52 protein-coding genes (1 of these 52 cut by a window edge) are annotated in these 56,701 nt (G+C 65.4%); 27 read left to right on the top strand and 25 right to left on the bottom strand.

The annotated features are described in order from the left end of the window. Nucleotides 1-208, bottom strand: partial view of a replicative DNA helicase gene (locus tag V7Q53_RS08110; RefSeq protein ID WP_333828028.1) — the 5' end (the start) only. Its footprint begins 1,280 nt before the window's first position; the window shows 208 of its 1,488 coding nt (coding positions 1-208); it begins with the start codon at nt 206-208; the stop codon falls past the left edge of the window. Between the two features lie 310 nt (nt 209-518). Further along, on the bottom strand, nt 519-1,190 hold the full coding sequence (locus V7Q53_RS08105; protein ID WP_333828027.1) for an orotate phosphoribosyltransferase: 672 nt from the start codon (nt 1,188-1,190) through the stop codon (nt 519-521). A gap of 305 nt (nt 1,191-1,495) precedes the next feature. Here V7Q53_RS08105 and V7Q53_RS08100 point away from each other — a divergent pair, with 305 nt between their 5' ends. Continuing rightward, nucleotides 1,496-1,702, top strand: a complete 207-nt coding sequence (locus tag V7Q53_RS08100; RefSeq protein ID WP_333828026.1) for a heavy-metal-associated domain-containing protein — start codon at nt 1,496-1,498, stop codon at nt 1,700-1,702. A 19-nt stretch (nt 1,703-1,721) separates the two neighbouring features. Here the strand turns inward: V7Q53_RS08100 and V7Q53_RS08095 are convergent, their stop codons facing one another. Then, entirely contained in the window at nt 1,722-2,144 is a 423-nt protein-coding gene (locus V7Q53_RS08095; protein WP_333828025.1) for a VOC family protein, read from the bottom strand. Between the two features lie 81 nt (nt 2,145-2,225). On the opposite strand from V7Q53_RS08095, the gene thyX reads away from it, so the two are divergent. Both thyX and V7Q53_RS08085 read left to right on the top strand, forming a co-directional pair. Beyond that, nucleotides 2,226-3,131, top strand: coding sequence for an FAD-dependent thymidylate synthase (gene thyX / locus V7Q53_RS08090; protein ID WP_333828024.1), 906 nt, complete (start codon nt 2,226-2,228; stop codon nt 3,129-3,131). 71 nt (nt 3,132-3,202) lie between these two features. After that, nucleotides 3,203-3,766 (top strand): hypothetical protein, encoded by a 564-nt coding sequence (locus V7Q53_RS08085; protein ID WP_333828023.1) that lies wholly within the window; start codon nt 3,203-3,205, stop codon nt 3,764-3,766. Between the two features lie 183 nt (nt 3,767-3,949). On the opposite strand, the gene V7Q53_RS08080 is transcribed toward V7Q53_RS08085, so the two are convergent. Then, on the bottom strand, nt 3,950-4,501 hold the full coding sequence (locus tag V7Q53_RS08080) for a hypothetical protein (RefSeq protein ID WP_333828022.1): 552 nt from the start codon (nt 4,499-4,501) through the stop codon (nt 3,950-3,952). 299 nt (nt 4,502-4,800) lie between these two features. Between V7Q53_RS08080 and V7Q53_RS08075 the strand changes: the two genes are divergently transcribed. From V7Q53_RS08075 to phoB, 4 genes are all read left to right on the top strand, one after another. After that, nucleotides 4,801-5,250 carry a tellurite resistance TerB family protein gene (locus tag V7Q53_RS08075; protein ID WP_333828021.1) on the top strand — a complete coding sequence of 150 codons (450 nt, stop codon included), beginning with the start codon at nt 4,801-4,803 and terminating at the stop codon, nt 5,248-5,250. Nucleotides 5,251-5,446: 196 nt separating this feature from the next. Beyond that, complete coding sequence (locus V7Q53_RS08070) at nt 5,447-6,571, top strand: ATP-binding protein (RefSeq protein ID WP_333828020.1); 1,125 nt, start codon at nt 5,447-5,449, stop codon at nt 6,569-6,571. A gap of 64 nt (nt 6,572-6,635) precedes the next feature. Further along, a complete protein-coding gene (gene phoU / locus V7Q53_RS08065; protein ID WP_333828019.1) occupies nt 6,636-7,355 on the top strand; it encodes a phosphate signaling complex protein PhoU in 720 nt (239 codons plus the stop codon). Nucleotides 7,356-7,358: 3 nt separating this feature from the next. Further along, complete coding sequence (gene phoB / locus V7Q53_RS08060) at nt 7,359-8,051, top strand: phosphate regulon transcriptional regulator PhoB (protein WP_333828018.1); 693 nt, start codon at nt 7,359-7,361, stop codon at nt 8,049-8,051. 112 nt (nt 8,052-8,163) lie between these two features. On the opposite strand, the gene V7Q53_RS08055 is transcribed toward phoB, so the two are convergent. Beyond that, nucleotides 8,164-8,856: a UTRA domain-containing protein gene (locus V7Q53_RS08055; protein ID WP_333828017.1), complete on the bottom strand. Its 693-nt coding sequence runs from the start codon at nt 8,854-8,856 to the stop codon at nt 8,164-8,166. Continuing rightward, a complete protein-coding gene (locus V7Q53_RS08050) occupies nt 8,853-10,217 on the bottom strand; it encodes a formimidoylglutamate deiminase (protein WP_333828016.1) in 1,365 nt (454 codons plus the stop codon). Before V7Q53_RS08050 ends, V7Q53_RS08055 begins: the two co-directional genes overlap by 4 nt. Nucleotides 10,218-10,309: 92 nt before the next feature. Between V7Q53_RS08050 and hutI the strand changes: the two genes are divergently transcribed. From hutI to V7Q53_RS08005, 9 genes are all read left to right on the top strand, one after another. After that, nucleotides 10,310-11,479 carry an imidazolonepropionase gene (gene hutI / locus V7Q53_RS08045; RefSeq protein WP_333828041.1) on the top strand — a complete coding sequence of 390 codons (1,170 nt, stop codon included), beginning with the start codon at nt 10,310-10,312 and terminating at the stop codon, nt 11,477-11,479. Beyond that, nucleotides 11,473-12,990: a histidine ammonia-lyase gene (gene hutH, locus V7Q53_RS08040; protein WP_333828015.1), complete on the top strand. Its 1,518-nt coding sequence runs from the start codon at nt 11,473-11,475 to the stop codon at nt 12,988-12,990. The genes hutI and hutH overlap by 7 nt, the downstream gene beginning before the upstream one ends. Next, the gene (hutG, locus tag V7Q53_RS08035) at nt 12,987-13,781 is read left to right on the top strand and encodes an N-formylglutamate deformylase (RefSeq protein WP_333828014.1); all 795 of its coding nucleotides are present in this window, start codon (nt 12,987-12,989) and stop codon (nt 13,779-13,781) included. Before hutH ends, hutG begins: the two co-directional genes overlap by 4 nt. Then, nucleotides 13,778-14,974 (top strand): CaiB/BaiF CoA transferase family protein, encoded by a 1,197-nt coding sequence (locus V7Q53_RS08030; protein WP_333828013.1) that lies wholly within the window; start codon nt 13,778-13,780, stop codon nt 14,972-14,974. Before hutG ends, V7Q53_RS08030 begins: the two co-directional genes overlap by 4 nt. After that, a complete protein-coding gene (locus V7Q53_RS08025) occupies nt 14,967-16,112 on the top strand; it encodes an acyl-CoA dehydrogenase family protein (RefSeq protein WP_333828012.1) in 1,146 nt (381 codons plus the stop codon). The genes V7Q53_RS08030 and V7Q53_RS08025 overlap by 8 nt, the downstream gene beginning before the upstream one ends. Before the next feature lie 10 nt (nt 16,113-16,122). Continuing rightward, the gene (hutU, locus tag V7Q53_RS08020; RefSeq protein WP_333828011.1) at nt 16,123-17,808 is read left to right on the top strand and encodes a urocanate hydratase; all 1,686 of its coding nucleotides are present in this window, start codon (nt 16,123-16,125) and stop codon (nt 17,806-17,808) included. Nucleotides 17,809-17,911: 103 nt separating this feature from the next. Continuing rightward, on the top strand, nt 17,912-19,000 hold the full coding sequence (locus tag V7Q53_RS08015; RefSeq protein ID WP_333828010.1) for a TRAP transporter substrate-binding protein: 1,089 nt from the start codon (nt 17,912-17,914) through the stop codon (nt 18,998-19,000). A 58-nt stretch (nt 19,001-19,058) separates the two neighbouring features. Further along, complete coding sequence (locus tag V7Q53_RS08010) at nt 19,059-19,559, top strand: TRAP transporter small permease subunit (RefSeq protein ID WP_333828009.1); 501 nt, start codon at nt 19,059-19,061, stop codon at nt 19,557-19,559. Further along, entirely contained in the window at nt 19,559-21,103 is a 1,545-nt protein-coding gene (locus tag V7Q53_RS08005) for a TRAP transporter large permease (RefSeq protein WP_333828040.1), read from the top strand. The genes V7Q53_RS08010 and V7Q53_RS08005 overlap by 1 nt, the downstream gene beginning before the upstream one ends. 119 nt (nt 21,104-21,222) lie before the next feature. Here V7Q53_RS08005 and V7Q53_RS08000 read toward each other — a convergent pair whose 3' ends face one another. The 8 genes from V7Q53_RS08000 to V7Q53_RS07965 are packed head-to-tail and all read right to left on the bottom strand — an operon-like array spanning nt 21,223 to nt 30,292. Further along, nucleotides 21,223-22,137: an FAD:protein FMN transferase gene (locus V7Q53_RS08000; protein ID WP_333828008.1), complete on the bottom strand. Its 915-nt coding sequence runs from the start codon at nt 22,135-22,137 to the stop codon at nt 21,223-21,225. A gap of 2 nt (nt 22,138-22,139) precedes the next feature. Next, on the bottom strand, nt 22,140-22,730 hold the full coding sequence (locus tag V7Q53_RS07995; RefSeq protein WP_333828007.1) for a nitrous oxide reductase accessory protein NosL: 591 nt from the start codon (nt 22,728-22,730) through the stop codon (nt 22,140-22,142). Further along, nucleotides 22,727-23,548 (bottom strand): ABC transporter permease, encoded by an 822-nt coding sequence (locus V7Q53_RS07990; RefSeq protein WP_333828006.1) that lies wholly within the window; start codon nt 23,546-23,548, stop codon nt 22,727-22,729. The genes V7Q53_RS07995 and V7Q53_RS07990 overlap by 4 nt, the downstream gene beginning before the upstream one ends. Beyond that, entirely contained in the window at nt 23,545-24,450 is a 906-nt protein-coding gene (locus V7Q53_RS07985; protein WP_333828005.1) for an ABC transporter ATP-binding protein, read from the bottom strand. Before V7Q53_RS07985 ends, V7Q53_RS07990 begins: the two co-directional genes overlap by 4 nt. Beyond that, nucleotides 24,419-25,765, bottom strand: coding sequence for a nitrous oxide reductase family maturation protein NosD (locus V7Q53_RS07980; protein WP_333828004.1), 1,347 nt, complete (start codon nt 25,763-25,765; stop codon nt 24,419-24,421). Before V7Q53_RS07980 ends, V7Q53_RS07985 begins: the two co-directional genes overlap by 32 nt. Nucleotides 25,766-25,767: 2 nt before the next feature. After that, nucleotides 25,768-27,714 carry a TAT-dependent nitrous-oxide reductase gene (gene nosZ, locus V7Q53_RS07975; protein WP_333828003.1) on the bottom strand — a complete coding sequence of 649 codons (1,947 nt, stop codon included), beginning with the start codon at nt 27,712-27,714 and terminating at the stop codon, nt 25,768-25,770. Continuing rightward, nucleotides 27,707-29,914, bottom strand: coding sequence for a 4Fe-4S binding protein (locus tag V7Q53_RS07970; protein ID WP_333828002.1), 2,208 nt, complete (start codon nt 29,912-29,914; stop codon nt 27,707-27,709). The genes nosZ and V7Q53_RS07970 overlap by 8 nt, the downstream gene beginning before the upstream one ends. Nucleotides 29,915-29,917: 3 nt before the next feature. Continuing rightward, nucleotides 29,918-30,292 (bottom strand): hypothetical protein, encoded by a 375-nt coding sequence (locus tag V7Q53_RS07965; protein WP_333828001.1) that lies wholly within the window; start codon nt 30,290-30,292, stop codon nt 29,918-29,920. A 215-nt stretch (nt 30,293-30,507) separates the two neighbouring features. On the opposite strand from V7Q53_RS07965, the gene V7Q53_RS07960 reads away from it, so the two are divergent. After that, entirely contained in the window at nt 30,508-30,918 is a 411-nt protein-coding gene (locus tag V7Q53_RS07960; RefSeq protein WP_333828000.1) for an RrF2 family transcriptional regulator, read from the top strand. A gap of 15 nt (nt 30,919-30,933) precedes the next feature. On the opposite strand, the gene V7Q53_RS07955 is transcribed toward V7Q53_RS07960, so the two are convergent. The 9 genes from V7Q53_RS07955 to V7Q53_RS07915 all read right to left on the bottom strand — a co-directional run bounded on the left by V7Q53_RS07955 (nt 30,934) and on the right by V7Q53_RS07915 (nt 40,548). Then, the gene (locus tag V7Q53_RS07955; protein ID WP_333827999.1) at nt 30,934-31,674 is read right to left on the bottom strand and encodes a DUF1007 family protein; all 741 of its coding nucleotides are present in this window, start codon (nt 31,672-31,674) and stop codon (nt 30,934-30,936) included. Between the two features lie 3 nt (nt 31,675-31,677). Further along, nucleotides 31,678-32,349, bottom strand: coding sequence for a 6-phosphogluconolactonase (pgl, locus tag V7Q53_RS07950; protein ID WP_333827998.1), 672 nt, complete (start codon nt 32,347-32,349; stop codon nt 31,678-31,680). Next, nucleotides 32,349-33,797, bottom strand: a complete 1,449-nt coding sequence (zwf, locus tag V7Q53_RS07945) for a glucose-6-phosphate dehydrogenase (RefSeq protein ID WP_333827997.1) — start codon at nt 33,795-33,797, stop codon at nt 32,349-32,351. The genes pgl and zwf overlap by 1 nt, the downstream gene beginning before the upstream one ends. 209 nt (nt 33,798-34,006) lie before the next feature. Beyond that, on the bottom strand, nt 34,007-35,197 hold the full coding sequence (locus V7Q53_RS07940; RefSeq protein ID WP_333827996.1) for a CaiB/BaiF CoA transferase family protein: 1,191 nt from the start codon (nt 35,195-35,197) through the stop codon (nt 34,007-34,009). Nucleotides 35,198-35,206: 9 nt separating this feature from the next. After that, a complete protein-coding gene (locus V7Q53_RS07935; protein ID WP_333827995.1) occupies nt 35,207-36,514 on the bottom strand; it encodes a TRAP transporter large permease in 1,308 nt (435 codons plus the stop codon). A 3-nt stretch (nt 36,515-36,517) separates the two neighbouring features. After that, a complete protein-coding gene (locus V7Q53_RS07930; protein ID WP_333827994.1) occupies nt 36,518-37,033 on the bottom strand; it encodes a TRAP transporter small permease in 516 nt (171 codons plus the stop codon). A gap of 27 nt (nt 37,034-37,060) precedes the next feature. Continuing rightward, a complete protein-coding gene (locus V7Q53_RS07925) occupies nt 37,061-38,197 on the bottom strand; it encodes a C4-dicarboxylate TRAP transporter substrate-binding protein (protein WP_333827993.1) in 1,137 nt (378 codons plus the stop codon). Nucleotides 38,198-38,253: 56 nt separating this feature from the next. Next, nucleotides 38,254-39,021 carry an SDR family NAD(P)-dependent oxidoreductase gene (locus V7Q53_RS07920; RefSeq protein WP_333827992.1) on the bottom strand — a complete coding sequence of 256 codons (768 nt, stop codon included), beginning with the start codon at nt 39,019-39,021 and terminating at the stop codon, nt 38,254-38,256. A 12-nt stretch (nt 39,022-39,033) separates the two neighbouring features. Then, a complete protein-coding gene (locus V7Q53_RS07915) occupies nt 39,034-40,548 on the bottom strand; it encodes an aldehyde dehydrogenase (RefSeq protein WP_333827991.1) in 1,515 nt (504 codons plus the stop codon). Between the two features lie 219 nt (nt 40,549-40,767). Here V7Q53_RS07915 and V7Q53_RS07910 point away from each other — a divergent pair, with 219 nt between their 5' ends. Next, nucleotides 40,768-41,520, top strand: coding sequence for an IclR family transcriptional regulator (locus tag V7Q53_RS07910; protein WP_333827990.1), 753 nt, complete (start codon nt 40,768-40,770; stop codon nt 41,518-41,520). 133 nt (nt 41,521-41,653) lie between these two features. After that, a complete protein-coding gene (locus tag V7Q53_RS07905) occupies nt 41,654-43,684 on the top strand; it encodes an FAD-binding oxidoreductase (protein WP_333827989.1) in 2,031 nt (676 codons plus the stop codon). Here the strand turns inward: V7Q53_RS07905 and V7Q53_RS07900 are convergent. Beyond that, nucleotides 43,578-44,501, bottom strand: a complete 924-nt coding sequence (locus V7Q53_RS07900) for a helix-turn-helix transcriptional regulator (protein ID WP_333827988.1) — start codon at nt 44,499-44,501, stop codon at nt 43,578-43,580. The genes V7Q53_RS07905 and V7Q53_RS07900 overlap by 107 nt on opposite strands. A gap of 431 nt (nt 44,502-44,932) precedes the next feature. Here V7Q53_RS07900 and V7Q53_RS07895 point away from each other — a divergent pair, with 431 nt between their 5' ends. Genes V7Q53_RS07895 through V7Q53_RS07875 form a run of 5 tightly spaced genes read left to right on the top strand, consistent with a single transcriptional unit; the run spans nt 44,933 to nt 51,408 of the window. After that, entirely contained in the window at nt 44,933-46,519 is a 1,587-nt protein-coding gene (locus V7Q53_RS07895; RefSeq protein ID WP_333827987.1) for an ABC transporter substrate-binding protein, read from the top strand. After that, complete coding sequence (locus tag V7Q53_RS07890) at nt 46,519-47,496, top strand: ABC transporter permease (RefSeq protein WP_333827986.1); 978 nt, start codon at nt 46,519-46,521, stop codon at nt 47,494-47,496. The genes V7Q53_RS07895 and V7Q53_RS07890 overlap by 1 nt, the downstream gene beginning before the upstream one ends. Before the next feature lie 10 nt (nt 47,497-47,506). Further along, the gene (locus V7Q53_RS07885; protein ID WP_333827985.1) at nt 47,507-48,337 is read left to right on the top strand and encodes an ABC transporter permease; all 831 of its coding nucleotides are present in this window, start codon (nt 47,507-47,509) and stop codon (nt 48,335-48,337) included. Further along, on the top strand, nt 48,334-49,974 hold the full coding sequence (locus V7Q53_RS07880) for an ABC transporter ATP-binding protein (protein ID WP_333827984.1): 1,641 nt from the start codon (nt 48,334-48,336) through the stop codon (nt 49,972-49,974). Before V7Q53_RS07885 ends, V7Q53_RS07880 begins: the two co-directional genes overlap by 4 nt. An 18-nt stretch (nt 49,975-49,992) precedes the next feature. Continuing rightward, on the top strand, nt 49,993-51,408 hold the full coding sequence (locus V7Q53_RS07875; protein ID WP_333827983.1) for an amidase: 1,416 nt from the start codon (nt 49,993-49,995) through the stop codon (nt 51,406-51,408). Between the two features lie 3 nt (nt 51,409-51,411). Here the strand turns inward: V7Q53_RS07875 and V7Q53_RS07870 are convergent, their stop codons facing one another. After that, nucleotides 51,412-53,010, bottom strand: a complete 1,599-nt coding sequence (locus V7Q53_RS07870; RefSeq protein ID WP_333827982.1) for an ABC-F family ATP-binding cassette domain-containing protein — start codon at nt 53,008-53,010, stop codon at nt 51,412-51,414. A 236-nt stretch (nt 53,011-53,246) separates the two neighbouring features. Here V7Q53_RS07870 and V7Q53_RS07865 point away from each other — a divergent pair, with 236 nt between their 5' ends. From V7Q53_RS07865 to V7Q53_RS07855, 3 genes are all read left to right on the top strand, one after another. Beyond that, nucleotides 53,247-53,558 carry a hypothetical protein gene (locus V7Q53_RS07865; RefSeq protein ID WP_333827981.1) on the top strand — a complete coding sequence of 104 codons (312 nt, stop codon included), beginning with the start codon at nt 53,247-53,249 and terminating at the stop codon, nt 53,556-53,558. 94 nt (nt 53,559-53,652) lie between these two features. After that, entirely contained in the window at nt 53,653-54,120 is a 468-nt protein-coding gene (locus tag V7Q53_RS07860; protein ID WP_333827980.1) for a DoxX family protein, read from the top strand. Nucleotides 54,121-54,284: 164 nt separating this feature from the next. Continuing rightward, nucleotides 54,285-56,651: a diaminopropionate ammonia-lyase gene (locus tag V7Q53_RS07855; RefSeq protein WP_333827979.1), complete on the top strand. Its 2,367-nt coding sequence runs from the start codon at nt 54,285-54,287 to the stop codon at nt 56,649-56,651. Nucleotides 56,652-56,701 lie beyond the last annotated feature (50 nt).

Genomic DNA, 56,701 nt, shown 5'->3' with positions numbered 1-56,701 from the left:
GGATGCGCGCGGCGGCAATCTCAAAAATGCGCTGGTGGACCGGGTCAAAGAAATGCTCGGCCTTGATCAGGCTTGAGATGCGGTCGTAGATATCATTATTGGTCAGGATCGCGCCCAGAAGCTGCTGCTCGGCCTCGATGTTATGGGGCAGCGAGTCAGGCTCTGACGTGGCAGGGGTGGCGGTTCGAAGGGCTGTGATCTCGTTCATGTACGCTTCGATCCTCTGGTTGTCTGATCTTGCCGAGGGGTTGCCAAATAGCCTGCAATGCCCCGGCCATCGCCTTTCGGCAGGGGCGGCGCCAATGAGAACCCGACAGGGAAAGCACCCGAAGGCACCTCTATGCCAAAGACGGCCCGTTAGCGCAATCTGAGTAACCCTGTGGTTAACCTGTGGATAACCTGGGGATAACCCGCAAACAGCAAGATATCGCGGATCGGCCGGAAAATCACCCCATATTTCGTGCGCGCATTTTCGCCGCGTCCCGCCGGCTCCCGCGCGAAATTCAGGCGCCCGGTCGTCAGGCGGGCGGCTGCCAGCCGCGCGGGGCGTTCAGGAAGCCTTCCACGGCATCCAGCGTGGCCGCGTCGAAATCTTCGCCGCGCCGGGCTTCGGCCAGAACATCCCACCAGGTGCACAGGTAATGCAGCCTGACCCCGTGTTCCGCCAGCCGGGGCTCGGTTTCAGGGAAAATGCCGTAGTAGAAAATCACCGCCGTATGCGCACACTCCGCCCCGGTTTCACGGATCGCATCGACGAAGCTCAGCTTTGAGCCGCCATCGGTTGTCAGATCCTCGACCAGCAGCACCCGCTGCCCCTCAGACATCGCGCCCTCGATGCGTGCATTGCGCCCGTAGCCCTTGGGTTTCTTGCGCACATAGGTCATCGGCAGCGCCATGCGCTCGGCCACCAGCGCGGCAAAGGGAATGCCCGCCGTCTCGCCGCCTGCGATATTGTCGAAGGCCTCAAAACCCGCATCTTCCAGCACGCGACAGGTCAGGAAATCCATCAGGGTGGAGCGGATGCGCGCGAAGCTGATCAGCTTGCGGCAGTCGATATAGGTGGGCGCCTCCATCCCGGAGGCAAAGGTAAAAGGCTCCGTCGCGTTGAAATGCACCGCCTTGATGTCCAGCAGCATGCGGGCGGTCAGGCGGGCGACGGTGGCGCGGTCAGGATAGCTGGCGGGGATCATGGGAAAGCTCCGGTTCTGGAAGGGGCGCGCGCGGCTTAGCGCCTTTCGGCGATCCGTGCAATCACCCGGCGCCGGAACGGGAAAATCCGCCCCCTTTCATCTAGCCGGAAATACGCGGGGGGTGAGCGGCGTCTCGGGGGCCTTCCAGTGCAAGGCCCCAGCTTTGAGCGCCGAGCCCATGGCGAGGCCGGAGAATTGGCCGCAGGCCAAGAGGGGGCAAAGCCCCCTTTCCTGCTTTTCCTGGCCTTGACACCGCCGTCGCGCCGCAGCATTCCCATGCGGTCTTCTGCGTCAAGGAGCACCGGATGCCTGACACTGCCCTGACCCTCCACATCCCTGACATGAGCTGTGGCCATTGCCGCGCCAGCATCACCGCCGCTTTGGCACCGCTGGGGCTGGTCCCGGTGTTCGACATGGCGGCCCGCCAGATCACCCTGCCGGTCACCGACCCTGCGCCGGTCATCGCCGTCCTCGAACGTATCGGCTTCCCCGCCAGCCCCGCCGCCGGTTAACGCCTGCCTGTCTGCGCGCTCACCAGTGCCCGGTGTTGCCCATCGAGGCCCAGGGCTCGGCCGGTGCTTGCGCGTCGCCCTTCTGCAACAGCTCCACCGACACGTTGTCCGGCGAGCGCACAAAGGCCATGCGCCCGTCGCGCGGGGGGCGGTTGATGACCACACCGTTGTCCATCAGATGCTGGCAGGCGGCGTAGATATCCTCCACCTCATAGGCCAGATGCCCGAAATGGCGGCTGTCCGAGGGCAGGCCCTCATCGCCGTCCCAGTTATAGGTCAGTTCCACCGGGCATTCCGGCTGGCCCGGCGGCGCCATGAAGATCAGGCTGAAGCGGCCCTGTTCGCTTTCATGGCGACGCACCTCTTCCAGCCCCAGAAGCCGGTAAAAGGCCATCGAGGCCTCAAGATCCTTCACCCGGACCATCGTATGCAGATATCGCATCTTGCGTCTCCCTTGCTATAGACCCCAAAATAGCGCCAAACCGGCGGCCCGCAACCCGCCCCGCAGACGTAAGGACAGAACATGCCCCTCAGCCCCGAACAGCAAGCCGAAATCGATCACCTGCGCGCCCGCGCCCGGCCCACGCTGCGCGCGGTGTCCGAGGGGATGGAGAAACATCTCTACCGCGCCCATCCGGTGCTGGATCACGGCTTTGTCCGCGCCATCGACTATATGGGCGATGACAGCGCCATCGTGCAGGCTGCCCGCGTCAGCTACGGGGCGGGCACCAAGCATGTGCAGAACGATGAAGGGCTGATCCGCTACCTGATGCGCCACTGGCACTCCACCCCGTTCGAGATGTGCGAGATCAAGCTGCATGTGAAACTGCCGGTCTTTGTCGCCCGCCAGTGGATCCGCCACCGCACCGCCAATGTGAACGAATACTCGGCCCGTTATTCGATTCTGGACCGCGAGTTCTATATTCCAGAACCCGAACAGCTTGCCGCGCAATCGAGCATCAACAATCAGGGCCGCGGCGCGGTGCTGGAAGGGGATGAGGCCGTGCGCGTACTGGAGATGCTCAAGAACGACGCCTCGCGCAGCTATGACAGCTATGAGGCGATGCTGTCACAGGAAGGGCAGGCGGGGCTGGCGCGGGAACTGGCGCGGATGAACCTGCCGATGAACATCTACACCCAGTGGTACTGGAAGACCGACCTGCACAACCTGTTCCACTTTTTGCGGCTGCGCGCCGACGCCCACGCACAATACGAGATCCGCGTCTATGCCGAAGCAATCGCCAGCATGGTGGCCGACTGGGTGCCGCTGGCCTATGCGGCGTTCGAGGATTACCGGATGGGCGGCGTCAACCTTTCTGCCAAGGGGATTGATTGCGTCCGGCGGATGCTGAAGGGTGAGGAGGTGACGCAGGAGAGTTCGGGGATGTCGAAGGGGGAGTGGCGGGAGTTTATGGGGGTGATTGGGTGAGAGCCATCCCCCGCGTTTACGGCATAAAAACACTTTGTTAGATCGTTCAAGTTTAAGTGAAAGGTCACCCAATGAAAGAAGTCTCAGAAGAGCTTTCGGTTTCTAAACGATTTGAAATGAAGCTACGTTCAGCACTTGATTGTTTTGAGTTGTTGGCGGATTTTGTGAATGAAGGAAGTATTATTGCTTTCCGAGATGTAAGCGGAAGGCTTGCCGAGGATGAATTTTCTGGGATGAAATGTGTTTCTTCTTTGGCGCATAAATTTATTTTTGAAGTCATCCGTCTTAGAAGAGTTATCGAGCATGGCCATGCAGATTTGCAACTTGAACCAGAGTTTCGGCGCCATTTTTTAAGAGAATTAAAAGTTGTGCTTCATGTAAGGAATGTAAATGAACATGGATACGACATCAGGGGGAATGAAAATTCGCAACCCAGCATGCATCCTCATGAGCATGATGGCCTTAATCTTGCGCTTGACGAAACCTCCATTATTGTACTTAGCCCGCAGAAGATTCTTATTGGTCCAATCAACATCTATGACGTCAATATTCTTCTCAATCAACTTGCAAATGCCACCCATGGTTTCGTCAGAGCAAGGCTTAGTGAAACAAGGAAATCATTCTCGCAGTTTTGAATATTGACATTATTAGAGCAGGTTTCTTGCTTATCTCCCAGCAACATGTGTGAGCCTATTCCAAGCATAAAACTGAGCCGCCGGTACAATAACTTACCAAAAGAAACGCCTTCAAAGGCGCTTGCAGAGCGATTACGAAATCGCGTCGGGGCAGAGTTTCCTCTGCCCCAATCGCGTATTATCTTACATCGTCGCAGTCATGTCGCAGATATGCGCAACCGACGCGGCTTGTGCGCCTGCCATCGGTGCTGCGCCTTCGCCCATCTGCTCGGTCTCACCCTGCTGGTCTTCGGCCTGATCCGAAGCGGTGCCGGACATCTGACCGGCGACAGCGCCGCCGCCACCCATCTGCTGCGTCCGGCCCTGCTGGTCCTGGGCCTCGGTCGCCGTCGAAACGCCGGTGGTCGCGCCTTCATCGGCCATTTGCGCGGTTTCACCCACCTGGTCACCGGCCTGCTGCGTCTGCATGCCGCCGGTTGCGCCGGCCTGATCCATGTTCATGGCGCAATAGCTGCGGACCTGCGTGCGGTCGGCCTCATCAAGCGCGTCCCAGTTGGCGCGGATCTCGTCATCCGTGCGCAGGGTTTCCGAGGCGGAGTCGCTGTAGAATGCCTCGGCAATTGACCCTTGCCATTCGACCGGCAGGGCACCCTGCGACGCGACGGTCTGTGCCATCGCGGTGGTGGCGCCAAGGCTGACGGTCAGCGCGGTCAGTGCGAGAAACTTGTTCAGCATAATGTCTTTCTCCTGATTGATCGTCGTTACGGATTAAAAACCCGGCGGGCCGCACATAGTTCCATGGCGATGGCCAATCGCGCTTAATTCGTGATCACATTCTTATTAGGACGGCACCGCTGCACCGGATGTATTCCCCCGCGTCTTCAGGCCGTTCCGCGCCCTCCGGCACAAGAGGTCAGCGACCTGCGCGGCGCGCCACCCGTGCCTCGCGCGGAACACAAAGCTGCGCCCGGATGCCCCGCCATCTCACCAAGACGCGAATTGCCTCCCCCCGCACAATCCGCCATAACGCTCCCATGATCGACGTGCTCAAATCCCTCTTCCGGCCCGCCCCCGCTGCTGCCAGCCGGGACATTGCGCCTGACCTTGCCGTGGCTGTGCTTCTGGTGGAAGCGGCCCGCGCCGACGGGCATTACAACGACGACGACCGTCACGCCGTCGATGCCCTGCTGACCGGGATGTTCGACCTCACGGAACCCGCCGCCCTGCGCCAGCAGGCCGAGGCCGCGCAGGAAGAGGCCGCCGACCTTGTGCGCTTCACCCGCGTCGTCAAGACCGCGCTCACGGACGAGGAGCGGGTGGCGCTGATTGAAGCGCTCTGGCAGGTAGTGCTGGTCGATCACCACCGCGACCCGCATGAAGACGCGCTGCTGCGCCACCTCGCCCCGCTGATCGCCGTCGATGACCGCGACAGCGCCGAGGCCCGGCGCCGCGTTCTGGCCCGCGCCCCGGCCTCGGATACCTGAAGACAGACCCGCAGGTTGCTGACAGAGGAGCAGGAGCAGGGCACTATGCCCTGGCTTTGTCATGGAGATGTTACAAAGACTTGGCATGTGCGTCATATCCCTTCTGCGGACAGGCTGGTGCGGCCGGCCGGGCTTCATCAGGCGGGCACGGGGAGGCAAGGGTCCGGCAGGGCGCTTCAGGCAATTCGGGGGCGGAATGAACGAGCAGCGCGACGCTACCAGCGGGCAGGGCAGGTTGCCGGGCAGGCCCGCGCCCGCAGAACGGGCACGATTGCGCGCGGTTCTTGATGCGCTGCCCGAACCCGTGCTGCTGATCGGGGCCGAACGGCGCATCGAGCTGGCCAACCCCGCCGCCATCGAGCTGCTGGGGCCGGGGCTGGAGGGCACGCAGGCGCTGGCCCATCTGCGCCAACCCGAGACCGTGGCGGTGCTTGAGGCCGGTTTCAACCGGCTGTCCGACCCCACCGCGCCCAAGGGGCCGTTCGAAGCGCGCAAGATCGTCTCAACCGCCAGCTCCGAGACAATCTATCGACTGACCGTCGCCCCCTTGTCACCCGAAGTGGGTTTCGCCGGGTTGATGGTTTTCTTCCATGATATCAGCCATGTCGAAGAGGCCGAGCAGCAGCGCCGCGATTTTGTTGCCAATGTCAGCCATGAGATGCGCTCGCCCCTGACGGTGCTGGCGGGCTTCATCGAGACCCTGCGCGGCCCGGCCAAGGATGACCCGGTCGCGCGCGAGAATTTCCTGTCGATCATGGAGCGCGAGGCGCAGCGGATGACCCGGCTGGTGAGTGACCTTCTGTCGCTGTCCAAGGTCGAAAGCTCGGAAAAGGTGCGCCCGCGCGCGCCGCTGTCGCTGTCCGAGGTGCTGCATGCCACGCTGGCCGCGCTGCGCCCGATCATCGAGGATGCCGGGATCAGGGCGGATTTCACCGATCTGCCTGATGCCGCCCCCATTCCCGGTGACCGCGATCAGCTGGTGCAGGTGTTTCACAACCTGATCGAGAACTCGGTGAAATACGGCGGCAACGGCGGGCGGATCGAGATTGTCATGGCGCGCGCCGAGTCCGTGCCCGGCATGAGTGGCCCGGCGCTGCGCGTCAGTGTGCGCGATTTCGGCGACGGCATCGACCCTATCCATCTGCCGCGCCTGACCGAGCGTTTCTACCGTGTCGATGGCCACCGCTCGCGCGCTATGGGTGGCACGGGGCTGGGGTTGGCGATCTGCAAGCACATCATCAGCCGTCACCGGGGCAAGCTTACCATCCGCTCGGCGCGCGGAGAGGGCAGCACCTTTACCGTTTTCCTGCCATGCGCCTAGGTGCGTCATGTCATTGTCATATCTCCCGCATAGGGTGAATCGTATAAACCGGAAAGTCTGAGCCATGAGCAAACCGCATACCCTCACCGCCTTTGATGAAGATCTGAACCGCATCCGGGAACTGATCCTGGGCATGGGCGGGCGGGTCGAAGAGGCGATCACCCTTGCCTCGCGCGCGCTGGAAAGCCGCGACGAGGAACTGGCCGCCGAGGTTGTCCAGGGCGACAAGGCGATCGACGCGATGGAAGATGACATCGACCATCAGGTCGTCCGCCTTCTGGCGCTGCGCCAGCCGCAGGCGCAGGATCTGCGCGCGGTGATCGCGGTGATGAAGATGGCCGCCGATCTGGAGCGGCTGGGCGATTACGCCAAGAACATGGCCAAGCGCGTGCCGGTTCTGGCCTCGGGCCCGCAGATCGAGGGGGCCGGTGCCGCGATCCGGCGTCAGGCGCGTCAGGTGGGCCAGATGCTCAAGGACATGCTCGATGCGTTCGCCCGTCAGGACGTGGCGCTGGCTGAGGATGTGATTGCCCGCGATGCCGAGATCGACCATATGACCAATGCGCTGTTCCGCGAATTCATCACCCATATGATGGAAGATCCGCGTATCATCAGCGCCTGTCTGCACTACACCTTCATCGCCAAGAATGTCGAACGGATGGGCGATCTGGTTACCGGGGCGGCTGAACAGGTGGTTTATCTTGCCACCGGCCAGAAGCCCGGCGACCGCGTCAAGGGGGCGTCGACGGCCACGCTGGATGTAGCGTTGGGGGACGAGGACTGAATTATGCGCAAATCCGATATGCCGCTTGTGCTGGTGGTCGATGACGAACCGGCGCAACGCGCGCTGCTCAGTTACAATCTGGAGGCCTCCGGCTTCCGGGTGGCCACGGCGGGGGACGGCGAAGAGGCGATGCTGGTCATCGCCGAAGAGGCGCCGGATGTCATTCTGCTGGACTGGATGCTGCCGCGGCTGTCGGGGATCGAGGTTTGCCGCCAGATCAAGGCCCGCCCGGAAGCGCGCGATGCTGCCGTGATCATGGTCTCGGCGCGCAGCGAAGAGGGTGACCGCATCCGGGGGCTGGAAACCGGGGCGGATGACTACATCACCAAGCCGTATTCGATCAACGAGCTGTTGGCGCGGGTGCGCGCCAACCTGCGCCGGGTGCGCCCGGCGCAAAGCGGGCAGGTGTTGGAGGTGAACGATCTGCGCCTCGACCCTGAGGCGCATCGCGTCTACCGTCAGGGGCAGGAGCTGCATCTTGGCCCCACCGAGTTCCGCCTGCTGGCGGCGCTGATGGAGAAGGCCGGGCGCGTCTGGTCGCGCGAGGCACTGCTGGACAGGGTCTGGGGCCGCGATATCTATGTCGACTCGCGCACGGTGGATGTGCATATCGGCCGGTTGCGCAAAGCGCTCTGCGCGCGCGGCGGCGATGATCCGATCCGCACGGTGCGCGGCGCCGGGTATGCGATGGGCTGAGCGGGGCCGGGGCTGTCGTTCCGGCGCGCGTCTGATGGCTGCAACTCATGAAAGGACGGTGTTGCAGGTCCTGGCGGGACCGCAGCGCCGTATTTTCCTTCGCTCTGCCCTGTCAGATCTCCGTCACCATCCGGTAGCCCGGCGCATAGGTCAGCGTCACCGCCGTGATCGGCTGCGCATCCGAAAATGTGGTGCGGTCGATCGCCAGCAAGGCGGCGCCGCGCTCACAGGCCAGAAGCCCCGCCAGCTCCGCATCGGCGAGCGTGGCGTAAAAGCTGAAACCCCCGCCTGAGAACGCAAGGTTCCGCACCAGCCATTCATTGGCGCTGAGCGTATCAAACTGCACCTCCGGCCCGGCGAAGGCAGGGTTGATCCAGCGTTTTTCCAGACAAAAGGGTTGCCCGTCAGCCAGATGCAGCGCCTCCAGCGCCCGCAGCGGCTTTGCCCCCGTCAGTTTCAGCGCGGCGCAAACCGGGGGCGGTGGCGGCACCAGCCGGTCTGACAACAGCCGGTAGCCATAGTCCTGCCCGCGCCCCTCCACATCCTGACGGATGATCGGGATTTCAAAGGTCGCCTTGCGCACCGGGGTCAGCGCCACGCGGGTGCCGCCCTTGCGCCGGCGCTCCAGATAGCCCGATTCCGCCAGATCGCGCAAAGCCCGGTTCACGGTTGCCCGCGCACAGCCGAATTCGGCCGCCAGATCCGCCTCATTCGGAATCTGGCTGCCCGGCGGCCATTCGCGCGCATTGATCCGGCGCAGCGCTTCCGCCCGGAGCGATTGCCAGGTGACAGACCCTTCGATCACAGCGCCGTCAACCGCCTGAGAACGGCGCGGTAAGCGCTGGTGATGGCGTGACGCTGCACATGCTCCCCTCCGCTGACCAGATGACGCCCGGCTGCCCAGACATCGCTGACCGCCCGATCATCGGCAGCAAAGACGCAGGCGTCAAGCAGCGTATCGCCGCTGCGCCCCTCCAGATCGACATGGCTTGTATCCAGCGCCATCAGATCGGCCAGCCTGCCCGGCGCGATCACGCCCGCATCGCGCGCCGCTGCCTGTGCGCCGCCCTTCGCCGCGCCCTCAAAAAGCACCCGCCCGGTGGATTTTTCCGGCGTGGCCAGCGCCGCGCGGGAGCGGTCGCGCAGGCGTTGGGAATAGTCGAGCGTGCGCAGCTCTTCGGTCAGGGTGATGCGGATGTTGCTGTCCGAACCGATACCCCAGTTCCCGCCCGCGCCCGTCCAGGCAACGCCGTCAAAGATGCCGTCCCCCAGGCTGGATTCGGTGATCGGGCACAGCCCCGCCACTGCGCCCGTCGCCGCCAGCGCCAGCGTCTCGTGGCGCTCCATCTGGGTGCAATGGATCAGGCACCAGCGCGCATCGACCTGCGCATGCGCCAGCAACCATTCCACCGGCCGCGCGCCCCATGCCGCCTGCACCTCATCGACCTCGGCGACCTGCTCGGCCAGATGCATATGCAGCGGCGCATCCGGGCGCAGGGCGATGGCCGCCGCCAGCCCCTCGGGCGAGACGGCGCGCAGGCTGTGCGGGGCCACGCCAAGGCGGGCGTCAGCGGGCAGGGTGCTCAGGGCCTGCCCGGCCTCTTCCACCAGACGCGCGAAGCGGTCGGGGTCATTGCCGAAGCGGATCTGCCCGGGCCCCAGCGCGCGCCTGTCGCAGCCGCCGTATTGATACAGCACCGGCAGCAGCGTCAGGCCGATCCCGCTTTGCTCCGCCGCCGCCGCAATCCGCGCAGCCATCTCGGCCAGCCGGGCATAGGGCACACCGCCCGGCGCGTGGTGCAGATAGTGGAACTCGGCCACCGCAGCATAACCCGCCTCCAGCATCTCCATCTGCACGAAGGTGGCAATGGCCTGCACGTCATCGGGCGTCAGCTGATCAAGGAAGCGGAACATCAGCTGCCGCCATGTCCAGAAACTGTCGCGCGGGTCCGGCCCGCGCCGCTCGGTCAGGCCGGCCATGGCGCGCTGGAAGGCATGGGAATGCAGGTTGGCAGGCGCGGGTAGCAGCGCGCCAACCCGGGTGGCGCCCGCCTCCGGCAGGGTACCCGTGCTGACCCCGGCGATCTTGCAGCCGTCGATGGCGAGGGTGACATCGCTGGCCCATCCGCCTTCCAGAAGTGCCTGTTCCGCCCAGATCCTGATCATGGCATTCCCCGTTGACTTGAAAAATAAGTCTATACATAATGCGTCAAGATCGAGAGGGAATCAAGATGGAAACACCTGCCCCAAAGGTTCTGATGAACGCCCGACTGGCCACAATGGAGGCGCCTGTCATGGCGCGTGGGGCGGTTGTGATGGCCGGTGAAAAGGTGCTCTGGGCGGGGCCTGAGGCCGATCTGCCCGCCGCGCATGCCAAGGCCGAACAGCAGGATATGGCAGGGCGGCTGATCACCCCGGCGCTGATTGATTGCCACACCCACATCGTCCATGGCGGCCATCGCGCGCGTGAATTCGAGATGCGGCTTGAAGGTGCCTCTTATGAGGAAATCGCGCGGGCCGGAGGGGGGATCATCTCTACCGTCGCGGCCACCCGCAACGCGTCTGAGGCCGAGTTGCTGGCGCAGGCGCTGCCCCGGCTGGACGCGCTGATTGCCGAGGGAGTGACAACCATCGAGGTGAAATCCGGCTACGGGCTGGACGGCGACACCGAACTGGCCATGCTGCGCGTTGCCCGGCGGCTGGCGGATGAGCGCCCGGTGCGGGTGCGCACCACCTTTCTGGGCGCCCATGCGGTGCCAAAGGGGCAGGGCGCCGACAGCTATCTGGAGGAAGTCTGCCTGCCCACCCTGCGCAAGGCCCATGCGCTGGGGCTGGTCGATGCGGTTGACGGCTTTTGCGAGGGCATCGCCTTTTCCCCCGAGCAGATCGCCCGCGTGTTCGATGTGGCGGTTGAGCTGGGCCTGCCGGTCAAGCTGCATGCCGAGCAGTTGTCGCATCTGGGCGGCACGGCGCTCGCGGCCCGCTACGGCGCATTGTCCGCCGATCATGTCGAATACGCCAATGACGATGACGCGCGCCTGATGGCGGCATCCGGTACCGTGGCGGTGCTGCTGCCCGGCGCCTATTACTTCATCCGCGAAACGCAACTGCCGCCGGTTGCCGCCTTCCGCGCCCATGGCGTGCCGATGGCGCTGGCGACCGATTGCAACCCCGGCTCCTCGCCGTTCACCTCGCTTCTGCTGACCATGAACATGGCCTGCACCCTGTTCCGCCTCACCCCGGATGAGGCCCTGCGCGGGGTGACCGTGCATGCCGCCCGCGCGCTGGGGCTGGACGATTGCGGCGTGATCGCGCCGGGCAAGCGCGCCGATCTGGCGGTCTGGAACGTGGAAACCCCGGCCGAGCTGGCCTATCGCATCGGCTTCAACCCGCTGCACCAACGCTATTTCGGAGGAAGCGCATGCTGACCCTGACCCCCGGTGCCACCACGCTGGCGCAACTGGAGAACCTGTGGCGCGAGGGGGTTCCCGCGCGGCTTGACCCTGCGGCGCGCGCCGGGGTCGATGCGGCTGCCGCCGCCGTGAAACGCGCGGCGAATGGCAATGAAGCGGTTTACGGTGTGAACACCGGCTTCGGCAAGCTTGCCTCGGTCAAGATCGCGCCCGGCGATACCGCCACCCTGCAGCGCAACCTGATCCTCAGCCATTGCTGCGGCGTGGGTGAGCCGCTTGAGCCTGCGACCACCCGGCTGATGATGGCGCTCAAGCTGCTGAGCCTTGGGCGCGGGGCCTCCGGCGTGCGCTGGGAGGTAATCGCCCTGATCGAGGCGATGCTGGAACGCGGGGTTATCCCGGTAGTGCCGGTGCAGGGCTCGGTCGGGGCCTCGGGCGATCTGGCGCCGCTGGCGCATATGACGGCGGCCATGATCGGCGCGGGTGAGGCCTTTTATCAGGGCCAGCGGATGAGTGGCGCTGCGGCGCTGGCTGCGGCGGGGCTGGCGCCCGTGGTTCTGGGCCCCAAAGAGGGGCTGGGGTTGATCAACGGCACCCAGTTCTCTACCGCGCTGGCGCTGGTCGGGCTGTTTGAAGGCTGGCGCAACCTTTTGAATGCGCTGGTAACTTCCTGCATGTCCACCGACGCGATCATGGGCTCCACTGCGCCGCTGGAGGGCGAAATCCACGCGCTGCGCGGGCATCGCGGCCAGATCGAGGTGGCGCAGGCGATGCGCGACCTGATGGCGGGCTCGGTGATCCGCGAAAGCCACCGTGATGACGATGCCCGCGTGCAGGACCCCTATTGCATCCGCTGCCAGCCGCAGGTGGCGGGCGCCGCGATGGACCTTCTGCGCTTTGCCGCCACCACGCTGGAGGTGGAGGCGAATGCCGTCACCGACAACCCGCTGGTGGTTGCTGCGGGCATCATTTCTGGTGGTAACTTCCACGCGGAACCCGTTGCTTTTGCTGCTGATATCATCGCTCTTGCACTGGCCGAAACCGGAGCGATCGCGCAGCGGCGGGTGGCGCTGATGGTCGATCCCACGCTCAGCCATGATCTGCCGCCCTTCCTGACGCCCGATCCGGGGCTCAACTCCGGCTATATGATCGCCGAAGTGACCACCGCCGCGCTGATGAGCGAGAACAAGCACCTCGCAAACCCCTGTTCAACCGATTCCACCCCGACCTCGGCCAATCAGGAAGACCATGTCTCCATGGCCGCGCATGCCGCGCGCAGGCTGGGGCGTATGAACGCGAATCTCTCGGTAATTCTGGGGGTTGAGGCGCTTTGTGCCGCGCAGGGAATTGATTTCCGTGCGCCGCTGGAAACCTCGCCCCGGTTGCAGGCCGCGATGGCCAGCCTGCGCGCCAAGGCGCCGGGGCTGGAATCCGATCGCTACCTCGCGCCTGAGATTGAGGCGGCGAGCGCCCTGATCCGCGACGGCAGCCTGCTGCGCGCCGCAGCGCTGGAGCTTGCGCTATGAACCCGGTTGAAATTACCCGCGGTGACAGCCCCATCGTGCTGGGCCTGCCGCATACCGGCACCCATGTTCCGCCCGATATCATGGCGCGGCTGAATGCGCAGGGTCAGATACTGCCCGATACCGACTGGCATATCCACCGTCTTTACAATGGCTTGCTGCCCGGTGCTACCACAGTTCGCGCCACCTTCCACCGCTATGTAATCGACGCCAATCGCCCGCCTGACGGCGAAAGCCTGTATCCGGGTCAGAACACCACCGGCCTTGTCCCGCTGACCGATTTTGACGGTGTGGATATCTGGGCCGATCCGCCCGATCCCGCCGATATCGAGGCCCGGCGCACTGCTTACCACGCGCCCTATCACGCCGCGCTCCAGGCCGAACTGGCGCGGGTCCATGCCCTGCATGGCGTGGCGCTGCTCTATGATTGCCATTCGATCCGCGCCCATATTCCGTTCCTGTTCGAAGGCACCCTGCCGGATTTCAACATCGGAACGGTGAACGGCGTGACCTGCGCACCTGTTCTGCAAGAAACTTTGGTAGATATCTGCGCGAAAGCAAAGGGTTACACCCATATCCTCAACGGCCGTTTCAAGGGCGGCTGGACCACCCGGCACTATGGCCAGCCCGAAGCAGGCTTCCATGCGATCCAGATGGAGCTTGCGCAAGCGACCCATCTTGAGACCGAGGCACCGCCCTTTGACTACAGCGACGAAAAGGCCGCCCGGCTGCGCCCGGTGCTGGCTGAAATTCTGGAAACCCTCGCGGAAAAAGTGCTGGACCTTCGGCCATGAAGCCCTTGGAAGGTATCAGAATTCTTGATCTCACGCGGGTGCTTGCCGGGCCATTCTGCACCGCCCTGATGGCCGATCTGGGCGCGCAGGTGATCAAGCTGGAACCCCCGCAGGGCGATGATTACCGTCATATCGGTCCCTTCGTGCAAGGCGAAAGCGCACTTTTCGCCCTGACCAACCGGGGCAAGCAATCGCTGGTGGTTGATCTGAAAAGTGAAGAAGGTCAATCGCTTGCGCGGCGTCTTGCGGCAAGTTGTGACGTGGTGGTGGAAAATTTCCGTCCCGGTGTGGCGGCCAAGCTGGGCCTTGGCGCCGAGCGGCTGCGCGCTGAGAACCCCAACCTCGTCTATTGCTCGATTTCGGGTTTCGGCCAGTCCGGCCCGTTCACCCAGCTTCCCGCCTATGACATCGTCGTGCAGGCCATGTCCGGCCTGATGGATGCGACCGGCGAGGAAGGCGGCGCGCCCCTCAAGGTGGGTGAGGCCATGGGCGATCTGATGGCGGGGCTCTACGCCGCCTGGGCCATCTGCGCGGCCCTTGTCGGGTGCGAACGGCAGGGTACGGGTTCAACGCTTGATGTGGCGATGTTTGACGCGCTTTTCGCGCTCTTGCCCACCAGCCACGCGCTGCATCTGTACGCGCAGCAGCCCATCACCCGCACCGGCAACCGCCACCCGCTTTCCACCCCTTTCGGCGCCTATCGCGCCCTGGATGGCCATGTGATCATCGCAGCCCTTGGCGCGCGCCAGTTCGCCGCGCTTTGCACGCTGGTTGGCCAGCCGGACGCGGCGAATGACCCGCGCTTTGCCAGCGATGAGGAGCGTACGCGCCATGAACCGCAGGTCCGCACACTGATCGAGGGCTTCACCGCCACCCGCCCCACGGCGGCGCTGATCGACGCGCTGCGCGCCGCCCATATCCCGGCAGCCCCCATTCTGACGTTGGCCGAAGCTGCGCAGAGCGAGCATGCCCGCGCCCGCGATCTGGTGCAGGTCTTGCCGCATCACCGGCTGGGCAGCGCGCCGGTTGTCGGTCAGCCGGTGCGCTTTGACGGGGTCAAACCAATGGCGGAATCCGGCGCGCCCGCGCTTGGTGCGGGAACCCGCGCCACGCTTGCGGCCCTTGGCCTGTCTGAGGCGCAGATCACCGGGTTGCTGGATGCAGGGATCATTATGGAGGCCGCAGATGGCTGATCTTTACCATATGCTCGACGACACGGAAGTCAGCTTCATCACCATGCTGGAGCGCTTCGCCGCCGAGAAGCTGGCCCCCAAAGCCGCTGAGACCGACGAGCAGGGCGCCTTTGTGCATGAACAACTGGCCGCTTTGGCTGAGACCGGGATGATGGGCGCGAACCTGCCGGAGGCATGGGGCGGGGCGGATATCTCGGCGCAGGCCATCCTGAAGGCGGTGTCGGTCATCGCCGGGGGCTGCGGATCGACTGTATCGGCGCTGACAGCGCATTACCTGGCGACCGACTCGCTGCTGATCGGCGGCGATGATGCTTTGCGCGCACGCTACCTGCCCGATGCCGCGACCGGCGCGAAACTGGGTGCGTTTGGCCTGACCGAACCCACCGCCGGCTCAGACCCTGCCGATATGAAAACCCGCGCCACGCGCGAGGGTGAGGGCTACCGCATCAAGGGCCGCAAGTGCTTCATTTCCAACGGTGGCGTGGCCGATTTCGTGGTGCTCTATGCGGTCACTGACCCGGCCGCGCGCCACAAGGGCATCTCGGCTTTTGTCGTCGACAAGGGCACCGCAGGCTTCACCCCGGGCCGGGCCGAGAAAACCATGGGCCTGCGCGGCGGGCATGTCTGGGAGCTGGATCTGGACCTTTGGGTGCCGGAAAACCAGCGGCTGGGGGCTGAGGGTTCGGGCTTCCGCACCGCGATGAAGGTGCTGGATAACGGGCGGCTGGAAGTGGCGGCCATGTGCATCGGCATTGCTCGCGCCGCGCTGACGGCTGCGACCGACTGGGCGAAAACCCGTATCATCAGCGGCGAGCCGCTGGCCGAAAAGCAGGGCATCCGCTGGATGCTGGCCGACATGGCGCTGGACCTGCGTGCATCCGAATTGCTGGCGCTGGAGGCCGCGCGCCTGCGCCAGCAGGGCACCCGCTTCTCACAAGAGGCCAGCATGGCCAAGCTGCACGCCAGCGAAATGGCCCATCGCGTCACCGACAAGGCGATCCAGATCCACGGCGGCTATGGGTTCACCCGTGATTTCCCGCTGGAACGCTACGCCCGCGATGTGCGGATCATGCGCATCTATGAGGGCTCATCCGAGATTCAACGCAACATCATTGCCGGCCATCTGCTGGCCGCCTGAGGAGGCAATCATGACCAATCCGCGCCACAATACCCGCGATATCTACCCCGCCACCGGCACCGAGATCACCGCGAAAAGCTGGCTGACCGAAGCGCCGATGCGGATGCTGATGAACAACCTGCACCCCGATGTCGCCGAAAACCCGCACGAGCTGGTAGTCTATGGCGGCATCGGTCGCGCCGCCCGCACCTGGGAAGACTTCGATCAGATCGTGGCCTCGCTGAAAGAACTTGAGGAAGATCAGACGCTTCTGGTGCAATCCGGCAAGCCCGTGGGCGTGTTCCGCACCCATAAGGATGCGCCGCGCGTGCTGATCGCCAACTCCAATCTGGTGCCGCATTGGGCGACATGGGACCATTTCAACGAACTGGATAAAAAGGGTCTGGCGATGTATGGCCAGATGACCGCCGGATCGTGGATTTACATTGGAACGCAAGGCATTGTTCAGGGAACCTATGAGACCTTCGCCGAGGCCGGTCGCCAGCATTACGGCGGCGATCTGAAAGGCAAATGGATCCTCACCGCCGGTCTGGGCGGCATGGGCGGCGCGCAGCCGCTGGCGGCGGTAATGGCAGGCGCCTGTTGTCTGGCTGTTGAATGCGATGAGACCCGCGCCGATTTCCGCATCCGAACCCGCTATTGCGACGCCAAGGCCCATACGCTCGATGAGGCGCTGGCGATGATTGACGAGTGGACCAAGGCGGGCGAGGCCAAGTCGGTAGCTCTGATCGGCAACGCCGCCGAGGTGTTCCCTGAGCTGTTCAAACGCATGCAGGCGGGCGGCCCGCGCCCCGATATGGTCACCGACCAGACCTCGGCCCATGATCCCATCCACGGCTATCTGCCCATCGGCTGGTCTGTCGCCCATTGGCGCGCCAAACAGGAATCCGCCCCCAAGGAAGTCGAAAAAGCCGCGCGTGCCAGCATGAAGACCCATGTCGCCGCGATGGTCGATTTCTGGAACGCGGGTGTTCCGACGCTGGATTACGGCAACAACATCCGTCAGGTCGCGCTTGAAGAGGGGCTGGAAAACGCCTTTGCCTTCCCCGGTTTCGTACCCGCCTATATCCGCCCGCTCTTCTGCCGCGGCATCGGCCCGTTCCGCTGGGCCGCGCTCTCAGGTGATCCTGAGGATATCTACAAGACCGACGCCAAGATGAAGGAACTCTTCCCCGAGAACACCCATCTGCACAACTGGCTCGACATGGCGCGCGAGCGCATCGCCTTTCAGGGGCTGCCCGCGCGGATCATGTGGATCGGGCTGGGCGACCGGCACAAGGCCGGGCTGGCGATCAACGCGATGGTGCGTTCGGGTGAGCTGAAAGCCCCGGTGGTGATCGGCCGCGACCATCTTGATTCGGGCTCGGTCGCCTCGCCCAACCGCGAAACCGAGGCGATGAAGGACGGCTCGGATGCCGTCAGCGACTGGCCGCTTCTCAATGCGCTTCTCAATTGTGCATCGGGTGCGACCTGGGTCAGCCTTCATCACGGCGGCGGGGTCGGAATGGGCTTTTCGCAGCATTCGGGCATGGTCATCTGCTGCGATGGCAGTGAGGATGCCGACCGGCGCCTTGCCAATGTGCTCTGGAATGACCCCGCGACCGGCGTGATGCGCCATGCCGACGCAGGCTATGACATTGCCATTGATTGCGCGCGCGAACACGGGCTCAATCTGCCGGGCATTCTGAAAAGCTGAGGGGCTTCATCTGTTCAAAAATATCCCCGCCGGAGGCTTCCGCACCCTCAACCTGCACCCCCCGGCGGGGCAACGACCAACCACCAACCAAGGGGAGTATCCCATGAAAAGACGTGCATTTCTGACCACCGCAACGGTAGGTGCCGCAGCGGCCACGCTCGCCACCCCGGCGCTCTCGCAAAACACCCGCCAGTGGCGGCTGGTCTCGGCCTGGCCGCGCAACCTGCCCGGGCCGGGTGTCGCAGCCCAGATGCTGGCTGACCGGATCACCACGCTTTCGGGCGGGCGCATCGAGGTCGAGCTGTTCGCCGCGGGCGAGATCGTTCCGGGGCCGGGCGTGTTTGACGCCGTTGGTGAGGGAACGGCCGATATCTACCACGCCGTTCCCGCCTACTGGGGTTCCAAATCCAAGGGCATCCTGCTGTTCGGTTCGCAGCCGCTGGGCCTGACCGCGAATGAGCAGCACGGCTGGATGCTGCATGGCGGCGGGCAGGAGCTGTATGACGAGATGTACGGCCGTTTCAACCTCAAGCCCTTCCTCTGCGGCAACTCTGGTCCGCAATGGGCCGGCTGGTTCCGCAATGAGATCACCTCGCTGGATGATATCCGCGGCATGAAATACCGCACCACCGGCCTCAATTCGGAAGTGATGTCGAAACTCGGTGTTGCCGTCGAGGCGATGTCGGGCCCGGCGATGTTCCAGGCACTGCAATCGGGCGCACTGGATGCGGGTGAGTTCATCGGCCCGTGGTCGGATTCGGCGCTGGGTCTGCAGCAGGTCGCGCCCTATTACTACGACAACGGCGTGGGTGAGCCCTCGTCGGCCGAGGAATGCGCGATCAACCTCGACACCTGGAACGCGCTGGAAGATGACCTCAAGGGCGCGGTGCAGATGGCGGCGGAAAGCCTCTATAACGTGGTGCATACCGAATATAACACCAAGCACGCGATGGCTCTGCGTGAGCTGATCGCGGGCGGCACGCAGGTGCGCCAGTGGCCCGAGGAGATCATCATCGCGCAGGGCAATGCCATGGGTGAGGTGCTGGAAGAGATGCGCAACGACAGCGACGAGCTGGTGGCGCGCATCACGGAAAGCTTCATCGCCTACCGCGATCTGATGGCCGGTTACCAGCCGCATGCCGAAGCCGCGCAGCTTGCCTCGCGCAGCCTTGACTTCACCTACGCCCGCTAAGAAGGGTGTCCCGGCCGGGCGGATTTCCGCCCGGCCCTTGCTTGGAAGGGGGTAGCGGATGGCGCGACTGGCCGATGCTCTGGACTGGATCAACCGCGCGGTCGGCGCGGTGGTGATGTGGCTGGCACTGACCATGGTGCTGGTCCAATTCGCCGTTGTGCTGTTGCGCTATGTCTTCGGCTTTTCCTCGATCTTCATCAACGAGAGCGTGCTGTATCTGCATGCCTCGATCTTCATGCTGGGCGCGGGCTATACGCTCTGGGCGCAGGGCCATGTGCGGGTGGATATCTTCTATGCCCGCTTTTCCCCGCGCCGTCAGGCGCTGGTCGATATCTTCGGCCATCTGGCGCTTCTGGGGCCGTCGCTGGTGATGCTGCTCTACTGGTCATGGCCGATGGTGCGCCGCTCCTGGGCGATCCTTGAGGGGCCGATATCGGTGGGCGGCATTCCGGCCTCATACCTTCTGAAATCGCTGGTGCCGGCGTTTTGCGTGCTGCTTTTGATTCAGGGGGTTTCCGCCCTGATCCGCGATGTGATCCGCCTGCGGGGAGACCAATGATGGCGCTTGACCTGTGGATGTTCGCGGCCCTCATCGTCTTTATCCTGATGGGCTATCCGGTGGCTTTCACCATTGCCGGGGTGGCCACCGCCTTTGCACTGATGGGCTGGTGGTTCGATGTGTTCTCGATCAACCTGATGGGCGCATTGGGGCAACGCTTTTTCGCGGTGATGACCAACCCGGTGCTGACCGCCATTCCGCTCTTCGTGCTGATGGGTGTGGTGCTGGAGAAATCGCGCATCGCCGAAGACCTGCTGGAAACCATGGGCCGCCTGTTCGGCGCCATGCGCGGCGGGCTGGGGGTGTCGGTGGTGCTGGTGGGGGCGCTTCTGGCGGCCTCGACCGGGATTGTCGGCGCGACCGTGGTGGCGATGGGCATGATCGCGCTGCCCGCGATGCTGCGCAACGGCTATAACCCGCGACTGGCGGCGGGGACGGTTGCCACGGCGGGCACGCTGGGGCAGATCATCCCGCCCTCGACACTGCTGATCATTCTGGCCGAGGTGATGTCCACGTCGTTTCAGCAGGCGCAGTATCAGCAGGGCCGCTTCAGCATCGAGACCATCTCGGTCGGCCAGACATTCGCTGCGGCGCTGGTGCCCGGTTTCCTGCTGGTGGGCATCTATATCCTGTATATCCTGGGCCGGGCGTGGCTGATCCCGGGCGACGCGCCCGCGATGCGCGAACGCCTTGAGCGCGTGTCGCATTCCGAGGTGTTCGGCGCGGTGGTGCCGCCGGTTCTGCTGATCGTGGCGGTGCTGGGTGCCATTCTGGGCGGCGTCGCCTCACCCAACGAGGCCGCGAGTGTGGGCGCGGTCGGTGCGATCCTGCTGGCAGGCTATCGCCGGGGCGCGCCGCGCTGGCTGATCCTTGCGGGCGCTGGCGCATTGCTGGCGCTGGCGGTGGCGGCGGGGATTGCCCCGGTGCGGCTGCAACGCTCAGACACCGGGCTGGTGCAGTATCTGATGGCGAGTGGCTATGCGGTGCTGGGGCTGGTGGGGATTGTCGCTGTGCTGGCCGCGCTCTGGGCGCTGATGCGCGAGCGGCTGGTGAAGCCGGCGCTGGCGCAGACGATGATCGTCACCGCGATGATCTTTGCCACCATCCTGATGGCCTCGTTCTTCAGCCTCGTCTTCGTCGGGTTGGGCGGTGAGCACCGTGTGGCGGCTATTCTGGAGGCGCTGCCGGGCGGGGCGATGGGGGCGCTGATCTTTGCGATGCTGTTCATCTTCGTGCTGGGCTTCTTCCTTGATTTCGTGGAAATCTCGGTGATCCTGCTGCCCCTGCTGATTCCGCCGCTGATCCTGATGGGGCATGATCCGATCTGGCTGGCCGTGCTGATCGCGGTCAATCTGCAGACCTCGTTCCTGACTCCGCCCTTCGGTTTCTCGCTGTTTTACCTGCGCGGCGCGGCCCCGCCGGAGGTGACGACGGGGATGATCTATCAGGGGGTGGCGCCCTATATCGTGCTGCAGATTCTGGCGATCATGATCATCTGGCTGATGCCGACCATTGCCACATGGCTGCCGGGAGCGGTGTTCTGAACGGGCAGAGGGGGGCGTTGCCCCCCTCGCGGCTGGCGCCGCTCACCCCCCAGCGTATTTCCGGCAAGATGAAGGGGCGTGCGCCGGATTGACGGTCATACTGGCGGGCAGACCGGCGTTCAGACCGGATGGACGAGCCGGGCCTGCGGGAAATGGCTGAGCGTGGCGGTGATCGCGGCGCGGTCCATCAGGCAGAAGGCGGTAGACAGGGCATCGGCCAGCGCGGCGCGCGGGGCGGTGACGCTGATCAGTTGCCAGCGGGCGGGGGCGGGCAGGCCGGTCAGCGGGTTGAGGATATGGCTGACCATGCCCGCCTGATCAAAGGTGATGCCATGCGGCGCCGAACTGGCCAGCGCCGCGTTTTCCAGCAGCACCGCATCGCGGTGGAGGCGCTGGCCGTCATCCAGCGTGACCGGCCAGGCGCCGCCGCCCGGCTGCCCGCCGAGAGCGTGGAACTCGCCGGTATTGACCAGAACATCGCTCAGCCCTTCGGCGCGCAGCAGGTCGGCGACCCGGTCGGCGATGGCGCCCTGCGCGACCCCGTTGAGGCTGAGGGCCATGCCCGGGCGCAGGGTCACCGCGCGCGCGTCAAAGCGCAGGCCGCTCCAGCCGGTGCGGCTGCGGGCCTCTTGCAGGCGGCCCTCCGGGGGGTGGCGGCTGATGGCGTGGTGTTCGGCGTAAAGCGCCCAGAGCGGTTGGATGGTGGGGTCAAAGAGGCCCCCGCTGGCCGCGTGGACGGAGCGGCACAGCGCGAGGCATTCCAGCAACTCAAAGGGCGGATTCTCCAGCCGCCCCTGCGTGTTGAGCTGCACCAGCGCCGAGCGGTGGTCATGCAGCGAAAAGATGCGTTCCAGCCGGGCGACTTCGGCCAGCGCGCGCTGCACGATGCTTTCGGCCTGCGGATGCGCCAGCGTTATGGAGGCATCCGCCCCCAGCGCGGTGCCGCGCCACTGATACAGCGGTGTGGCGCGGGCCGGGCTGGCGGCGGCGGCGGCGGCGATGGCAAGGAAGCGGCGGCGGGAAAGTGCGGACATGCTCAGCCCTCCAGTTCGCGGGACAGGGCCCGCAGGCGGTCGTTGAAATCGGCGTCATCGTCGCTGCCGATATCCTCGTCAAAGGTGACGGGGGCGAGAACGGCGCTGTCCGGGATATCGGCAAGGGCCTGAACCGTGCCGCCATGTTCCTGCGCAAAGGCCTGCGCGGCCTCGCGGGAGGCGAAGGGAACCAGTTCCGGCGCGCCCATCCCCCCTTCGACCGCCGCGCCGGTGACGAAATGGGCCCCCGCCGCCGCGATCCAGTTATCGGCGCCGGGGCTGTCCCAATGCGCGCCATCGGCCCCCATGTCGGACACATAGAGCGCTGAAATCAGGTGGCTTTGTTCCGGCATCCGCTGATAGGCCACCGCATCGCGCACCTGACTGAAGAACAGCGGCCATGGCATGCCATCGAGATGCACCTGCGCCTTGGGGCCGGGGTGTTCGAGCAGGTTCATCTGGCAGTAATGGCCCACCGCCTCGGCCGTCATGGTGACGGGCGCGGGGGGCGCGCTGGCACTGTCTTCGCGGCAGGCCGCGAGCGCCAGAAGGGCGAGGGCAAGGAGGGCGGGGATACGAGGGAGCCGGGTCATGGGGTCACCTTGCGGAAGGCCAGTATGGCCAGTGTCAGCGCCGCCAGCGGCCACAGCAGGATCGAGGTCAGCGCGTGGCTGGCGGGGATGGTGTTGGCCGCGCCACCGATTCCGGCAGCGGCGGCGGTGGCCTCGGAGGCGGCGAGATTATAGAGGCGGAAGGCATCGGCAGGGTTGCCGATCAGCATCCAGGGAAAGACCCGCGTGGTGAAAGTGCCGCCGCTGTCAGCGACCACGGCGGCCAGAAGGCCCAGATCATAGAGCACGATCATCACCAGCCAGAGGCCGATCGCCAGCCCCGCCGCCGCGCCGGGCCGCCGGGCGATGGCGGAGAGCGCGTAGCCGATGGCAAGAAAGGAAGCGCCCAGCAGAAGCGAGGTCCAGAACAGGCGCCAGAGGGCGGGCAGCCCGTCACCGGCGCGCGGGTCAAGGTAAAGGGCGGCACCGGCGGCGATGCCATAGCCAACCGCCACCGCCAGCGCGAGGATCGCCAGATGGGCGGTGAACTTGCCCAGAAGCAGCTCGGCCCGGCTGACCGGATAGGTCAGCACAAGGGGCAGGGTGCCGCGCTCCACCTCGCCGGCGATGGCGTCGAATGACATCAGAAGCGCGACCAGCGGCACCAGATAGACCGCAAGGCTGGTCAGGCTGGCGACGGTGACCGAAAGCTTGTCCACCCCCAGCGCGCCGGTGGGGGCGCTGCCCGCCGCCGACAGCACCATGGAAAACAGCGCCATCATCGCCACCGCGATGGTGACCCAGCGGTTGCGGAGCGCGATGCGGAATTCGGCACCGGCTGAGGCGAAGATGCGGGTCATTGCAGGTTCCTTCCGTCGGGCTGGCGCGAGAAATGGCTGTAGAGGTCTTCCAGCGAAGGGGGGATCACTTCGATATCCTCGATCATCGGGCCAAGCGCGGTGATCTCGCCAAGGCGCGCAAGCTTGTCCTCAGGCGTGCAGCTCAGCGCAACCATCGTCCCGTTCAGGCGCGCGGCGTTGAGATGGCGCGCCACCGTATCGGCCTGACCGGGACGAGCCATGACATGCAGCTGGACCGGCAGCGCGGCAAGCCGGCGCAGGGCGGCCAGCGTGTCATTGGCCACCATCCTGCCCCGGGACAGGATCACGATGCGGTCGGTCCGCGCCTCAACCTCGGTCAGGGCATGCGACGACAAGAGGATCGCCGCCCCCTCGGCCGCCAGTTCATCCAGCATGGAGTAGAACTCGCGGCGTGACACCGGGTCCAGGCCCGAGGTGGGCTCATCCAGCACCAGAAGCCGGGGGTTGCCGATCAGCGCCTGCGCAAGGCCCACGCGCTGGCGCATGCCCTTGGAATAGGTGCCGATGCGCCGCGTGGCGGCATCGCCAAGGCCCACGCGCTTGAGCAGGGGCAGGGCGGCGGCGGGGTTTTCGCCGCGCAGCCGCAGGTAGTAGCGCAACTGCTCCTGCCCGGTCAGCGCGGGGTGAAAGGCCACGTTTTCAGGCAGATAGGCAACCTGACGGCGCGCCGCATGGCTGCCGGGCGTGGCACCCAGCACCGAGGCGGTGCCGCTGTCAAAGGGGATCAGCCCGAGGATGATCTTCATCAGCGTCGATTTGCCCGCGCCGTTATGGCCCAGCAGCGCCACCCGTTCGCCGGGCGCCACGCTGAAGCCGACGCCATCAAGCGCGCGGTTGGTGCCGAAGGTCTTAGTGAGCTGTAAGAGGGTCAGCGCTGTCATCTGTCTGTCTTCCATAGCGCCAGGCGGGCCGGGCTTCGGCCTCCATCCGGGCGATGTGTTCGGGAACCGCGATCTCCACGGGGCGGGTAAGGGGGAAGCTGTCGAGCACACCGCCGGGCATGGTGGCGGGGAAATGCGCCTGGCTCCATCGGATCAGCTGCACGGCCGGGGAGCCGAGCAGGAGCGCGGCGGCGGGCTGCGACCAGAGGATATGGTCCATCAGGTCATTGGGCCGGAAGCGGCTGTCAGCGATGCCGTCGCCGTCCAGATCAAAGGCGGGATGGTCGGACCAGAAGTTGCCGCGCCCCTCATGGCTCCATTCGATATCGCGGGTGCCGACGTATTTCACCTGCGTCTGATTGCCGATGAAAGCATTGCCGGTGATCGCGTTGCGCTCGGACCCGGCGGTGAAATGGATGCCGATCTCGCAGCCCTCAAAGCGGTTGCCGTGGATCAGGTTGCGATGCGCGTTATAGATGAAGGTGCATTTTTCCTGCGTGCCGCCGCGCACCAGATTGCCGCGCACATCGGCGTTGTTGGCATAGTTCAGCATCAAGCCGTGGCTCATGTCGCCCAGTGACATGTTGTCGGTGATGACCACGCGGTTGGAGAACATGATGGCAAAACCCAGCCGGTTGCCGATGGAGATATTGCCGGAAACCTCGCTCATGTTGGTATACATGAAATGCACCGCAAAGCGCAGGTCGCGCATCAGGTTGTCGCGGAAGATGTTGTCGCGCGAGGTATTGGAGAATATCCCGTCGCGGCCATAGCGGATGTCGTTTCGCTCAACCACGGTGCCGGGCGCGTTCCAGACATAGATGCCGTTGCCACGGTCGTTCATGCGGTGGTCCTGCCGGCCAAGGACAACGTTGTCGCGCACCTGACTGTCGCGCGCGCCAAAGACATGCACACCCACCAGATTGCCGGTGAAGGTGTTGTGTTCAACCACCGCGCGCTCGGCGCTGCGGTCAAGCTTCACCCCGGCATCCACCAACTGATGGTCCGAGCCCGAGCCGCTGATTTCCAGCCCGCGCAGGGTCACATCCGCGCCGGTGACAGTGACGACAGAGCCGCGGCCATCGCCAACAAGCTGTGCCGCGCCGCCCCCGTCAAGGGTCACGGCGCGGTCCAGTATCACCGGGCCATCGTGGCGGCCCGGCGCAAGGATCAGCACATCGCCGGGGCTGGCCCCGGCGATGGCGGCGGCCAGCGCCCCCGGCTGGGCGGGCACCAGCCGCTCGTCGGCCAGCGCCACGCCCGCAAACGCGAGCAGGGCCGCCAGCACCAGCACCGGAAAACGCAGGCCGCGCATGATCAGGCCTCCTTCGGCTCAACGAACATGCGGCCGCGCATTTCCATGTGCAGCGCATGGCAGAACCACTGGCAATAATACCAGTAAACCCCCGGCTTGGCGGCCACGAAGGTCACTGAGGCCGTCTGAAGCGGGCTGATCTCCATCGCCACGCCATGATCGCCCATGCAGAACCCGTGGCTGAGGTCTTCGATGTCATCAAGATTGGTGATGATCACCGTCACCTCGTCACCCTCCGTCACCGTGAAGCTTTCAAGGCTGAAGTTCGGCGCCATCGAGGTCATGTAGACGCGCACCTTGTTGCCGTCGCGCACCACGGTTTCCATCCAGTCGTCGATATCCACGCCATCGGCCTCAGCCTGCGCGCGGGTTTCGGACCAGCTGGGGTCATTGCGGTCATAGACATGCAGCGGGTTGATGAGCGAGCGGTGCACAAGGATGGAATCATGCGGCTCGGCGAAGGTGGGGCCGTCATGAACCAGCCGCAGATTGTCACCATCGATGACAAAAAGCTGCTCGTTCTCAGGCTTCAGCGGGCCGACGTTGAGGAACCTGTCCTTGGAGAACTTGTTCATCGACACGAAATACTTGCCATCGGCATCCAGCGTTTCGCCCATCGAGGTGGAGTTGTGGCCGGGCTGGTAATGCACATCCGTCTTGGAAATGATCGGATCGACATCAGCGCCGTCGTAAAGCTCGATCGCCTTTTCGATGTTCCAGAACACAATCTGGCTATCGAGGAACAGCGTGGTATAGGCATTGCCCTTGCCGTCAAACGCGGTGTGAAGGGGGCCAAGGCCCAGCTCAGGCTCGGCCACCACGGCAGAGCGCGGGTCAAGCGCGTCATCCTCAAAGAGCGCATCCAGCTTGCGCACGTCGATCACCGACACCGTGGGGCTGAGCTTGCCGCCGATGCACAGGTGGATCCTGTCAGGCGCCATGTTGCAGCCGTGCGGGTTGTTGGGGATCGGGATGTAGCGGGTGTATTTCTTGTTCACCCCCTTGCGCCCGTCGATCACCTTGACGCCGTTCAGCTCGACATAATCGCCCTCTTCAATCCCCTTTTCGATCTCGGCGATATTGAACACCACGACATGGTCCATGTCGGCAGCGGTCATGTCGGGCAGGTTCATGCCCATTTCCGAGTTGTAGCTGGTCGAAAACGCATATTTGCCGTCATAATCGGCATCGGTGTTGTCCAGGTTGCCCGAGACCATAACCTGCCACGCCACTTCCATCTCATCCGCCGCGACGGCGGTGAAGAAGTTCACATATTGCGACGGGTCATCCAGAATGGTGCCGTCATTGACCATCGGGCCCTCATCCTCGCCATTGGCAAAGACATAGTTGGTGCGCGGCCATTTCTGCGGGCGCAGGCCGTGGATAGCCTTGGCGTTGGGGATCTCAAGGATCGAATCGCATTTCATGATGTCGCAGCGCACCCGGGCCACGCGGGTATTGGCCTTGTCGTTCATGAACAGGAAGCGGCCGTCATATTTGCCCTCGGTGAAGGACATATGGACATGGTGAAGGTCGCCGTTGTCGTGGATCTTCTTGCCGTTGGCCTCCAGATACTTGCGGGTTTTCTCGCTCATCGTGCGCTGGTGAATGCGCAGCGATTCATTGGTCTGGCCCCAGCCGGTGGCCGAGCAGCGGTTGAACACCGGAATGCGCATCAGCTCGCGCATGGACGGCACGCCCAGAATGCGCATCTCGCCCGACTGACCCGAGGACCAGAAGCCATAGTATTCATCCAGTTGCCCCGGCGCGACATGCGAATCGTCAACGGCGGCTGCGGCGCGGCTGGTAGAGGCGGCGGTCAGCGCAGCAGCACCGCCCGCCAGCATCGCCGCATGCGGCACGCCCATGCCACCCAGAACCGCAGTTCCCGCCGTCGCGCTCAGAAGCCCCCTGCGGCTGATGCCCGGTATTTGTGATTTGTCAGACATTGTCAGTCTCCTTGGTTGATGGTTTGGTCTTTGCTGCCCGGTTCGGCATGTTCAGCGCACGCGGCGCACCGCCCACGGCCTCACGCCGTTTGAACTGGCGGATCACCACCGGGCATTTGGTTTTCGACTGGTAAAGCACCTGGCAATGCATGCAGTTGAGGCATTCATTGGGGTTGATCTCACCCGTCGGATGGATCGCCTGCACGAAGCATTCATTGGCGCAGGTCTGGCAGGGGTTGCCGCATTCCTTGTAGCGCTTGAGCCAGTCGAACATCCGCATCCGCGCCGGGATCGCCAACGCCGCGCCCAGCGGGCACAGGTAGCGGCAGAAGAAGCGCTCGATGAACAGGCCCGCGACCAGAAGGGCGACGGCGAACAGCACAAACGGCCATGCGCGGTCAAATTTCAGCACGATCGCGGTTTTGAACGGCTCCACCTCGGCCAGCCGCTCGCCCCATTCCAGTGACGCCAGCGAGGCGCCGAAAAGGGCAAGGAAGATCATGTATTTGATCGGCCAGAGGCGTTCATGCAGACCCCAGGGCAGGGTGACTTGCGGCACGCGCAACTTGCGGGCGATCTGGTTGGTCAGCTCCTGCAGCGCGCCAAAGGGGCACAGCCAGCCGCAATAGGCCCCGCGCCCCCAGAAGATCAGCGCGGCGGCGACCGAGAACCACAGGATGAAGGTCATCGGGTCCAGCAGGAAGGCCTGCCAGCTGAAGCCTGCCACCAGCGACTGGCTGAGCGCCATGATATTGACGACCGACAGTTGCGCATTGGCATACCAGCCCAGAAAGAACAGCGTCAGTGTCAGGAAACCCATGCGGAACCAGTAGGTTACGCGCTCTGACCGGGTCAGCCAGCCCTGAAAGAAGAACGCCCCCGTCAGCACCGTCAGCATCGCCACCAGCACCGCGATCTCGGCCCGCCGGTCATGCCAGATACGCTCGATCAAGGCCATCTGCGCGGCGCGCTCGGCCTGCGCGTCATGGACATCGGCCATCGCCACCGGCGCGGGCTGCGCCAACTCGGTAAGGAAGGCGCGGGGAAGCTGGTAACCCAGATCGAAGGTGGTAAAGACCCGCTCCAGCGCCGCCACATCGCGCTGCGCCAGAAGCTGGATGCGCCATGGCGCGGCAGGGTCAAACCCGGCTTCAGCGGGAATTCGGAAGATATCCATCTCGTTGAAGCGGGGCGCGCCCGGCGTGGCGATGTCACCCAGCCGCCGGTGATCGCGGTCGCGGAAGCGCACCGAGGTGTCGCCCTGGATCAGCACGATCCGGTCAAAGATACCGCCGCGCACATACCCCGAACCCTTGAAGGAATAGAGCCCGCGCCCGGCCAGCAGGATCGCATGCTCGCCCTCTTCCAGCCAGTTCTCAAGATTGGCGTATTCAGCTGCGCCCATCAGTGCGCGCCCTATCCCCGGCACGCTGACGGGGGCCGTGAACAGGTCGATATAAAGCGCGTCATCGGCCTCATTGATCGGGCGGCGGGCGGCGCGGGGGTCTTCGAGCGCCTCAAAGGCCGCGTTGACCTCGGCCACTTCCAGCGTCATGCGCCGCAGGGTGCCGTCGCCGACCATCGCCGACCAGCCGCCCGCGGGCGCGGCCTGCGCATTGATCTCAAAGCGCGGCCCGGTTGGGGCGGTCTGCGGTGCCAGCCCGCCCAACCCCAGAAGCCGCGCCACCCGGATGCCCGAGCGGATGATGGAATCGTCGATCACCATGATGGTGACCGTCACGCCCGAGATGATGTTCAGCTCGCTCAGCGTGCCGCCCGCCGCATCGACCGCCGCCAGATCAAGCCCGATATGCTGGTCCAGCAGGGTGCGGATGCGCGCTTCCGGAATGCCGATCAGCACAATCGGCTCGGAATGGTGGACCAGATTGATCCCCTGAATGCGCGCGTCATCGTCCAGCGCGATCATGATATGGATGGGCTTGCCGGAATAGCCGGTGGTGCCCACGAAATCCGAGGTGATGAACACCCAGCCGATCCGCTCAGTCCCGCGCAGCAGGGGGGCAACCGGCGCGTCATCGCGCATCGGGCCATAGCCATCGGCCTGCGGGTTCAGCGTGGCGGGGTCGGTTTCGGCCAGAAAGCGTTGCAGATGCGGGGTCTGGGCGCCGGCCGAAAGGGGCAGAAGAAGCGCCAGCAGCAGCAGAAGCGCGCGGAGAGCGGAAAGGGGGGCAGGACGCATGGTTCAGACCTTGTGCGGGGGGCCACGGGCCGCCTGAGGGGTAAAGCGGCGCTGGATGTGGTTCAGCGATCGGGGTGGCAGTTGCGCATCGCTGCCCGCCTCATGGCGCGCGTGCGCGGTCTGCGCCGGGGGCAGGGCGAAAGCGACCGTGCTCAGGCAATCCGGGCAGGGCAGTGGCGCGCAATCCTCCCCGGCGGGGTCAACGCGGTTGCCCTGTGCATCCAGGGTGATGACGGTCTCAGCCGAACCGGCGGCGCAGATGACAATTTCATGCAGCCCGGACAGGTGGCGCGGCGGGGCGGCCAGCGCCATGCCATGCACCACAGCACCCGCCGCCATCGCAAAAGCGAGGGTGAGGGTGATGAGAGCGGATCGCAAAGGGCTATTCATGAGGGCACTTAAACAGGAGGATCGTGCGCTGACCTTGATATGGGTCAAATGGAATAGCCCTTTGACCCTGCGTCAGCCGCATAGCCTTCCGCGCGCACAGGGCACAAAACATGGCCTGCGCCCGCTTTCCCCCTCACCGCTGCGCCCTTGCGCGCCCCCTTGCCCCGGCAGTAGGCTGGTTCACCACGCCAAGGGAGCAAGATTTGCGGCTTACCAAGTTCACCGATTACTCTGTGCGCGTTCTGATCTACGCGGCGATGCATGCTGACCGGCTGGTCACCATTGACGAGACAGCCGAGGTCAACCGCATCTCACGGGCGCATGTGAAGAAAGTTGTCCTGACGCTGACGCAACTGGCGTATCTGCGCGGCCAGCGCGGGCGCAGCGGCGGCTTTACGCTGGCCAAAGCGCCCGAAGAGATCAACCTCGGCGCCCTGATCCGGCAGACAGAGCCCGATTTCAGGCTGGTTGAATGCATGGGGCCGGACAATGGCTGCATGCTTGCCCCCCATTGCAACCTGCCGCCGCTGATGGCCCGCGCACTTGCGGCCTTTATTCAGGTGTTTGACGCCCATACGCTGGCCGACGCCGTCAAAGGCAAGATCACGCTCTGAGGGCGGCGGGTGGCGTCAGTCGGCCCCGGGGCCGCAGTCCAGCCGGATTTCCTCGGCAAAGTCGCGCCCGACGCGCGGAAAATCTTCCTCCGGGTCGGCAATCCCGCCCGCGTAAAGCTCGTCCAGCGCGGCCTCAAGCTGGGCGCTCGCGGCGCTCAGATCGGGGACAAAGATGCGCGCGCGGCAATCATCCCGCCCGCTGACACTGGTCTGACCGGCAATCGTATAGGCAATGTAGTATTCAGGATCATAGACCTGAAGGGTCAGCGGCCCCTGCGCCGGGTCAGCGGGGGTCAGCACCGGGCGGCGGTGGCGCGAGACAATCTGTCCGTCCTCCAGCAGCGTCGCAACCGGCTCCGGCGGACCCAGCGCAAGCGGTTCCTCGCCCTGCAGCGGCCAGAGATCGCCGTTATACCCCTCCACCCAGTTCAGATCGAAACCGGCCAGCACCGCCTCATCCTCAGGCGACAGGGCCTCGGCGGCGGGGTTGAGGCCCAGATCGGCCAGAATCAGCATGGTGGTGAAAGCGTCATAGCGCCATTCCACGCCGATCTCGCTCAGCGCGCCCGCCCCGTCAAACCGCAGCTCAAGCGCGGCCTCGATAAACTCATGCGGATGCGCGCGCGCCGGGGCGGCGGGCAGGGCCAGCGTGGCCAGAACGGTGGCAAGAAGCGTGAAGCGATGCATGGGCCCGGACGGTTGCTTCATTCCCAGATAGGGCAGAGGCGCGCGGCGCTCAAGCCGTTGCGCGCCCAAAGCCTATTCCGACCAGTGCACAATCGCCTGATCCAGCAGTGCGGCCACCGGGGCATCCAGCGGGTCGGCCCCCTGGGCGCGTTCCAGCGCGGCGCGCTTTTCCGCGCCGGTGATCACCAGATGAAGCGCAAAGGCATTGCGCAGGACCGGCGCGGTCAGGCTCAGGCGCGGCTCAGGCTGGTCCGGCACCGCCATGGCCATGACCGTCGGCGCGTCATCGGCCAGCGCCAGATCAAGCCGCGTCGCGCCGGGAAACAGCGAGGCGGTGTGCATATCGGCGCCCATACCCAGCAAGGCCACATCCAGCGGCAGAAGCGGCGCAATCTCGGCGCTCAGCGCTTCGGCCGCTTCCGCCGGTTCCATCCCGGGCCGCCAGAAGGGCACCAGCCGCGCCGCCGACGCCGGGCCCTGAAACAGCCGCCGCCGCACCAGCGCGGCGTTGGAGCGGGGGTGATCTTCCGGCACCCAGCGCTCATCGCTGAGCACGATATCGACGCGCGACCAGTCCAGCTCCACCGCCGCCAGCAGGTCAAACACCGGGCCGGGCGTGGTGCCGCCGGGCACGCAGAATGTCGCCCGTTCGCGCCGCGCGAGCGCTGCGCGCAGGTCGCGCGACAGCGCGCCCGCAAGCGATATCATCAGCATGTCGCTGTCAGCATAGTCGATGACGTTCATTACCCGATCTCCCGCCAAAGCCGCCCGTCGCGCTGCAACAGGTCCGCCGCCGCCGCTGGCCCGGCTGACCCTGCGGCATAGGGCAGGGCGCGTGCCCCGCCGTCCTGCCAGCCCGCGATCACCGGGTCGCTCCAGGCCCAGGCGGCCTCAACCTCGTCGCCGCGCATGAACAGGGTCTGGTTGCCCCGGATCACATCCATGATCAGCCGTTCATAGGCATCGGGGATCTGCATATCATCGCCCAGCGCCTCGGCAAAGGACATATCCAGCGCCACATCCTTCAGCCGCATCCCGCCGGGGCCGGGTTCCTTGATCATCACCCGCAGCGTCATCCCCTCATCGGGCTGCAACCGGATCACCAGCACGTTCTCGCGCCACTCGGCATCCTCGCCAAAGATCGAATGCGGCGGGTCGCGGAAGATCACGGCGATTTCCGAGGCCCTTGCCGCCAGCCGCTTGCCGGTGCGCAGATAAAAGGGCGTGCCCTTCCAGCGCCAGTTCGAAATGCCGACCTTGAGCGCGATATAGCTCTCGGTGGTAGATTGCGGGTTCTCCACCTCGTCGCCATAGGACGGGCCATCAGGCCCCGCGCCATATTGCCCGCGGACGATGTCATCCTGCGCCACCGGGTCCAGCGCGCGGATCACCTTCAGCTTCTCGTCGCGCACCGCGTCAGGCTCAAAGTTGAACGGGGGTTCCATGGCGATCAGGCACAGAAGCTGCATCAGATGATTCTGCACCATGTCGCGCATCGCGCCGGAATGGTCATAGTATTCGGCGCGCCCGCCCACGCCCACGGTTTCGGCCACGGTGATCTGGACATGATCGACAAAGCGCGCATTCCACAGCGGCTCGAACAGGATATTGGCAAAGCGCACCGCCATCAGGTTCTGGACCGTCTCCTTGCCCAGATAATGGTCGATCCGGTAGATCTGCGCCTCGGTGAAATGGCGCGCCAGAATGGCGTTGAGCGCGCGCGCGGTCTCCAGATCATGGCCAAAGGGCTTTTCCACGACAATCCGCGTCTCGGGCGTGGCAAGGCCGTGTTCGGTCACCCGCTGCGCCAGATCGCCGAACAGGGCGGGCGCGACCGAGAAATAGAACGCGCGCGTCACATCGGGGCGCAGCATTCCGGCCAGCGCGCCCCAGCCTTCGTCCGAGCGTGCATCGACGGCGACATAGTCGATGGCCGTCAGAAATGCCGCGCGGTCGGCTGCCGATATCGGCGCGGCCCCATGATCGACCTTCAGGCTTTCCGCGACCATCGCCTTGAATTCCGCCGGCGTCATGGCCGAGCGCGCAGCGCCGATGATGCGCCCCTCGGCGGGCATCTGCCCATCGGCCAGGCGACGGCAGAGCGCGGGGAAAATCTTGCGTTGCGCCAGATCGCCGGTCGCGCCCAGCACGACCAGATCAAAAGGATCAACGGGAATGACGCGTGCGACCATGAAAACCTTCCGTGTCCGCGACTGTGATAGCGTTAACTGCCCCGGTTTAAGCCGGTTCCGGAAAAACCGCAATCGCTGCTTCATCTGTTCAAAAATATCCTCGGGGGGAGGCCGCAGGCCGTGGGGGGCAGACAGCCCCCCGTCCCGCAGCGGCCATCCGCGCAGACATTCACCCTTCAGGCTAGCATGAAAAGCGCGCGCTTTGCCCGCTAACCGGCGGCGTCACCCGGTGCCCCGGCAAGAAGCCGCGCAATTTCGTCAGGATCGTATCCCAGCCCCGCCAGTATCGCCGCGCCGTCGCGGTTCAGCGTGGGCGGCGGAAGGTCTGCGCGCTGTCCGGCCCCGGCAAAGCGCACCGGCTGCGGCACCGAGCGCACGCGCCCTGCCAGCCCGTCGCTGGGCGCAAAGAAGCCCTGCGTCGCCAGATGCGGGTCGTCCAGAACCGCGTCGAACTCCGGCACCGCCGCATGCGGAATATCGGTGGCGGCGAGCGCCGTGGCCCATTCAGCCGTCGTGCGCTGCGGCAGGGCCTCTGCCAGAAGGGCATAGAGCGATGCCGCGCGCCGGTTACGCTCACCCGCATCGGCGAACCATGCCTCGCTGACCACCGCCTCGCGCCCGATCATGGCCAGCATCACCGCCCAGTGCTGGCGGGTATAGGGCATGACGGCCAGCCAGCCATCCGCCGTGGCATAGGGCCGCCGGTGCGGGGTCAGCACGCGGGCGTAGCCGGGCGCCGCGCTGGCATCGAAGGTCGCGGCATCCAGATGTTCGTTCATCAGAAAGGCGGCGAGGGTCTCGAACATCGGCACCTCGATCGCCACGCCTTTGCCCGTTGTCTGACGATGGATCACGGCGGCAAGCACCGCATGGACCACATGCAGCGCGCCGATCTTGTCGGCCATGATCGAGGGCACATAGGCCGGAACCCCGCTGACCCGCCCCGCAAGCCCGGCCAGCCCGGCGGCGGCCTGAATGATGTCATCATAGGCCGCCCGCCCGCCATAGGGGCCGTCAGTGCCAAAGCCGGTCGCCGCGCAGTGGATCAGGCGCGGATAACGCGCGCAGAGCGTGTCTGCGTCCAGTCCCAGCCGCGCCGCCGCTTTCGGGCGCATGTTGATCAGCACGATATCCGCCCCCGCCAGTAACCGCTCAAGCGCGGCGCGGCAGTCCGGGCGCTTGAGGTCCAGCGCGAGGCTGCGCTTGTTGCGGTTGTTATTGGCGAAAAGCGCGCCCATCCCGTCCGGCCCCGGCGTGCCCGAGGCGCGCGCCAGATCGCCCTCGGGCGGCTCCACCTTGATCACCTCGGCGCCCAGATCGGCCATGGTCTGGCTGGCCATCGGCCCCATGACAATGCTTGTCGTATCCACCACCCGCAGGCCGTTGAGAAGCGTATGCATGTCAGCCCCTTACTGGATCAGCGACGGCAGCCACAGGATGATCCCCGGCACCGCGACCAGCAGCACCACGATCCCGATATCAGCCACCAGAAACCACGCCACACCGCGGAAAATCTTGCCCAGCGGCGCCAGATCACCGACCACACCCTTGATGACATAGACATTCAGCCCTACCGGCGGCGTGATCATGCCGATTTCCAGAAACTTGATCAGCAGCACCCCGAACCAGACCAGATCAAGGCCCGCTGTGTTGATGATCGGCAGCAGGATCGGCAGGGTCAGCAGCATGGCGCCCATCGGCTCCAGAAACATACCCAGCAGCAGATACAGCAGCGCGATGCCGAGGATCAGCAGCACCGGGTTTGTCGCCACTGCCGATATCGTCGCGGCAAGCGTGTCTCCGGCCCCCGAATAGGCCAGAAACCGCGTCAGCATCGAGGCGCCGATGGCGATGATGAACAGCGCGGCAGAGCTGGTGAGCGCCTCCAGCACCGAGGCCCGAAGCCCCGCGATGCTGAGCGAGCGTTTGGCCAGCGCGATGGTCAGCGCCATGGCCGAGCCGACGGCGCCTGCCTCGGTCGGCGTGAAGATCCCGGCGAAGAGGCCGCCGAAAATGCCCAGCACCATCAGCATCACCGGCCAGATCTCCAGCACCGCCGCGACCTGCTCCTGCCGGGTGAAGCGGCGGCTGTCGGCGGGTGCCAGTGCCGGGTTCAGCCATGCGCGCAGGATGATGACCGCGCAATAGCCCGCCAGCGTCAGCAGCCCCGCACCCACGCCGCCAAGGAACAACTGTGACACGGGAACCTGCGCGATGATGCCATAGAGGATCATCAGGATCGACGGCGGGATCAGCGCGCCTATGGTGCCCGCCGCCGCGACGGTGCCGGTGGCAAGGCTGATATCATAGCGCTGCCGGACCATCTCGGGCACCGCGATCTTGCCCATCGCCGCCGAGCAGGCCACCGAAGAGCCGGTGACCGAGGCAAAGGCCGAGGCCCCGAAGACGCTCGCCACCGCCAGCCCGCCCGGCAACCACGACAAGAACACCCGCGCCGCCCGGAACAGACCCGATGTCAGGTCGGCGTGGTAACAGACAAAGCCCATGAACAGGAACATGGGGATGGAGCTGAGCTGCCATGAAGCCGCGAAGCCCCAGGGCACAACCCCCAGCGCGCCCCATGCCGCCCGCTCACCCGCCAGCAGCCAGATACCGCCGAACGACACGCCGATCAGCGATGCGCCGATGGGCACGCGCAGGGCGATCAGCGCCAGCAACAGGGCCAGCCCCGAAAATCCGATGGATACATCGCTCATGATTCAGAACTTCCGGTCAACGTCAAAATCCTGCCCCCGCCGCAGATAGCGGGCCAGCTTGAAGGCAAGGGCCGCCAGCATCAGTGCGCAGCCCAGCGGCATCAGGTAATAGGCGGGCCATGTGTCGATGCGGATGCCCTGTTCGATGATGAAGGTGCCGACACGCTGCTTCACCTGCGCCTCCTGCAGCGCGCGCCATGCCAGCGCCGAGAAGATCAGCACCGACACCACCGTGCCGAAGGCCGCGAGTATCCGCCCGCCGCGCCGCGGCAGAAGCTGGGCGAAAAGATCGACCGCGATATGCTCGCTGCGCCGTTCGGCGAAGGCCAGCGGTATGAAGACAATCGCCACCATGTAGTAATTCGCGACGATGGCCACGGTCCCGGGCAGGGGGCTTCCGAAGAAGGATTTGGCGATCACATGCGCCGTGACATGCACCACCATCAGGATCAGGGCCGCCCCCCCGAGAAGGGTGGCGGCGCCGATAATCTTGCCCAACAGCTTTTCCAGCAAGGTCATGCCAATGCCTCCTGCGGGGTCATGCGCTCAGTTCAGGCCGTATTGTGCCGGATCGACCCGGGAAAAGACCTCGTCCCACAAGAGCGCGCCAAACGCTTCCGGGTCCTGTTCCAGCCCGGCAGCCAGTTCGCCCCAGCGGGTGATCAGGTCGCGGATGATGACGATTTTGTCGTCCACCCCCTGCACACCGTAGCTGTCGCTGAACTGGCGCGCGATCACCGCCACATCCTCCTCGACAAAGCGGGCGGAGGCCTCCATCAGCGCCGGGCTGGCCTCTGATATGGCGATGCCGCGCGCCTCGGCGGCGCTCAGGGCCTCCTGGGCTGCGTTGTTGTAGCGGATGGTGATTTCGGCCACGTTATCGGCGGCGGCGCGCAGCAGGAAGGCGCGGTTTTCCACATCCATCTCTGCCCAGGTGTCGCGGTTCATATTCGCCGCACCGGAGCCCGCAAACACGCCGCCCGGTACGCCCACGGTGATATGGCGCGTCACGTCGATCAGCTGAAGATTGGTCAGCTCGGGCGCCGAAATCATGGCGCAGTCCACCACACCCTGGCTCATCGCCTCATAGATCTCATTGCCGGGGATCGACACTTTGATGCCGCCGAAATGCTCGGCCCAGCGGCCCCAGTTTTCGGCACCCGCGCGGAAAGTGCGGCCGCGAAGCTGTTCCACCTCGGTCATCGGTGAGGTGCAGAGCAGCACATAATCGGGGGTCGAGGCGCTGCCCAGATAGACCTGATTTTCCCGCGCAAAGCCGCTCTGGCAATCCGGGCAGTGCAGCATCGCATACTCGCTCAGCGCACCGGCCATCGCCAGCGCAGGCACCGCGCCCGGCGCGCCGATGGTGGCCAACATCGACAGATCGGCGGCAAGGTTCGGTTCGGCGTACTCGGCGGGGTAATAGGGCATCAGGACATAGCCCATATCCGCCACGCCGTCGCGGATACCGGGGGGCGTCTCATTCAGGTTCAGCAGCGACATCTCGAACAGCCGCATCGACATGTCCGAGCCCGCCGCCAGCGCTTCGGCGAAAACCCGCAGCCCGTCATTCACCGGGCCACCGGGCGGAAAGCCCGAAGCATAGCGCAATTGCTGAGCCTGTGCCGCAAAAGGCAGGGCGGTCAGCGCAACGGTGCAGACAAGTGTTTTCAGTTTCTTCATGGTTTTTCCTCCCAGAAAATGGCGGTTCCTCCTCCCGCCGGGTTGCAGTCTTTCGTCTAGCGGCAGGTGAATCCCCCATCGACCGGCAGCGCGATGCCGGTCACGAACGAGGCATCCTCCGATGCCAGCCAGAGCGCGGCCTTGGCCACCTCGTCAGGGCGCACCAGCCTGCCCATCGGCACAAGGGTCATCATCCGCGCCTCGTTCTCGGCGGCCACTTCGGCGCTGACGCCCCGGCCGGTGAACCCGGTTTTCATCGGTGTGTCGGCCAGACCGGGGCAGACCACATTGACCCGCACATTGTCCGGCGCGAAGGTCTGCGCCAGCGATTTGGTCAGCCCCACCACCGCGAATTTGCAGCTGGAATAGACCGGCGCCCACATCGACCCCACCATCCCCGAAACCGAGGCGGTAAAGACAATCGCACCGCCCCCGCGCTTGCGCATATGGCCGATGACCTGTCCGGCGGCGAGAGTGGCCGATTGCAGGTTGAGGGCGACGGCACGTTGCCAGGCGTCGATATCCAGATCCTCGATCCCGCCGGGGCCGGGCGCACCGGCATGCGCCCAGAGCACGTCAATCCCGCCCAGCTTTTCTGCTGCCGCATCGACCGAACCGCGCGCGCCCCCGGCGGTGCTCAGATCGGCCTCAACCGTGACCAGCCTGTCGCCTGCATCAAGCTGGCGGACCAGCGCGGCCAGCCCTGCGGCATCGACATCAACCGCGCAGACGCGCGCGCCCTCGGCAAGGAACAGCTCCACCCCCGCGCGCCCCATGCCAGAGGCCGCTGCGGTCACCATGACCAGTTTGTCTTTCATGCGCATTGGGCGCGCTCCTTATTGTGCGTAGGCATTCGGGAAAGTTCCGTGCGTGCTGATGATTGTCGTGCGGGTTTCAAGGTAGCCGTCCAGCGCCTCCAGCCCGTTTTCGCGGCCCCAGCCGCTGGCGCCGAAACCGCCATAGGGCGTGGACCAGCGGATGAAACGGTAGGTATTGACCCAGACCATCCCCGCCCGGATGCGCGCGGCAACCCGGTGCCCGCGCCCCAGATCGCTTGTCCAGAGGCCAGCGGTAAGGCCGTAGCTGGTGTCATTGGCGATGGCGATGGCCTCATCTTCACCGTCAAAGGGGATAATCGCGGCGACCGGGCCGAATATCTCTTCGCGGGCAATGCGCATGGTGTTGGTGACATCGGCAAAGACCGTCGGCTGCACGAAATACCCCGCCGCCAGTGCGCCGCTTTCAATGCGTGCGCCGCCGGTGACCAGCCTTGCGCCCTCATTGCGGCCGATGCCGATATAGCGCAAAGTCTTGTCCAGTTGCTGCTGGCTCGCCTGCGGGCCCATATGCGTGGCCGGGTCAGCGGGCAGGCCGACGCGTACCTGTGCGGCACGCTCTGTAAAGGCCGCGACCACCCGGTCATAAACCGGGCGCTCAACCAGCACGCGCGAGCCCAACGCGCAGCTTTGGCCGCACAATGTCCAGGCCGAGTTGGTGGCCGCGTTCACGGCCTGATCCATATCGGCATCGGCAAAGATGATATGCGGTGACTTGCCGCCAAGCTCGAATGTGTGGCGCTTCAGGCTGTCGGCACTGCTTCGCAGGATGGCTTTCGCGGTCGCGCCCTCGCCGGTGAAGGCAATCTTGTTCACATCCGGATGCGTGGCCAGCCGCTCCCCTGCACCGCCCGCGCCGTAGCCCGGCACCACATTGACCACCCCGGCGGGAAAGCCCGCCTCTTCGATGATCCGCGCCAGTTCCAGCGCGGTGACCGAGGTCAGCTCGGACGGTTTCAGCACCACGGTGCAGCCCGCCGCCAGCGCCGGGCCAAGCTTCCAGCAGGCGGACATCAGCGGCACATTCCACGGGCAGATCGCGCCGACAACGCCGATGGGCACCCGGCTGGTGAAGGCGTGCACACTGTCATCCACCGGAATGGTGCGGCCATGGTGCTTGTCAGTCAGCGAGGCGAACCAGTGGTAGTATTGCGCATGCATGCCGATATCGGCGCGCGCCTCACGCAGGGCGCGCCCTGAATCGCGCGATTCCAGCGCTGCCAGATGCTCGGTGCGCGTGGCGTAAAGATCGGCGAAGCGGCGCATGAGGGCCGCGCGCTCATGCGCCGGCATCCGGCTCCACGGCCCGTCAAAGGCCTTTCGTGCCGCCGCCACCGCGCGGTCGATATCCGCCTCGCCACCGTAAGCCACGCGCGCCCAGGGCTTGCCCGTCGCGGGTTCGATACTGTCCAGCATCCCGCCGTCCACCGGCGCAACCCAGTCACCGCCGATATACAGCAGGGGGTACTCGGCCAGCGCCGAAGCCACCGCCCCTGCGGCAAATTCCTGTGTCATCCGCTCCTCCTCTTCATTGAGATGAATTCTAACTACACTGCTGTGAACCGATAATGATTTCTGTGATGCAACGGAATTTTTCGGAAATGCCATTAAAACAGGTAATTAAAGGGAAATACCCGGCTGAAACTTTTCCTTTCCCGCATTTGGTGTTTGAATAAATTCATGATCATGACTAATCTTGCTCAGGAAATTCAAAAATGATCGGGAGGGGAATTCATGCTGGTGAAACAGGCCGCCAATGTGCTTGAGCTGCTGGAGTTCTTTGCGCGCACCGGCACCCCGGCCACGCTGGCCGAGATTGCCGATGCGCTGAGCTGGCCGCGCTCCAGCACCTTCAATCTGGTGGGCACGCTGGTGGACCGTGGCTATCTGTATGAGCCGCGGCTGAAGGGGGGGTATTTCCCCAGCCCGAAATGGCTGGCCATGGCGCAGGAGGTCGCGCGGGCAGACCCCTTGCCGGACCGTCTGCGCGATCTGACCGAAACCATCGGGATCGAGACCGGGGAAACCACGGCGATCAGCTCCATCTCCGGCCTGTCGGTGGTGTTCCTTCATGTGCGTGAATCGCGCCAGCCGATCCGCTATTCGGCGGAGGTGGGCACCACCGTGCCGATTCATGCCAGTTCCGCCGGGCGGGCGATTCTGGCGCAGATGACCGCGAAAGAGCGCGATTCGATCTATCGCAAGCTGCAGTTCGAGCGTTGGTCAGACACCACGCCCATGAGCATCCGCAGCATCGAGGATGCGTTGCGCGATGCGCGTCAACGCGGCTGGCATGAAAGCGATTCGGAATATATCCCTGATCTGGCCGGTGTGTCGCTGCCGCTGGCCTACGGCGCGCGCAACCTGTCGCTGGTGGTGGCGGGGCCGGTGTCGCGCTGCCTGTCCCGGCGCCCGCAGATCGCCCAGACCATGCGCCGCGCGATGGAGCGGGAGGGGCTGAACCCCGACCTGCCGCTGCTGGACTAGCAAGCAGGCCCGCCAAAGGCCGGCAATGTCGGAATCGCGACGAAGTTTGCCGCAGTTCCGATACTGCCCGCGCCCGCTGGCCAGCCCGGCTTTGCTAGGCTTCCTGAAAGCAGGAAGGAAAGCATACCGGCCCATGGATCAGGACACACGCCGCTTCATCGAACAGGCGACACTGCTGTTCATCGCCTCGCGCAACGCTGCGGGCGCGCTGGATGTCTCGCCGCGCGGCGGGCTGCCTTCGGTGGTGCGCGTGAACGAAGACGGGCGGCTGTTGCTGCCGGATTACCGGGGCAACCGCAGGCTGGATACCCTTGGCAATGTTCTGGCCCGCCCTGAGGTGGCGCTGATCCTCCTCAACCGGGGGGCGGGGCGTTTTCTGCGCCTGCAGGCGAAGGCTGAGATTTCGCTGGAGCCAAAGGTGCTTGCGGCCTTTCCCGCCGATGAAAACCCGCCCTGTAGCGTGATGGTGCTGACGCCCGGCGCGATGCAATTCGTCGACAGCACCGCGTTTTCCCGCGCGGGTTTCTGGCTTGACCCGCAGGGCCGCAAAGCCCCGCTGGACCTGATGACGATCCTGTCCGATGACTTCCGCCGCCACGCGCAGGCCGGGCGCAAGCCGGTGATGAAGGATGAGGCCGAGGAAGCGCTGCTGCAAAGCGCGGGCCTGCGCGAACATTACACCGCGTCAAGCGAGGCGGTCGCCACCAAGGTCTATGCCAGCGCCGAGGCGGGAACGCAGGCCTTTATCGCCGAGGCGTCGTTCATCGTTCTGGCCCGCGAAGCTGCCGACGGGGCGATCACCATGGACCTGACCGGCGAAGGCCCGCTGCGCGATCTGGCGGCGCGCAACTGGCAGGGCTTTGCGCTTGCCCTGCCACCAGCGCTGCCGCCAGCACTGCCGCAAGCCGATGCGCCCCCGCGTGGTGAATGCGGCCTGCTGGCCATCGCGCCCGGGCGCAGCGAGGCTCTGCGCGTGAATGGCCTTTATGAGGACAGCCTTGATCAGGACAGCACAGGGCAGGGCCGCGCCCTCACCATCGCCCCGCGGGAGATCTATTTTCACTGCTCCGCCGCGCTGTCGCGTTCGCGGATCTGGGCGGAGGCGCGCCAGCAGCCATGGTTCGGCCAGCGCCGTTTCATCTGCACCGCGCGGCAGCAGGAAAGCCCGGATGTGATGAGTTTCCTGCTGCGCCCGCAGGATGAGGCCCCCGTGGGGCGGTTTGAACCCGGCCAGTATGTGACCGTGTCCCTGCCCGGAGACAGCGCGACGCCGCCGCGCAAACGCGCCTATTCCCTCTCCGGCCAGCCCGATGCGCAGACGCTTCAGGTGACGGTGCGCAGGCTGGGCAAGGGCGGGCTTTCAGATGCCCTGCACGAAAAACTTGTGCCGGGGGCGGAAGCGCTGCTGGGCGTGCCCGCCGGGCAATTCGTGCTGAGCCCTGCGCCTGAGCGGCCCGTGATTCTGGTCAGTGCCGGTATCGGCGTCACGCCGCTTTTGCCGATGCTTGAGCGGCTGGCGCAGAGCGCGGGCGCGCCGGTCTGGTTTGTGCATGGCGCGCGCGACAAGGCGCATCACGTCTTTGCCGCGCGCAGCCGGGCGATTGCCGACAGCAGCAAGCGCCCGGTCACGCTGGTGACGGCCTTTTCGCGCGCGGAGGGTGCTGATTCCGGTGACGGTTCAGGTGACAGGCCCGGCCCGCTGAGCGGGCGTCTGGATGCCGCGATGATCGCCGCCCTCGCCCCGGTGGCAGAGGCTGATATCTACCTTTGCGGGCCGGAGGCCTTTATGGAGACACTGCGCGCCGGGCTGACCGGGTTGGGCGCTGACGCCGGGCGCATCAGGACCGAGCGTTTTCTGGATCAGGGTGCGCTGGCGGCGGGCATGGCCGGGCGCGCCGCCGGTCGCCCGGGCGCAGCGGTGACCTTCGCCCGCTCACGCCGGACGCTGAACTGGACCCCCGCCAGCGGCTCCATTCTGGATCTGGCGCTCGCGCATGGTCTGGATATCGCCTATTCCTGCCGGTTGGGCGATTGCCAGACCTGCGTGCAGCGCGTGGTCAGCGGCGCGGCAGAGCATCTGGGTGCAACCGATATCCCGCTTGGCCCCGGTCAGGCAATGCTGTGTCAGGCGGTGCCGCGCGGCGATCTGACCCTTGATTGCTGAGGGAATGCTCATGCCGCGCCCCGGGCCAGTATGCAGTCGGCGCCACGCCCATGGTCTTGCGGAAAGCGGCGGTAAAGGCGCTGGGGCTGTCATACCCCACCCGCCATGCGACCCGCTGAACCGGCGAGCGCGCGCGCAGCATGCGGAGCGCGGCCAGCATCCGGCAGAGCTGGCGCCATTCGGCAAAGCTCATGCCGGTTTCTTGCCGGAACAACCGCTCCAGCGTGCGGTTGCTGGTGCCGATGGTGGCGGCCCAGTCGCTCAGGCTGCGCCGGTCGGCCGGGTCCGCCATGAACGCATCGCAGATGCGCGCCAGACGGCGATCACGGGCCAGGGGAAGGCTGGGTGCCTCGGTGCGCGTGGCGCTGATCTCGCTCAGGATCAGGGCAACCAGATGCGGATAGAGCGCGCGGTCATCGCCGCCGTAATAGATATCCGCCAGCCGGCAGGCCAGCTCCGACAGAAAGGGCGAGACCGGCAGTGGCGCGCTGCCCAATGTCAGCCCGGCGGCAAGTTCGGGGCGCAGATAGATCGAACGGAAGTACGAGGCGGCGCGCGGGCGCACGGCATGCTCAATCCCCCCGGGCAGCCACGCCGCCTGACCCGTCTTCAGCCGCCACTGTTGCGAGGGGGTGATGATATCCGCCGCGCCCGTCACCGCCATGATCAGCTGCGCGCGCTCATGGCGGTGCATGTCAAAAACGCCGCCCGTATCCGCGCAGACATCCTGCGCGACAATCGGGTCCGGCAGGCGCTGCAGCTCCTGAAAGGGATGAAGTGCCTTGCGAAGGGGGGCGGGGGGTGGCGCGGTGGTCATTGTGAACTCCCGGTTCAGGAACAGCGGGTGTCAGGCAAGTGTGCGGCGCTGCGACGCGCGGGTCAAGCACCTGCCATGGCGGGGGCGGGTGCCGGTTCCGGTGGTTCAGCCGCGATTCCCGTTCTGAAGCAATTTGTTCATGAGGGTAACGCATTTGCTCAATTTTCAGGCGAAAAGATCAATTTCTTCCCTGATTTGCATGCATGCTTGACAGCTATTCCTGATCATGACTACGATAGACATGCTCGTGAACAAAAATACACGCAAGGGCCGTGCGACCGCCTTATCAGGCCGTGCCAACCCAGCGTCAGAACCCAGCCTTCAGGCGCCCTGATACGCCCGGCAGCCGCTGCAAACCGCAGGCTGAGCGAACGGTTGCGCGTGCCATTCGCGTGGTGCGGCAACGAACCCCGACAACAGAGAGGTGAACCATGAAAAGACGCTCATTCAACGCATTGATGCTGTCTGGCATCGCGACCGCAGCCCTCAGCCCCTGGCGCGACGGCATGGCCTATGCCCAGACGCCCGAGGGCGGCCTGACCAGCCTGATCCAGCCCGAGCCGCCGATGCTGGTGCTGCCGCTCAACCAGCAGCAACCCACCATCGTTGTCGGCTCCAAGATCTATGAGGGGCTGCTGGACTTCGATTTTGACCTGTCCCCCCGCCCGCAGCTGGCCGAAAGCTGGGAGGTTTCCGAGGACGGGCTGATCTATACCTTCCATCTGGCGCAGGCCGCCAAATGGCATGATGGCGAGCCCTTCACGGCGCATGACGTGGTGTTTTCCTGCGACGTCATGCTCAAGGAGGTGCATCCCCGCGCCCGCGCCAGCTTTGAGCGCTGCGAAAGCATCATCGCGCTGGATGACCATACCGTCCAGTTCACGCTGAATGAGCCCTTCGCGCCCTTCCTGCATGCATTCGAGGCAGGATCGGCCCCGATCTGCCCGCGCCATATCTATGAGGGCACCGATTACCGCAACAATCCTGCCAATGACCATCCCGTCGGCACCGGCCCGTTCATGTTTCAGGAATGGGTGCGCGGCTCGCATATCCATCTGGTCGCCAACCCGGATTACTATGTCGAAGGGCAGCCGGGGCTGACGGAAATCTACTTCCGCGTGGTCCCCGATGCCGCCTCGCGCTCGGTGGCGATGGAGACCGGCGAGGCGCAGCTTTCGTGCTGGAATGACGTTGAGAATTTTGACGTGCAGCGCCTCGCCAGCCTGCCTCATCTGGATTTCACCACCAGGGGTTATGAATTCTTCTCGCCCTTGCTGTGGTATGAAGCCAACCTGCGGCGCGAACCCTTCAACGACCTGCGCTTCCGCAAGGCGATGATGCATCTGCTCGACAAGCAGCTGATCGTGGACCGTATCATGTTCGGGCTGGCCAAACCGGCGACCGGGCCGATCTGCTCGACCACCCCGTTCTTTGAGGTCGATCTGCCGGTCTACGATCACGATATCGAGCGCGCCAATGCCCTGCTCGACGAGATGGGCCTGACGCCGGGCGCGAACGGCACACGGGTGACCATCAACTTCCTTGTCGCGCCTTACGGCGAGATGTGGTCGCGGCTGGCTGAATACTTCCGGCAGGCGATGGCGGCGGGCGGGATCGAGGTCACACTGGTTTCGACCGATATCGCGGGCTGGGGCCAGTCGATTGCCAACTGGGATTATGACGTGTCCACCAACATGCTCTACCAGAACGCCGATCCGGCGCTTGGTGTGGCGCGCAGCTATATCAGCTCGAACATCCGGCAGGGCGTGCTGTTCACAAACACCCAAGGCTATGAGAATGCCGAGGTGGACCGGCTGTTTGCCGAAGCGGCAGTCTCCACCTCGCCCGACGAGCGGCAGGTGCTCTATTCCGAGGCGCAGCGCATTCTGGTGGAGGAGCTTCCGGTGCTGTGGATGACCGAGCAGCAATATGCAACGATCCATGACAGCCGCATCACCGATCTGATCACCGGCGGCACCGGCGTGAACGGGAACTTCGCGCGCGCGCGGTTTGCCTGATGCCTGCACTCGGGCGTCTTGCGGGAAAACTGGCAGGGATCGCGTTTGCGATCCTTGTCATCGCCACGATCAATTTCGTGCTGGTCCATTCAGCGCCGGGCGACCCGGCGCTGGTCATCGCGGGCCAGTCCGGCGCGACGGATGCGCGGTTCATCGAACAGGTCCGGGCTGAATATGGCCTCGATCAGCCCTGGCTGGTGCAATACGCCACCTATCTGGGCAAGGTGGTGCAGCTTGATCTGGGCTATTCGTTCCGGCAGCGCATGCCGGTGAGCGAGCTGATCCTGTCGCGGCTGGGGCCCACGCTGCTGCTGACCTTGTCTGCCTTTTTCCTGTCGCTGATCGGCGGTGTGTTCTTTGGCTCCTACGCCGGGTTGCGGCATGGCACATGGTCGGACCTTGCCATTTCCATGGTCTCGTTGCTGCTCTATGCCACGCCGGTTTTCTGGCTGGGGCTGATGCTGGTTCTGGTGTTCTCGATCCAGCTTGAATGGCTGCCTGCCTTCGGGTTTTCCAACATGCGCGCTTCGGGCTATGGCACCGTGCAATACACGCTCGATGTGCTGCGCCACCTGATCCTGCCCGCCATCACGCTGTCGGCGATTTATATGGCGGTTTACACGCGGCTGATGCGTTCCTCGCTGATCGACGTGTCGCATGAGGACCATGTGCGCACCGCCCGCGCCAAGGGCCTGACCGAAGGCCGCATCCTGCGCGGGCATATGCTGCGCAATGCGGCGGTGCCGGTGGTGACCTTCGCGGGGCTTCAGGCCGGGGCGCTGATCGGCGGGGCCGTGGTGGTGGAGACGGTGTTTTCATGGCCGGGGCTGGGCCGCCTGACCTTCGATTCCGTCACCTCGCGCGATTACCCGGTTCTGCTGGGTCTGTTTCTGGTGATGTCGGTGCTGGTGATCGCGGTCAACCTGCTGACGGACCTTCTGCACCGGATCATCGACCCCCGTGTCGGTGCAAGATAGGAGCGCTTTCATGAATGACTTCACACGCAGCTTTCTGGGCCGCCCGGCCGGGGTTGTCGGCCTTGCGCTTCTGGGCCTTGTCTGCCTGATGGCGGTGCTTGCACCGCTGGTCTATCCCGTATCGCCCTGGGCGATGGTGGGCATACCCTTCAGCAGCCCCGGCGAGAACGGGATGCTGCTGGGCAGCGACACGATGGGGCGCGATGTTGCGGCAGGGATCATGCATGGCGCGCGCGTGTCCATCCTGATCGGTGTGGCCTCGACCCTGACGGCGCTGTTCATCGGCGTGATCCTTGGCTGTCTCGCGGGTTATGCCGGGGGGCTGACTGATCTGGCCATCGTGCGCTTCACCGAGATATTCCAGACCATCCCCAATTTCGTGCTGGCGATCCTGCTGGTGGCAATCCTGACGCCGTCGATCACCACGATCATTCTGGCTATCGGGCTGGTCAGCTGGCCGCCACTGGCCCGGCTGACGCGCGCGCAGGTCCGCACCGTCGCGCAGCGCGAATTCGTGCAGGCGGCGCGCTGTCAGGGGCAGTCCACGCTGTCGGTGGTGCTGCGCCATGTGCTGCCGAACGCGGTATCGCCGATCATCGTGATGGGCGCGCTGACCGTGGCAGCCGCCATCCTGATCGAGGCGGCGCTGTCCTTCATGGGGCTGGGCGACCCCAATTTCATGTCCTGGGGCTATATGATCGGCTCAGGGCGCACGGTCATCCGGCAGGCCTGGTGGATGAGCGTGTTCCCCGGCCTTGCCATCCTGCTGACGGTGGTGGGCATCAACCTTGTCGGCGAAGCGCTCAGAGACGCCCTCAACCCAAGGATCTCGCGCGCATGAGTGTTGCCCTTCTCACCATCTCGGACCTTGTGCTGGCCCTTCCTGAGGGGGCGGACCGTGCCCATGCGGTTGACGGTATCTCGTTCACGGTCGCGCCCAATCAGGTTGTCTGCCTTGTCGGTGAAAGCGGCTCTGGCAAATCGCTGACCGCAAGCGCCATTCTGGGCCTGTTGCCTCCCAAGATCAGGGCGCGTTCCGGCAGCGTGACCTTTGACGGGCGCGATATTCTGAAGCTGTCGGCGGCAGAGCTGCGCCGCCTGCGCGGCGGTGACATCGCCATGATCTTTCAGGAGCCGCTGACTGCCCTGAACCCGCTGGCCCGCGTCGGCCATCAGGTGGCCGAGGCGATCCGCGTTCACAACCCCGCGCTGGATGAGGCGGCGGTCGATGCCCGCGTGCAGGAGCTGTTCGCGCAGGTCAACCTGCCAGACCCGATGGTGCTGGCGCGCGCCTATCCGTTCCAGCTTTCCGGCGGGCAGCGCCAGCGGGTGATGATCGCCATGGCCCTGTCCAACGACCCGCGCCTGCTGATCGCCGATGAGCCGACGACGGCGCTGGATGTCACCACCCAGCGCCAGATTCTGGACCTGATCCGCAAATTGCAGATCGAGCGTGGGATGGGGGTGCTGTTCATCACCCATGACATCGGCGTTGTCGCCGATATCGCCGATCATGTGGTTGTCCTGCGCCATGGCCGCGTGGTGGAGCAGGGGCCAGCTGACGCGGTGCTCAACACCCCGTCAGACCCCTACACCCGCGAATTGCTGGAGGCCGTGCCGGGGCGCGGCGCGCTGCGCGACGCCGACAGCCAGCGCCCGCCGATCCTTGAAATCCGCGGCCTGAACAAGGTGTTCACAACAAGGCAGGGCTATTTCGCGCCGCCGCGCCGGGTGCTGGCCGGGGATGACATCACCCTGACGCTCAGCCGTGGCGACACGCTTGCGGTGGTCGGTGAAAGCGGCTCGGGCAAATCGACGCTGGCGAGGATGGTGCTGCGCCTGATCGAGCCTGACAACGGCGAGATCCTGTTTGACGGCACCCCGGTGCGCGCCATGGGCCGCGAGGCTTTGCGCCAGTTCCGCCGCAAGGCCCAGATCGTGTTTCAGGACCCCTACGCCTCGCTCGACCCGCGTCTGAAGGTGGGTGAAAGCATCATGCGCGGCCCGCTCTCGTTTGGGTCATCGCGCAGGCAGGCCGAAGCCATCGCGCGCAGGTGGCTGGACCGGGTGGGCCTTGGCGCCCAGTCGCTTGACCGCTTTCCGCATGAGTTTTCGGGCGGGCAGCGCCAGCGCATCTGCATCGCGCGCGCACTGGCGCTGGACCCGGAGCTGCTGATCGCGGATGAGGCGGTATCGGCACTGGATGTCTCGGTGCAGGCGCAGGTGCTGGCCCTGCTGGCCGAGCTGAAAGCCGAGATGGGGTTGTCGATGCTGTTCATCACCCATGACCTGCGCGTCGCCCGCGAGATTGCCGACCGTATCGTGGTCATGCAGAACGGCGCGGTGGTGGAGAACGCCCCCGCCGCCGCGCTTTTTGATGCGCCGCGCGCCGCCTATACCCGCCGCCTGCTGGATGCCGTACCGGGCCGCGCCTTCTTTGCCGCGCAGGCCGAGCGCGTGGCGGTGACCCCTTCCTGAAAGTTCCTGGAGAATAGAATGACTGACGAGCTTTGGTCCTGGACAGCCTCTGAGCTGGCCATGGCAATCCGTTCAGGGCGTATCAGCTCTGTTGCCGCGACAACCAGCGCGCTTGCGCGGATGGAGGCCGTGAACCCCGCCATCAACGCCGTGGTGGACCCGCTGCCCGATGACGCGCTGGAAGCCGCGCATGCCGCCGACAAGGCACTGTCGCAAGGGGTGCAGCCGGGTCCGCTGCATGGCGTTCCCGTCACCGTGAAGATCAACGTCGATTATGCCGGACGGGCCACCACGAACGGGGTACGGGCCTATGCCAATCTGATCGCGCCTGAAGATGGCTCTGTCGTGCGCAATCTGCGCGGGGCGGGGGCGGTGATGATCGGACGTACCAACACGCCCTGCTATTCCATGCGCTGGTTCACCGAGAATGCGCTGCATGGCGCCACGCTCAACCCCCATGACCCGGCGATCACGCCGGGCGGCTCGTCAGGTGGTGCCGGGGCGGCAACGGCGGCGGGGATCGGTGCCATCGGGCATGGCAATGATATCGGCGGCTCGGTGCGCTATCCGGCCTATTGCTGCGGGCTGTTCGGCCTGCGCCCCACATCGGGGCTGCTGCCCGCCTATAACCCCAGCCAGATGGCCGAGCGGATGATCGCCTCGCAGATGATGGCTGTGCAGGGGCCGCTTGCGCGCTCGGTGCAGGATATCCGGCTGGCGATGGCGGCACTTTCCGCGCCTGACCCGCGCGACATCTGGCAGGTGCCGATGCCGCCGTCGGATGCCAGCTTCCGGCCCTGCCGTGTCGCCCTCATGGCCACGCCCCCTGATTGCGACAGCGACCCCGAGGTGATCGCCGCCATCCACGAGGCCGCCGCCATCCTGACAACCGCCGGTTACAGCGTCGAAGAGGTGCCGACCCCCTCGATCGAAGAGGCGGCAGACCTGTGGCGCCTGATCATGGTCAATGAAATGCGCGTCGGTCTGGGGCGGCTGATCGCTGAGAACGGCGATCCTGAGATACAGTATGCCTATGCCGCGATTGAACAGGGCGTCCCTGATCTGGACCGCGACGGCTTTCTGAAAGCACTGGCGCAGCGCAGCCGCTTGCTGCGCGACTGGCAGCTTCTCTTTGCCTCGCACCCGCTGGTGCTGACCGCCGTCGCGTGGAAAAAGCCCTATCCCGTGGGCCATGACCAGACAAACGCGGCGCAGTTCGACAGCTATTACCGCGAGGTCGGGCCAACGACGATGGCGCCGATTCTGGGGTTGCCCGGCATCTCGGTGCCGGTCCGCTCAGGGCCGGGCCTGCCGCTGGGGGTGCAACTCCTCTCAGCCCGTTTTGGCGAGAATGCGCTTCTGGCGGCGGCCGAGGTGATCGAGCGCGCGAACGGCCCGCTGCTGCCGGTCACGCCGGGACGCGCCGTGGGATAAGCGTCAGCCTTCCGGGGCAGGGCGCGACAGGTCCAGCCAGCGTTGCGGCGAGAGGCGCGCCAGAAAGGCCGCGTCGTGGCTGACGACCACAAGCGCGCCGTCATAGGCGCGCAGCGCGGCTTCCAGCGATTCGGTCGCGTCAAGGTCCAGATGGTTGGTCGGCTCATCCAGCAGCAACAGCGCGGGCGGGTCATGGCGCCCCAGTGTGCAGGCAAGCCCGGCGCGCAGCCGCTCCCCGCCGCTGAGCGCCGCGACGGGTTGCAGCGCATCCCCGGCGCGGAACCGGAACCGGGCCAGCGCGGCGCGGCACTGGTTCTCATCGGCCTGCGGGTTCAGTTGCAGGAAATTCGCGCGCAGCGGCAGCGCCGGGTCCAGCAGGCTGACATGCTGATCCAGCAGCGCAAAGGGCACTGACAGCGTGACACTGCCCGCAAGCGGCGGCAGGTGCCCGCTGATCAGCGCCAGAAGCGTGGATTTGCCGCAGCCGTTCGGCCCGGTGACGGCGATGCGTTCCGGCCCGGTGAGGCGCAGCGACAGCCCCCGGATCACCGGGCAGGAGGGGTCATGCCCGCCGGTGACATCGCTCAGCCGCAGCACCTGACGGCCCGGCGGCAGAAGCGTGGGGGCAAGGGCCATCTCCAGCGGTTCCAGCACCTCGATGCGGGCGCGCGCCTGCGCCACGGCCTCTTGCGCCAGGTCGCGCCGGGCGTCGCGCAGACGGGTTTGCGCCCCGCCCGAGGCTTCGGCCCGGCCCCTGGCGAAATCCATCAGGATTTTGGGCTGACCGCCCCTGGCCCGCGCCATGCGCCCGGCACCGTCCTTGCGGGCCTTGCGCTCAGCGGCGCGGCGCGCGCGCGCCTCCGTCTGCGCGCGGGTTTTCTCGGCATGGGCCAGATCGTGCCGGGCGGCCTCCAGCTGCACTGCTTTCTGCGCCTCAAAATGGCTGTAGCCGCCGCTGTAGCGCGCGGCACCCTGCGCGGACAGCTCGACAATCGCATCCATCCCCTCAAGCAGTTCCCGGTCATGGCTGACCACGATGGCCCCGCCGCGCCAGCCCGCCAGCAGCGCAATCACCGCCTGCCTTCCCGCGCGGTCAAGGTTGTTGGTGGGCTCATCAAGCAGCAGAAAATCGGGGTCTGACAGGATCAGGGCGGCAAGGGCGGCGCGGGTGCGCTGCCCGCCTGAAAGTGCTGCAAGCGGTGTCCGGGGGGCTGCGTCAAGCCCCGCGCGCAAAAGCGCGGCCTCGATGCGCGCGGGCAATGTCCAGTCGGCGCTGGCCAGCGCATCGGCATCGGCCAGCCCCGCCTGCGCCCGCTCAAGAAGCGGCAGCGCAGCGGAGACCCCGAAAAGCCCGGCGATTGTCTCATCCGGTGCAGCGCCAGGCGTCTGGCGCAACAGGCCAAGGCTGCCCGAGACGCGGACACTGCCTGAGCGCGGCGCGATCCGGCCGCTGATCAGGTTGAGAAGCGTGGTCTTGCCGGTGCCATTGCGCCCGACAAGGCCGGTGCGCTCGGCCCGGAATTGCAGATCAAGACTGGTGAAAAGCGCGGTGCCGTCAGGCGTGGACCAGCTGAGGGCAGAAAGCGTGATGGAGGCAGACATGAGGCAGAACTTCTCGCAGCGGAACCGGAAGGGCGAAGGCGGCGAGGGTCTGGTTCATGGCAGAAAGGCTCCGGCTTGTATGCTGCCGGAAATATAGGCAGGCGGCGGCGGGATGCAAGCGGGTAGGGCGCAGGGCCGCGCCAGGGCATCACAACCCTGTGCTTTTTGCGCATTTTCATTGCCTTGCCCCGGCGATCACGCCACTCAGTGCGTCCCCAACCCATGTGTCTTGCCCCGTGATACGGTTTATCGGCCCTTTCCTGATTGTTGTTCTGGCGCTGACCACGCTTGGCCGGGCGGCTTCGCCCGGCATGGCGCAGGCCAGTTGCGGTGGCGACATGATCGCGGCGGACATCTGCCAGATGCCGGGCCTGCCGGTGCAGCCGGGCAAGCCTGACGCCAAATCCTGCTGCCCTGCGCTGCCCGATGTGCCTGTCCCGGTGCTGAACATCCCGCCTGAAGCGCAGCCCGTCGGCTGGCGCCTGCAGGTGGCGGGGTTGGCGGAAAGCGCCGGTGGCGCCAGCCCGTGGCGCCCGCCGCAAGCCTGAGCGGCACCTGAAAAACCCTTTTCCAACGGTATGCACCGCATACCGCAACCCCCTGTCGTGCGCGCCCGGACGGCCGCACGGATGGAGACATGACATGAGCTATTCTTCCACAAACACCCCTGCCAATGATCAGCCCGCGCGCCTGTTCTTCCCGGCGCTTGGCCCGGTCTATGCCGCGCTGCAACCGCTGGCCGAGACATGGCTGCGCGTCATCTGCGGCATCGCGCTGATGGTCCATGGCTGGCCCAAGCTGATGGACCCGATGGGCGCTGTCGGCATGGTCGAAAGCATCGGCTTTGTGCCCGGCGGGTTCTGGTCCCCGGCGCTGGCGGTGACCGAGTTCTTTGGCGGCCTGCTGCTGGTGCTGGGTCTGCTGACGCGCTTTGCAGCGGCGGGCAGCACCATCATCTTGCTGGTAACCATCTGGTTTCACTGGGTGATGCTTGATCAGGGCTATGGCGGTGCCGAGATTTCGCTGCTCTGGTCGGCGATCACCTTCTGGTTCGTTGCACGGGGCGGTGGCCGTTATTCGCTTGACCGCCTGATCGGGCGTCAGCTCTGACGGCTGGGGCCGGGGCGGTGCCTGCCGCCCCGGCCCGCTTTGACTGGCCGGGCACGGGAATGCCGCGCGCCCTTTGCGCAAAAACCCGCAGGCTCAATGCATTACGCCCGCGCATTTTCCCCCGCAGTTGCGCTAGTCTTGCGCCAACCCCGGAGGGAGCCGCCATGACCGCCTGCTATCGCCATAACACACTGCCCCGCCACGGCCAGCCGCTGGACCCGCGCGATGGCGAAACCCTCAGCCTTTCCGCCGCCCGCCGTGTCGCGCGCCTGCTGGCCCTGCGCGGCGGCGATCGCCCGACTCCGCTGCATGCCCTGCCGGGGCTAGCGCGGCAACTGGGTCTGGGCGCGCTGCATCTGAAGGATGAGGGGCAGCGGCTGGGGCTGGGCAGTTTCAAAGCGCTTGGCGGGGCCTATGCACTGATGCTTCTGGTTCAGGCCGAGGCGCGCAGGCAACTGGGCCACGATGTGCCGGATGACGCGCTTTTCTCTGACGCGGTGCGCGCCGTGGCTGCGGGCATGACCTTCGCCTGTGCCACCGATGGCAACCATGGCCGCTCGGTCGCGCAGGGTGCGCAGATGATGGGCGCGCAGGCGGTGATTTTCGTGCATTCCGGCGTCAGCGCCGCGCGCATGGATGCCATCGCGCACTTCGGCGCCAGTGTCGTCCGGGTGAAGGGCAATTATGACGATTCGGTCAGTGAGGCGGCGCGCGTCGCGGCGCTGAAGGGCTGGACGGTGCTGTCTGACACCTCATGGGAAGGGTATGAGGAGATCCCCGCGCTGGTCACTCAGGGCTATACCGCCATCCCGCATGAGGTGCTTGGCGCGCTGACCCAGCCCCCCACGCATGTCTTTCTGCAGGCCGGGGTCGGCGGGTTTGCGGCGGCGGTGGCGGGGCATCTGGCGGTGCTACTGGGCAAGGCACGCCCGCATGTCACCATTGTTGAACCCGCGCGCGCCGCCTGCCTTTTTGAGAGCGCGGAGCAGGGCAGGCCGATGGCCATTGCACCGGGTGAGGCAAGCATCATGGCGATGCTGGAATGCTATGAGCCCTCGCGCATCGCCTTTCGTGTGCTGGAGCGGGTGGCGGATGGCTTCATGACCCTGCCTGAGGAGGCCGCGCCCGAGGTCATGCGCCGTCTGGCTTTTCCCGAAGCCGGTGATCCGCCGGTCGTGGCCGGGGAAAGCGGCGGGGTGGGGCTGGCAGGCCTGATGGCCGTGTTGCAGGACAAGGCGCTGGCGGCGCGCATCGGGCTGGGGCCAGAGGCGCGGGTGCTGGTGATCAATACCGAGGGCGCGACCGATCCGGCGCTTTATGCGCAGATTGTTGGGCAAAGCCCGGAGGCGGTTCTGTCCCACGCCCGGCCCGCATCGCATGGTCTGGAGGCGGCGATGACGACATGGCGCCATGACCTGCACCGCCACCCGGAATTCGGCTTTGAAGAATCCCGCACGGCAGCTTTTGTGGCCGCCACCCTGCGCGGCTTCGGGCTGGAGGTGACGGAGGGGATTGGCGGCACCGGCGTCGTCGGCACGCTGCGGCGGGGCAGTTCCCCCCGCGCCATCGCGCTGCGCGCCGATATGGACGCGCTGCGCATCACCGAGGCGACCGGGCTGCCCCATGCCTCGCACCACACGGGGCTGATGCATGCCTGCGGCCATGACGGGCATACCGCGATGCTGCTGGGGGCTGCGCAGGTTCTGGCCAGCGAGGGGGGCTTTGACGGCACCGTCCGCTTTGTCTTTCAGCCTGCCGAGGAATGGGGCAAAGGCGCGCAGGCCATGCTTGATGACGGGCTGCTGCAACGCTTCCCCTTTGACGAGATCTTCGGGCTGCACAACATGCCCGGCCTTCCTGTCGGCCATCTGGAAACCAGGCCCGGCGCCTTCATGTCTGCCGAGGACAATTTCGAGATCATCCTGCGCGGGCAGGGCGGCCATGCCGCGCGCCCGCAATGGGGGCGCGAGGTGATGGTGCCCGCCTGCGCGCTGGTGCTGGAGCTGCAAAGCGTGGTCTCGCGCCGCCTCAGCCCGGCAGATATCGCCGTGCTCTCGGTGACCGAACTGCTGACCGACGGCACCCGCAACGCGCTGCCGGGCCTTGCGCGGATTCTGGGCGATGCCCGCAGCTTCCGGCCTGAGGTCTCAGCCCTTATCGAGGCCGAAATGCGGCGGATCGCGGCGGGGGTGGCGCAAAGCTATGGGGTGGAAAGCGCGGTGAATTATACCCGCGAATTCGTGCCGCTGGTCAATGACGCGGCGCTTGCCGAGGCGGTGCTGCTCGCAGCCGCACCCGTTTGCGACAGCACGGCGCTGGCCAGCGAACCGATGACCGGCTCGGAAGATTTCGCGCGCTTTCTGGCGCATGTCCCGGGCTGCTTCGCCTTCATCGGCAACGGCAACGATTCAGCGCCGCTGCACAGCCCGGCGTATGATTTCAACGATGCGGCGCTGCTGCATGGCGCAAGGGTGCATGTGGCCATCGCGCGCGCAAGGCTGACGGAAGGGGGCGGGGAAGGGCGGGCCTGATCCACCGGATCTATGGATGCGGACTTTGCTGCCGCTGCTCATGACTGTTA

The sequence above is a fragment of the Pararhodobacter sp. genome (genome assembly GCF_036802785.1).
In the GTDB taxonomy this organism is placed as follows: Bacteria; Pseudomonadota; Alphaproteobacteria; order Rhodobacterales; family Rhodobacteraceae; genus Pararhodobacter.
The sequence above is the reverse complement of the archived record's forward strand: the minus strand, read 5'-3'. Positions and strand labels throughout refer to the sequence as shown.

Excerpts from the sequence above, each read along its gene's own strand:
- pgl (WP_333827998.1), bottom strand. The coding sequence starts at position 32,349 with ATGAACGTCATCGACTATGCTGACAGCGACATGCTGATGATATCGCTT.
- V7Q53_RS07995 (WP_333828007.1), bottom strand. The coding sequence starts at position 22,730 with ATGACCCGGCTCCCTCGTATCCCCGCCCTCCTTGCCCTCGCCCTTCTG.
- hutG (WP_333828014.1), top strand. The coding sequence starts at position 12,987 with ATGAACCCGGTTGAAATTACCCGCGGTGACAGCCCCATCGTGCTGGGC.
- V7Q53_RS07920 (WP_333827992.1), bottom strand. The coding sequence starts at position 39,021 with ATGCGCATGAAAGACAAACTGGTCATGGTGACCGCAGCGGCCTCTGGC.
- V7Q53_RS08050 (WP_333828016.1), bottom strand. The coding sequence starts at position 10,217 with ATGATCAGGATCTGGGCGGAACAGGCACTTCTGGAAGGCGGATGGGCC.
- hutI (WP_333828041.1), top strand. The coding sequence starts at position 10,310 with ATGAACGCCCGACTGGCCACAATGGAGGCGCCTGTCATGGCGCGTGGG.
- V7Q53_RS07985 (WP_333828005.1), bottom strand. The coding sequence starts at position 24,450 with ATGACAGCGCTGACCCTCTTACAGCTCACTAAGACCTTCGGCACCAAC.
- thyX (WP_333828024.1), top strand. The coding sequence starts at position 2,226 with ATGCCCCTCAGCCCCGAACAGCAAGCCGAAATCGATCACCTGCGCGCC.
- phoB (WP_333828018.1), top strand. The coding sequence starts at position 7,359 with ATGCGCAAATCCGATATGCCGCTTGTGCTGGTGGTCGATGACGAACCG.
- V7Q53_RS08005 (WP_333828040.1), top strand. The coding sequence starts at position 19,559 with ATGGCGCTTGACCTGTGGATGTTCGCGGCCCTCATCGTCTTTATCCTG.
- V7Q53_RS07880 (WP_333827984.1), top strand. The coding sequence starts at position 48,334 with ATGAGTGTTGCCCTTCTCACCATCTCGGACCTTGTGCTGGCCCTTCCT.
- V7Q53_RS08030 (WP_333828013.1), top strand. The coding sequence starts at position 13,778 with ATGAAGCCCTTGGAAGGTATCAGAATTCTTGATCTCACGCGGGTGCTT.
- V7Q53_RS08075 (WP_333828021.1), top strand. The coding sequence starts at position 4,801 with ATGATCGACGTGCTCAAATCCCTCTTCCGGCCCGCCCCCGCTGCTGCC.
- hutU (WP_333828011.1), top strand. The coding sequence starts at position 16,123 with ATGACCAATCCGCGCCACAATACCCGCGATATCTACCCCGCCACCGGC.
- V7Q53_RS07905 (WP_333827989.1), top strand. The coding sequence starts at position 41,654 with ATGGATCAGGACACACGCCGCTTCATCGAACAGGCGACACTGCTGTTC.
- V7Q53_RS07875 (WP_333827983.1), top strand. The coding sequence starts at position 49,993 with ATGACTGACGAGCTTTGGTCCTGGACAGCCTCTGAGCTGGCCATGGCA.
- V7Q53_RS08100 (WP_333828026.1), top strand. The coding sequence starts at position 1,496 with ATGCCTGACACTGCCCTGACCCTCCACATCCCTGACATGAGCTGTGGC.
- hutH (WP_333828015.1), top strand. The coding sequence starts at position 11,473 with ATGCTGACCCTGACCCCCGGTGCCACCACGCTGGCGCAACTGGAGAAC.
- V7Q53_RS07925 (WP_333827993.1), bottom strand. The coding sequence starts at position 38,197 with ATGAAGAAACTGAAAACACTTGTCTGCACCGTTGCGCTGACCGCCCTG.
- V7Q53_RS07940 (WP_333827996.1), bottom strand. The coding sequence starts at position 35,197 with ATGCATACGCTTCTCAACGGCCTGCGGGTGGTGGATACGACAAGCATT.
- V7Q53_RS08000 (WP_333828008.1), bottom strand. The coding sequence starts at position 22,137 with ATGTCCGCACTTTCCCGCCGCCGCTTCCTTGCCATCGCCGCCGCCGCC.
- V7Q53_RS08025 (WP_333828012.1), top strand. The coding sequence starts at position 14,967 with ATGGCTGATCTTTACCATATGCTCGACGACACGGAAGTCAGCTTCATC.
- V7Q53_RS07855 (WP_333827979.1), top strand. The coding sequence starts at position 54,285 with ATGACCGCCTGCTATCGCCATAACACACTGCCCCGCCACGGCCAGCCG.
- V7Q53_RS07890 (WP_333827986.1), top strand. The coding sequence starts at position 46,519 with ATGCCTGCACTCGGGCGTCTTGCGGGAAAACTGGCAGGGATCGCGTTT.
- V7Q53_RS08015 (WP_333828010.1), top strand. The coding sequence starts at position 17,912 with ATGAAAAGACGTGCATTTCTGACCACCGCAACGGTAGGTGCCGCAGCG.
- V7Q53_RS08095 (WP_333828025.1), bottom strand. The coding sequence starts at position 2,144 with ATGCGATATCTGCATACGATGGTCCGGGTGAAGGATCTTGAGGCCTCG.
- V7Q53_RS07860 (WP_333827980.1), top strand. The coding sequence starts at position 53,653 with ATGAGCTATTCTTCCACAAACACCCCTGCCAATGATCAGCCCGCGCGC.
- V7Q53_RS07895 (WP_333827987.1), top strand. The coding sequence starts at position 44,933 with ATGAAAAGACGCTCATTCAACGCATTGATGCTGTCTGGCATCGCGACC.
- V7Q53_RS08105 (WP_333828027.1), bottom strand. The coding sequence starts at position 1,190 with ATGATCCCCGCCAGCTATCCTGACCGCGCCACCGTCGCCCGCCTGACC.
- zwf (WP_333827997.1), bottom strand. The coding sequence starts at position 33,797 with ATGGTCGCACGCGTCATTCCCGTTGATCCTTTTGATCTGGTCGTGCTG.
- V7Q53_RS07990 (WP_333828006.1), bottom strand. The coding sequence starts at position 23,548 with ATGACCCGCATCTTCGCCTCAGCCGGTGCCGAATTCCGCATCGCGCTC.
- V7Q53_RS07915 (WP_333827991.1), bottom strand. The coding sequence starts at position 40,548 with ATGACACAGGAATTTGCCGCAGGGGCGGTGGCTTCGGCGCTGGCCGAG.
- V7Q53_RS08085 (WP_333828023.1), top strand. The coding sequence starts at position 3,203 with ATGAAAGAAGTCTCAGAAGAGCTTTCGGTTTCTAAACGATTTGAAATG.
- V7Q53_RS08010 (WP_333828009.1), top strand. The coding sequence starts at position 19,059 with ATGGCGCGACTGGCCGATGCTCTGGACTGGATCAACCGCGCGGTCGGC.
- V7Q53_RS07870 (WP_333827982.1), bottom strand. The coding sequence starts at position 53,010 with ATGTCTGCCTCCATCACGCTTTCTGCCCTCAGCTGGTCCACGCCTGAC.
- V7Q53_RS07910 (WP_333827990.1), top strand. The coding sequence starts at position 40,768 with ATGCTGGTGAAACAGGCCGCCAATGTGCTTGAGCTGCTGGAGTTCTTT.
- V7Q53_RS07980 (WP_333828004.1), bottom strand. The coding sequence starts at position 25,765 with ATGCGCGGCCTGCGTTTTCCGGTGCTGGTGCTGGCGGCCCTGCTCGCG.
- V7Q53_RS07935 (WP_333827995.1), bottom strand. The coding sequence starts at position 36,514 with ATGAGCGATGTATCCATCGGATTTTCGGGGCTGGCCCTGTTGCTGGCG.
- V7Q53_RS07970 (WP_333828002.1), bottom strand. The coding sequence starts at position 29,914 with ATGCGTCCTGCCCCCCTTTCCGCTCTCCGCGCGCTTCTGCTGCTGCTG.
- V7Q53_RS07900 (WP_333827988.1), bottom strand. The coding sequence starts at position 44,501 with ATGACCACCGCGCCACCCCCCGCCCCCCTTCGCAAGGCACTTCATCCC.
- V7Q53_RS08070 (WP_333828020.1), top strand. The coding sequence starts at position 5,447 with ATGAACGAGCAGCGCGACGCTACCAGCGGGCAGGGCAGGTTGCCGGGC.
- V7Q53_RS08080 (WP_333828022.1), bottom strand. The coding sequence starts at position 4,501 with ATGCTGAACAAGTTTCTCGCACTGACCGCGCTGACCGTCAGCCTTGGC.
- nosZ (WP_333828003.1), bottom strand. The coding sequence starts at position 27,714 with ATGTCTGACAAATCACAAATACCGGGCATCAGCCGCAGGGGGCTTCTG.
- V7Q53_RS07885 (WP_333827985.1), top strand. The coding sequence starts at position 47,507 with ATGAATGACTTCACACGCAGCTTTCTGGGCCGCCCGGCCGGGGTTGTC.
- phoU (WP_333828019.1), top strand. The coding sequence starts at position 6,636 with ATGAGCAAACCGCATACCCTCACCGCCTTTGATGAAGATCTGAACCGC.
- V7Q53_RS07930 (WP_333827994.1), bottom strand. The coding sequence starts at position 37,033 with ATGACCTTGCTGGAAAAGCTGTTGGGCAAGATTATCGGCGCCGCCACC.